This window comes from Roseomonas sp. 18066 (assembly GCF_902706185.1).
In the GTDB taxonomy this organism is placed as follows: domain Bacteria; phylum Pseudomonadota; class Alphaproteobacteria; order Acetobacterales; family Acetobacteraceae; genus Pseudoroseomonas.
On record NZ_CACSJM010000017.1, the window covers coordinates 1 to 55,718 of the forward strand.

Genomic DNA, 55,718 nt, shown 5'->3' on the forward strand with positions numbered 1-55,718 from the left:
TGCCCCATCTGCCGCAGGCCAAGGAACTGCTCGGCGACAAGGGCTACGACAGCCGCCGCTTCCGCGAAGCCCTCATCGCCCGCGGCATCATCCCCTGCATTCCCTCAACGCGCAGCCGGAAGATCCCCATCCCTTACGACAAGGTGCTCTACCGCCAGCGCCATCGGGTCGAAAACATGTTCGGCCGTATCAAGGACTGGCGCCGCGTCGCCATGCGCTACGACCCCTGCGCCCACACCTTCTTCTCCGCTATCTGCCTCGCCGCCGCCGTCCTCTTCTGGATCAAAGAGTCCTGAGCCTAGACGCTGTTCTCGGCCGATACGGCCATGAGGCCGCAGCGGGCGACTGCCGACGCACACAACTCTGGGCGTGACGTGCAGCACCTGGGACACCACCTAAGGGCTGTTGGTCTTCAGCTGGCAGTGCATCCAGCCAGACGTCCGCGGAGGCCCCGGCAGCGCAGCGCTGCCGTCAGGCGATGCCAGCACCGCCGGTGACGCCATAGATTTCGCCGGTGATGAAGCTGGCTTCCTGCGAGGCCAGCAAGACATAGACCGGCGACAGCTCGGCCGGCTGACCCGGGCGTCCGAAGGCGCTGTGCGCGCCGAACTGCTCGACCTTCTCCGGCGGCTGGCCGCCGCTCGGCTGCAGCACCGTCCAGAAGGGGCCGGGGGCGACGGCGTTGACGCGGATGCCCTTCTCGATCAGCTGCTTCGACAGCGCCTTGGTATAGGCGACGATGCCCGCCTTGGTGGTGGCATAGTCGATCAGGATGGCCGAGGGCTCATAGGCCTGCACCGAGGCGGTGGTGATCACCGCAGCCCCCGGCGGCAACAGCGGCACCGCCGCCTGGACGATCCAGTGCAGCGCATAGAGGTTGGTCTTCAGCGTGCGGTCGAAATCCTCGGAAGTGACCGCCTCGACATTGGGCCGGGTCTGCTGGCGGCCGGCATTGACCACCAGCGTGTCGAGGCCGCCCAGTGCCTCGGCGGCCTGCGCCACCAGGGCGCGGCAGAAGGCTTCCGAGGTGACGTCGCCCGGGAGGGCCACGGCCTTGCGCCCGGCGGCCTGGATCAGGGCGACGACCTCCTGCGCATCGGCCTCCTCGCTCGGCAGATAGCCCAGCGCCACATCGGCCCCTTCGCGGGCGAGGGCGATGGCCACGGCGCGGCCGATGCCAGAATCGGCGCCGGTGATCAGCGCTCGGCGCCCGGCCAGCCTGCCATGTCCCTGGTAGCTTTCCTCGCCGTGGTCAGGCTTGGGGTCCATCCTGCCCGCCAGGCCGGGGGCGGCCTGCGGCTGCCGGTGGAAAGGTGGGCGCGGATATTGGAAGCGCGGATCCTGCATCGTCAGGCGGTCCTTGCTCATGCGTCCTTCTCCTTCGTGGCGGCGGGCTTCGCCTTGATGTTGACGGGCGCATCGGGCCCGGGCTGCGGCGGCGGCATGCGGTCATAGGCCTCCGGGTCGACGTCCTTTCCGCCAGGCTTCAGCTGGTCGCGCGTCACGTCATGCGGGCCGACGCTGCCGGGCCGGCCGCTGGAGGGGCCGTGGCCCCAATTCTTCAGCCCTTCGCGGGCTGCCTTGTCGGCCATGCTGGTTCTCCTACTGGCGGCGCGGCGTGATGCGCCACACAGTGTTGGACAGGTCGTCGGCGACGATCACCGCGCCGCGCGGATCGACCGAGACCCCGACCGGCCGCCCGCGCGCCTGACCCTCGGCGTTCAGGAAGCCGGAGACGAAGTCGATGGGGGCACCGGCGGGGCGGCCGTCGCGGAAGGGCACGAAGACCACCCGGTAGCCCGTGGGCACGCTGCGGTTCCAGCTGCCGTGCTCGCCGACAAAGACGCCCTCGGCGAAGGTTGCGCCCATCGTCGGGGCGGAGAAGGCGACGCCCAGCGCGGCCACATGCGCGCCCAGGCTGTAATCGGGGCGGAGGGCCGCCGCGACCTTGGCCGGGTTCTGCGGCTGCGCCCGCGGATCGACATTCTGGCCCCAATAGCTGTAGGGCCAGCCGTAGAAGCCGCCCTCCCGCACCGAGGTCAGGTAGTCCGGCACCAGCTCCGGCCCGATCTCGTCGCGCTCGTTCACCACAGCCCAGAGCTGGCCGGTGCCGGGCTGGATCGTCAGCGCGGTCGGGTTGCGCAGGCCGGTGGCATAGGGCCGGTGGGCGCCCGTGGCGGCGTCGATCTGCCAGACCATGGCGCGGTCGACCTCGGCCGCCATGCCGCGCTCGGTGATGTTGCTGTTGGAGCCGATGCCGACATAGAGGAAGCGGCCATCGGCGCTGGCCGTCAGCGACTTGGTCCAATGGTGGTTGATCGCCGAGGGCAGCTCGGCGACCAGCGCCGGGGGGCCGCTCGCCTCGGTCTGCCCATCGCGATAGTCGAAGCGGACCAGCGCATCCTGGTTGGCGACATAGAGCGCGCCATTGACCAAAGCGAGGCCATAGGGCGCGTTGAGGCCGCTGGCGAAGACCCGCCGCATCTCATAGGTGCCGTCGCCATCGGCGTCGCGCAGCAGGGTCAGCCGGTTTCCGCTGGCCACGCCGCTCTTGCCGAGGTTCTTGATGAAGCCGGCGATGAAGTCTTTCGGCCGCAGCGAGGGGGCCTCGCGGCCGCCCGAGCCCTCGGCCACCAGGATGTCGCCGTTGGGCAGCACCAGGGTCTGGCGCGGAATGCCGAGATCCGTGGCGATGGCTTGGATCGCATAGCCCTGCGGCACCGTTGGACGCTCGCTGCCCCAGGCGGCCGGCCGCGGCACCGTCATCTCCGGCAGCAGGCCACGCTGCGGCGCCGGCAGCCCGGGATTGGCACCGCGCTGTTGCGGCGCGGGGTCGCCGTCGCAGGCGGACAAGGCGAGAGCGGCAGTCCCGATCAGCAGCATCCTGCGCATCACGGCGCCTCCCTCGACTGAAAGCCGGAATAGCCGATCCAGGCGGCGACCAGCGCGAGCAGCGCCGCGAACGCCGAGAGGTAGAGCCCTTCCGGCATGATGGCGAAGGCGTCCTTCGCGTGGACCAACGCGTTGACGAAGCCCAGCGCCCACATAACGAGCACCACGATGAAGGAGAGGGCCGCGCGCTTCCGCCGCGCCCCCGGGCTGCGGAAGACGTCGACCAGCGCCCAGAGCAGGAGGAAGCCGCCGGCCACCAGCCCGCCGGCGATCAGCCAGGCCGAGAAGTTTGCCCATTGCACCTGAAAGCTCGCCCGATAGGCGAGGTCGCTGAGCAGGGCGCCCAGGAAGAGCGGCGGCGGAAAGCCCAGCAGGATCGCCTGCAGCGGATGTAGCGACCTGGTCGATCCGGCGCGGGAGATGGCGGCCACGGCGGCTCCTTTCATGTCTTGGCGGTGCCCTGCGGTCGCGGGCTCAGCGGCGCAGGAAGGTCAGCAGGTCCTGGTTCAGCCGGTCCTTCTCGGTGAAGACCAGGGCATGCGGCGCGCCCTCGTATTCGATCAGCTCGGCGCCGGGGATCAGCGCTGCCGTCTTGCGCGCCGAGATGTCGATCGGCACGGTCGCGTCGGCATCGCCATGGATGATCAGCGTCGGCACGCGGAAGGCGGGCAGGTCGCCGCGGAAATCCGTCTCGGAGAAAGCGCGGATGCAGTCGACCGTCGCCTTGGGCGAGGCCTGCAGCGCCATCATGCTGCTCCATTCGAGGATCTCGCTGCTGACGGCGAAGTTCAGCAGCCCGGCGCCGAAAAATTTCTTGCCAAAGCCCGCCAGGAAATGCGGGCGGTCTACCTTCACGCCTTCGACCATCTCGTCGAAGATGGCACGCTCGGCGCCGTCCGGGTTGTCGGCGGTGCGCAGCAGGAAGGGCGTGACGGCGGCGACCAGTACGGCCTTGGCCACGCGGCCCGCAGCGCCATGCCGCGCCAAGTAGCGCGCGACCTCGCCGCCACCCATGGAGAAGCCGACCAGCGTCGCGTCGCGCAGGTCGAGATGCTCGAGGATTGCCGCCAAGTCGTCAGCGAGCGTGTCGTAGTCGTAGCCGTTCCAGGGCTGGCCCGACCGGCCGAAGCCGCGGCGGTCGTAGGAGATGACCCGAAACCCTTCGGCGGCCAGCACCGGCGCCTGGTACTCCCACATGTCCGCGTTCAGCGGCCAGCCATGGATCAAGACCACGGGCTTACCGGCGCCCCAGTCCTTGAAGAAGAGCTCGGTACCGTCCTGGGCTTTGGCGAAGGGCATGGTGTTCCTGTATGTGTCGGATGCAGGTAGAACCCTGGACTTGTCGGAAGGTTTTTCTGAATTAGGCGCGCGTCTGTAAAGCTTATGCTTGCCCGAAAGTTATTATATTTAACTTATGCTCTATTATGCGTCGCGACGGCGCCGGCTGATGCTGCCTTGCCATAGCGCCCGTTATGCGGCTTCGGTTTCCTCGGAGACGACAGGCGTAGGCTCATCGGGCAGCGGCCCGAAAAGCACCTCCAACACCTCATCCATGCTGCCAAGCCGCCGAAACTGCCCGGCGGGCACCTTGCTGTGATTGATGCGGAGCGGGCGTTCGCCAGTCTCGCGCCGGCCGATGCGCTTAGGACTGCTGAAGCCAGACAGGTCGGGAAGCGGCTGCCCTGGACCACCGCCAAACCACCAATAGGCCCTGGCTTCCAAGCCGAGGTCCACAGAGATCCAAATCACGCAGCCGCTGGCCTTCCCCGCGAGCGACCGGCTTACCGAGACGGCCCCGGGCCGGTCGCGAACGCCGGTTTTGAACTGGATATGCCGAACGATGGCGCCTCGTCCCATGACCAGGTCATAGCCGTGGGCGTCAAATTCTGATCGCAGGACTTCGACGTCCACGACGCCGCGCCGCCATAGCGCTCGCAGCGCCTCCCCAACGAAGACATGCTCAACGATGCGCTCGCGCAGTGTCGAATGAAGGGAGTGCGCCTCCAGCTCTGCCATGGCTTCCATTTCCTCCACTGAAGTATGAGTTCGAGACCCGTCTAACACTATTTTCGATACTTATTTTGTTCTAATATTTCTCTTATATTCGCATCGTTTTGATCGGGTCTTTTTTGGAAGAACGAAATATTTTCTGACGAGGCTATTTCGCGAGCTTGCTCACCAATGCACCAGTATCCCTTACGCACTCTGTAGTCATGCACGGCAATTATCGCGTTCGCTCGGCATCGAAGGAGGATTTGCATCGCGCAAGCTATTCGAAAGCGTCCATCAACCATGAAAAAGTCCGCTTCAGCCGCTGCAGACTGCGTCCACACATTTTCATGATAGGATGGCCACTGTTCCCTCGTGGTTTCGTCGACGGGCGTGCCCCAGGCTCCTATCGGCCCGATGTCGGCAAAGACGAGAGTTGGCTGAATCCAATCGGGATATATTTTACAGATGTCCGCGACTTTATTCAGCCACTCTTGCGAGCTATCCACAGAGGTGATGGATTTTTTCACCATCGACGCAGCGACGCAGGTGCTGCCACCTGATCCAAACTCCAGATAATGATCCGCATGCCGCGCGAAATTCTCGAACAGACACAATTCACTCGGCGACATTCGAGGTTTCATAGGCAAGACCGGCTGAGAACCACCTTCATCATTGGCTATTTTTGGCGTTGTCATCTGGCCCATCTCCAAAACCTCTAAATTCATTGTATCTCCGCTGAATCTAGGTGTCATCGTAGAGCTAGCTCTGGTTGGCGGCTGAATGGCGGAACCGTTTTTCTAATCGCCCGCCAATCCACTCATTCGGCAGGATGCTTCCAGATACCGGGCAAGACTACTCAAGCGCTTCGCGGAATATTCTGATTGAACGACGCATAGCGCCGGCCTTGCCGCTTGAGCGCTCGTGGCTCATGGTCTTTTAACCACCGCATTGGCGAGATCATGACCACAAAGCCACCCATCGCCGTCATGTCGTTCAACCGCCCTGATTATCTGCGGCAGGTCCTGATTTCGCTCGCAGCGCAGGACGATGGCAGCCATGGGGCGATCCACCTGTTCCAAGACGGTGCTGTGAGTTCGATCACTGGAAGGAAAGCCGCGGAGCCAAGCGACATTGACCGCTGCGTGGCTATCTTCTCAATAATTTTCCCCGAGGGAGTTGTCCACCGGAGCCCATCTAATATCGGTGTCGCCCAAAATTTTCTAAATGCCGAGCGTCTGTTTTTTGAGGAGTATCAGGCTGATTGTGCCTATTTCTTCGAAGATGACATGATAGTTTCGCCTTACTATTTAAGGTTGCTGGATTTTTTCTATGACATGTATCGGGGTCCGAAGAAGGTGGGATACTTTGCTGCCTACGGGCATCTGAAGGCCACCCCGGCCGACCAAGTTAAGCGTCGTACCGAGCTTCGACGTCTCGCGCACCACTGGGGCTTCGGCTTGTTCCGAGACCACTGGCTAGAGATGCAGCCGCTGATGAAGGTTTTCTACGAGGTAACCCTTGGCCGCGACTACAAGAGCCGTGACCACGACCTCATCAAAAGCCACTATCGAGGCAACGGCGTCATGGTCGGGGTCACGTCGCAGGACGACGTGAAGAAGGCGGTTTCCTACGCCCTGAACCGGCCGTCCCTAAACACCTTTGCTACATATGGCCGCTACATCGGCGCAACCGGGCTCCACATGACGCCTGAAGCCTTCGAGCGACACGGCTACAAGCTGACCGAGTGGCTCGATGGAGTGGACTTCGGGTTTAAGCACCCGACCGATGCCCAGATCGAGAAGATGGTCGCTGATGAGGTGAACGGCCGCCTCGCGAACATCGAGAAGCAAGCTGCCGAAGCCGCCGCCAAGGCTGCCGGCAAGCCAACCTAGAATTTTCGTTCCGAACTAACAATGGACTTGAAGAACGGTTAACCTTCCGCTTACATTGCTCACGGAATCGGCATGACCGGTTCCTAATCTTTGTAGTCGGGAGGCTGCCGTGGGCATGATCCATGCCGCGCTGTTCCGCCGCCGCATTTTGGTGGTTGAGGACAGCTTTTTTCTCGCCAGTCACGCTGCCGATGTTTTGGAAGAGGCAGGAGCTCAGGTCGTTGGGCCGGTGCCATGCATCGACCAGGCACTTGAACTCGCGGCATCGATGCCGCTGGACGCGGCAGTCTACAATTGTTTCCTGCGTTCGATCCGAGCGGACAGGCTTGCAGACACCCTGGATCGCCATGGCGTTCCATCTGTCGTGCTGAGCCTGATCGGCAAGGACTACAGTGATCCACTGCTGCGAGATCGTGACGTGATTCAGTGGCCGTTTAATCCCCAGCACCTGCTGGAGACAGTTTCGATAGCCATCGTCCGTCATCGGCAATCGTCCTCAACGCACTAATGTTCTATCTCGTCTCGCATCATGGCCTTGGCCTTATAACTTGTTTTTGTGGCGATTATTTGTCGATACCTCATGTAGTGCGCGATTTTTTATAGGCTGAAGTGTTTCACAGAGCGGAACAGGCCATGCTGGATGCAGTCGAGAACAACTTGCGAGACATTTTCAATAAATCTTCTGCGCGTGCCGTGAACGTTCCATTCCATCTTACATCTTTTCGGTGAGGCAGGCGCTGAAGAATGGCATGCGAAGTGCCCCTCCAATGTCGCGGTAGCCAGGCTTTGTGGCTTCGCGGCGCGGAGGCAGTGATGCCTCTTATCCCCTGGATACCCTTGGAACGAGCGCAGTACAGCTAGGTGTCGTTTCTAAGGACATTGTCCCTGCTGATGAGGCTGATGGGCGGCAGTCCCTTGAGGGCCGAGTGAGGCCTGAGGGTGTTGTAGGTGTGCAGCCAGGGATGCATGGCGCGGCGCCTATCGGCGCACGCCTGAGCGCTGCTCGGATCGATGAGCGCGCCGGGTGCCGCGGCTGGGGATGGGACTAGGTCAGAGCCCTCAATGACCACTGCTAAAAGGAAGGCCTCAGCCAGCTGCTGCACCATGGCCCTATTCAGCGTCAAGGGGCTAACCCGCAGCAGGATAGACTTCTCGGGTTCGAGCTCTTCAGCGACGAGGCTGAGCTGATAGGCGGTGATCCGCCCGTCATCGCCACGCGCATAGATCAGCTTGCAAAAGTCTCTCGTCTCCCGCGCCTCGGCACAGGGGAGGGGGATTGGACCCCTCCCGTAGGCGCGATCAGTAGGTGACGCGCAGGCTGCCGTCGCCCGTGTGGAACAGCGCCCCGGTGCCGAGCGCCGCCTTCGCGGTCGTGTTGTTGGTGTAGACAGGAACGCCGATGACCGAGACCTTTGGGGCCTGGAGGCGAACCTCCTTGCCGCCCTTCAGCAGGTTCACGCCCGCCCCGACCGAGGTGTCGCCAACCCAGGTGATCATGGACGGGTCGGGATTGGGGCTGACGTCAGCCCACGGCCCGGCGATATCCATGCCAAGGGTGGGGTGGTCGTTCAGGTCGTAATTCAGCATGTAGAGGCTCGCCACGCCGCCGGGGGCGACATAGCCGCGCGCCTTGGTATGGGACTTGCTGAAATTGGCCCCGCGCCACGCGCCATTGGTGGCGAACAGCCGCCCGCTCTTGATGAAGAAGGCGAAGTTGGTCCCGTTGGCCTTGGTGTTCGACAGATACAGCTCACGGCTCTCTTCATCCTCGCGGGTGAAGCGGAAGCTGTTGTCAGTATCGATGTAGACCTGCGTCCCGCGCATCCAGAGCGGCAGCGCGTATGACGAGAAGAAAGAAGCACCCCAGTGGATGTTCGTCCAGGACCCTTCCAGCTTCAACCCAACGAAGGTGGGGTCGGGGTAGTCGGCGTTGGCGTCGAACGAGCCCTTGTTCACCGACAGCGCCATGTTCTCGTCGCCGAGGTACCAGGCGTTCTGGTAGCCGAAGGCGAAGCAGGCGTTGAGCATGCCGCCGTCCCAGCCATACAGGCGGAAGCCGACGCCCATGCGATGCGCCACGTTGTAGGTCGCGGCGGGGTCGTCGCCCTCGCGGCTGCCCAGCGCGCCGGCATAAGTCAAGTCAAGGTCGAAGGTGGTAGCGGTCGGCGTCGCAATGACCTTCCACCGGCCATATAAATAGGACTGCACGGCGGGGGAGCCGACAGGCGGGATATCCGACAGCACGCACAGGTCACCGACCGCGAACGGATGCGGCACAGCGCCCGTGGAGACGCGGACCTTGCCCGCCCCGTTGTTGGTCACCGCGACGATGGTCGGGTGCGTCTCGAAGTCGCTGCCCCACGAAAGCATCGCGTTGTTGAACGTGATGTCTTCCATCTTGGAGACGTCGAAGCTGCCGGCCCAGTAGATGCCGTTGGTGTTGTCACCGAAGATATTGGCCAGCTTGCCGCGCGACAGGCCCGAGGCGAAGAAGGCCGTATCAAAGCCGATGATGGTCGCGCCATCCACCGTGGCGTCATTGACGTTTTCGCCATTGGTGAAGAGCATCAGCCCTTCGGGATTGGTGCCCGTGTAGCCAGCGAAGTGCGACTGGTAGGGCACGTCCAGCAGCTCCAGCGTCGTGGAGTTGATGACGTGGGCATAGTGTCGGCCCGTCAGCTCGGGGCGACCGAAGCGCTCACCTCCGACGACATTTATGAAGTGAGCACTGCGGGTATCGACGCCCTTCAGCTTGCCGTTGCCGGTCGCCTTGGCGGTCAGCCCGTGCGCGGTGTTCAGGGTGACGCGGGTGCGGTTGTAGGCCCACTCCCCCGTCCCGCCATTGGCACTGCCAGACGAGATGGCGGTGATATAGCGCCGCACGTCCTTGTTGCCGATGATGGCGATGCCCTTGCGGCGGCTCAGCTCGGTCTTCAGGTCGGCCAGGTTGCCCGCGCCCTTGGTCCAGCCACGGCGCACGATGTTGGGATTGCGGACCACGCCGCCATGCAGCCGGATCGACCAGGCGGGATCAATCATGATGCGCGGGAAAATGGTGTTGTAGTCGGACACGATGCCGATGCGCGACGTGCCGGCGATCAGCTCGCCACCGATCGGGATGGTCAGGTCAGCGCCGAGAATGTGGTAGGCGCGGGCGTTCAGCCGCACCGGGCGACCATCACGCGCGCCCGCGTCCAGCGCCGCCTGAAGGCCCGGCTGGTCGTCGGAGGCGAGCACCTGCGGCGAAGAATAGAGGTCCTCGGCGTAAGCCGTGCCGGTTGCGCCCCACCAGGCGGGGTCATAGCCCGCTTCGGTGTTCTGGCGCACCCAGCGCCCCGGCGGCCGGGCCTTGCCGCCCGTGCCAGGATGGCTACCGTAGATCGGCGTGAAGATCGCCGGGTCCTGCACGCGGGTATTCGACTTGATCACGCTTGCGACGAAGCGGCCGTTGGCCAGCGGCTGCGGGTGACCTGTGACCTCGAACGCTTGGCCGGCGAGCCAGCCGTGGTTCTCGGTGAAGGTGTACTCGGAGTAGGCGTTGTCGGGGCCGGTGCCCACGTTCACGCGCCGGGTCGTGGAGATGCTGCGATCCGGCAGGTCAGCGGCGCGGATCAGGATGGCGTCATCGGCGGGGGCGAAGCTGTCGGGCTGCCAAACGAAGGTTCCCTCGAAGCCATCGAAGGGCGCGGTGCGGCCGTTGACCGTGACAACCATGCCCGAAGAGCGGGAGGCGGCGGGGATCGCCAACATGTCGGCAAGCAGGTCAGCGACTTGGGTGGTGGCGTTGTAAGCCAAAGCGGTTCTCCTGTGGAAGTCGGGCAATCCGACCCAGGAAGGAAATCCCATTATGGGGAACAAATAAAGAACAATTTCCAGGAAGGGGACATAATTCCTGCGCCTTGGTTGTAAGCTAGTCCTCTGCTGGTTCGGTCGTGCGGGCGATCCGCCGAGAAGCTGGATGCCGGGCGTGCAGGGCGGCGGCCTCGGCAGCATCGGGCCGCAGCAGCCAGGCGGTCACCGCGTCGGGGATGCCAGCGTGGCCGTTAGCCATTTGCGTACGGTGATTGGCAGTTGATGCAGCCGCTCAGCTGCTTGGGCGCGCGACCGGCCGATCAGATCTAGGGCCTCGGCGAATTAGCTTGGCCCCATCGCCCGGATTGGCGCCAAGGCAACAGGCGCCTGGCCAGCGGGCTTTTGCACGATAATCCTGCACTATCGCCGCCATCGGCTTGGAGCAAAAGCTTTCGGCGAATGGCCTGCTATCTGGGCGGATTGATGTAGGCTGCTGGCAAGGGCCGTTCATGCCACCACGGCCTCATCGTAGCATTTTCACATTTCTTCATTCTCATACGCGGTAAGAATCTTCGTCATTCCAGGGGAAGTGCAGATAATCTTGAATCATAGAATATCTGAATAAATAATGGTGGATGGCCAGGCGACCATTGAACTCTAAAGCCGAGGCGTTTTTCGCTCAGCAAAGCGCTGAATTTCATCCACGACTTGCCCGACGTCCACCGACCATTCATGGTTTAGAATATTTGGCCGAACGACATGTAGCGCGTGACGATGGCCTCTCAGTTGAGAAATCCGCACCATGTTGTGGCGAATTGAAATCCATCTCGTCAGCACTGGCATAATTTCGAAGACCGTCTTGCCGCTACCGCGGCCCAGCAAGTGGACCATACTGGCACCATGTGGCGCCACCACCACACCGGCGCCCTGCACCAAGCCGATCTGCTCTGCCAGGGTCAATTCGGAGAGCGCAACGCAATGAAAACCGGCCTGGCTCAGGCGCACTTCTAACTGGGCTTCGTTCAACAATGGACGGCGGGCGGTGTCACGGCGCGTGAGGTAAATTCGTTCGGCCGTACTGGCTAGGGCTTGGTCCGCTAAAATCCCAAAGCCTTCGGCATAAGCTTGCCAATTCCCCATACAGGCTATGTGGCGATCGGCGACGTAGAGGCGGCCGACATGCAGCGCATCACCCACCCGGCGCAGCGGAAAAGGATTCTTCCGCAGCATTGTCAGAGCATCTAGTTGATAGGTTGGCGTCTGATCGTGCAGCAGATATGGGATCTCGGATGCCGACGCCTGCAATGTCCAGAACAGCGATGGTAGCCATTCGGCATACCAATGATAGAAGCCCGCCCTCTCTATGGCGAGAACAGCCTCGGAGACATGGTCGGCTGCAGTTTGTGCCTGCAAACTAGAAGGTACCAGAAGTCGACCAGCATCATGCAGAACCGTTCCGTCGGCCTGCCAAATTTGTCCCTGCCGGTTGACGAAAACGTCTTCATACTGTCGGACACGCGGCAGAGGTGGATTATGCAGACGTCTGCTGAAGTCCGCTTCGCGCTGGCGGATCTCGGCAAGATCTGTCGGTGGGATGGCGGCCGCATTGAAGATCGTCAGTGGCTCCGGCTGTGGAGACAGTTGCAGCGCAATGGCAGGAGTGGCGACGAAACCGTGGAGGGCTTGCCGCGCGGCCGGCGTCTCTGCGTGCCTATTAAACAATCGATTACGGATGTCGCGGGCGCGGATCGTCAGACTTTGGTCCGCTCTCTGGGCAACGGCGCGGTTGAGCACCGCTACGCACTTCATTCGCAGGTTCGGATTCAGCAGTAGCGCTGGGTCATGCAGCAAAATTTCAAGCGCTGCTTCCTGCTGTTGACCTGTGGATAGTCTCAGGGCGATTTCAGCGCGGATGTGCGGCGGCAGCACATGGTCCATGCCGGCAGCGATCACTGCTTTTAGCGCCGGCTCAGACCTAGTTTCCGCTGCCGCAGTCGTCAGATAAAGCCAAGTGCGCGGCCGCAACGCCGCAGCACTATGCGCGACAATCACCTTGAGTACATCGTCACAAAGTGCTTGCCACTGGCCCACCTTGGCCAGCTTTGCTGTGCTGAGTTCCAATGCCAGCGACGCTGTGGGTGACACCATGATAAGCACCTCAGCATCCGGTAACTTTGACGATGCCGCTGAAGACGGTAAGCGGGCAGATAGGCGAGACATCAGCACAGCCGGTGCGGACTCGAAACACGCAAAATCACGTGGGGGCAACGGCTGGCTATCAACAGCCGCATGAAACACTCTGAAGCTATGAAGAGATCCCTATGGGCATCAGAACGGAATCGCAGCCATATCCTCTTCGTTGATCTTCCACGAGACGTCCTCGTAATTGACGACGCTGTTAAACGGGAATGCTTCGAAAAGCGCTGCCTCACTCCGGTGAGTGGTCGGCTCGTACATGGCATCAACTGCAGCTATAACTCGATCCCATGGCGTCTCCTGGCTGGTCGGCTGGCCGAATGCCGGCAACGTCTTACGCCCCGCGCCCAGGTAAAAATCGGCCACGCGGTGATCGACCTCGCCGCCTGCCAAGTCCATCGTCTCGGCCTGTGATTTGCTCCGTGGCGGGAAGTAGAGACAAGGGATGCGATAGGCATCCGCCAAAATTAGCCCGTGGAATGACGTGCTGACGATCCGCTTACAGGACAAAATAGTCTCGAGCTGTGCCTTGAAGCCTTCCCAACCGGCTTGGTGGTAGGTTGGCACAACTCGCACGCCGTCCAATGGGCTAATCCGCATGCGAACTCTGTCTGCTTTCGGCTGTGCCGTCGCTGACTTTGTGGCCAGTCCCGAGATATGCGGGATGACGCCCAGTTCTATAGTCTTCTCGACCTTTGGGTTGAGAATGCGCGGCAGAAACCAACCGGGATCGCCATAGACTGCTGGTGCGTGGATCTCGTTTTCAAGCAGGAGGCGGCGAGTGTTCGGGCCGCGAGCCGCGTGGATGACGTAGTTGGTCCCCGGCGCAGGCGCGAAAGCGGTCTCCTTGTTTCCAAAGGCTCGTAGCTTCGCGTCGAAACCCGTACCCCAGAAGTGCGCCGTGCCGCGCCGGAAGCCCTGCCCAATGGTGCCAATGGCAGCCATGCGAGGGGTATCTGCTTGGAAGCTGCGCGGGTCGAGCCGGCGGCCGGACATGGCGCTTACGACCACAGCGCTTAGTGAGTCTCCGAAATTGCCAATGCCTTGCCGATCAGCACGGACCCAAGCCAGGGGGATCTTACCTCCCAGCCTCCGCATCTCGTCTTCGAGATCTGGGTAATGGCTATAAGTCCCCATGACGCCCTTCCAAAGCAGCAGCTGAGCTTAGACCATCCGAGAAATGCGAAGAAGCCCTAGGCGTAACCTTCGGCGATGGCACCAATGCATGAGGACACCGCCGCTCTAGCCCCATCTCATAGGCACATTGAGGACGGCGGATGCCGTTAAGCCAGCCTTCTGGAATTTGGAGGTAGCACGTTGTTACGATGCAGCGGCCGACGTTCCAGTGCTGCCGATCACTGAATTGGATCCGCCTCTCGGTGACCGGCGAAGGCTTTGGCGTCGTCCCCAAGCCCGCCATTGCCCTGCAACCGTCAGAACAACATCGATGAAGGGTGATTAGGGGCTTGCGCTAGGGGCCGCACAAACCAGGCCCACCTCACAAATTTGCGATGGCGGCGGCAGGATTATTTTCTTGTTTTGTAGGAACAAACGGGGAACAAAAGCCTCGGCGGCCGGATTTTCCTAAGCCGCATATTCAGCGAGGATCTCCATGCGCAATCCCGTCACAGAGTTCGGTGCCGTCGGCAACGGCACGACCGATGATACGGCCGCCATCCAGGCGGCGCTGAACACCGGCGACAGCGTTCAGCTGCCCCGTGGCAAATTTAAGCTGACCGCACCGCTGGTCTTCAAGACCCACGGCCAGATGCTGATCGGCGAGAACAAAGGGCCGTCCGGTTCGGTTCTCTATCCGGTAGGCTCGTTGCCCGCGGTTCGTTTCTCCGGCTCGTTCCTGTTCAACACCATGCAGGATCTTCGGATTGAAGCCGCCGACTGCACCGGCAATGCACTGGAGGTTGTCGGCGCTGTCGGCAACGCCGCCGAGCGGCACTACATCCGCGACATCATGATTAACAGCCCCTGGGTGGGCGCCTACGTCCGGCGCTTCAACACGCTTACCTTCGAGAACGTCAACATCCAGGGCGTGCGCGGCCCGCGCGGCTTCGTCGCCGACTGCTCCGGCACGAGCAAGGACGCGCGGCGCGGCGATCTCCTCCGCCTGAAGACGGTCTCCGTTTCGATCCACAACGCCGGCACCGCCTTCTACTTCGATGGCGACATCGGCGGCATCCAGATGGAGAGCACCTCCACTGTCGGTCCCAACATCGGCTATCACTTCGCCAACTCGTCGAACCTGACCGGCGGCAATGTCATCGCCTTCCTGCAGGCCTATGACATCCAGTGCGACTTTCCTGTCACCAATGCGATGAAGATCGACGCCCTTGAAGGCGGCACCTTCACCAGCTGCTACTTCTTCGGCGCAACCACCAACCACCTGGTGGACGCCGTTGCGAGCGACCCGCAGCTGATCAAGCGCATCAAGTTCGTCTCGTCGAAGGTGAGCGGCGGCGCTTACTGCAACATCAACTTCAAGGGCCGCGACCTCGAAGTCGTTTCCTGTGAGGTGACGGAGCAGACGCCTATCCGCAACGCCGAAGGGGTCATGATCAATAAGGGCCAGTATCCGTCCATTGCGCTGCTCGCCGGCACCGGCCGCGGGACGTTCCTCGGTGGCATCTATGGCGACCTGAACTCCACCACCCAGATCCGCAACTATGGGATCTGGCGCGAGAACACCACGATCGGCGTCTTTCCGGCGGCGATCACCGGCTACGGCATCAACGGGCTCAGCAACTTCTAAAAGCTGGCCGATCCTACACAACGCGCCTGCACAGGTGCATATGGCCTTATGCGAGGAAGCGCCCCGTCGGTTATCCGGCGGGGCTTTTTTTCCTATATCACAGCGCCCCAGATCATGATCGAGCAGGTCTGCCAATCCGTCGCGGCGGCAGGTGCCGCGCATGCAGCGCTGTGGCCTCGGCAGCATAGGGTCGCAGCCAGACGGTCACCTCATCGGGGATCGGCAGCCGACCGGTTGCCCATTGCCGAACGGTGACTGGCAACTGGCAGAGCTCGTCAGCTGCCTTTGCGCGCGTCCATCCGATGGCATCCAGCGCATCGGAGAATTCCAGATGCAGCATGGGGCGAAGGTTCATCGGGTGCTCTCGTCTGCACGATAAGCTTTAGTTATCGTGCGCAGGGCAGGGCGCGTGGGAGATGCCGCATTCATTGGTTTCACAGTGTCGTGCTACCGTTGCCCGCACGCATTAACATGGGTTTGTAGCCTTCTCGGAAGGCGCTGCTAGACTTTCGCGATGCCGCGGTTATTCGTTCGTCCCGATCACACGTTGCGCGTGTTTCCTGCTGTCCTGATCGACGACGACCAGTGGCGCGCCAAAGCGGTGCTGACGACGACCAAAGACCAGCGCACCGTGGAAGCGACTTCGCCTCCCTGCAGTAGCCCACAAGCTGCGTACAAGGCGGCCATGACCTTGGCACGTCACGCGGCAGGCCTTTCAATTTGACCACAGCCCTGGCTCATCGGGCCCGCCGTGCTGCGATCCTGCAACGCCATATTCATGGCCATGACAAATTCCGCCGATGCTAATCTGGAATTTTTTGGAGCTTGGGATAAACCGCGGCCCATGCCGCAGCTGATCATCCGCAGCGACCATTCCATCAGGGTGTCCGCTCCCTCCGAAGCAGGCTCTGATTTGTGGATCCGCACCGCAGTCCTGACCATCGCCGCAACCGGCAAGACGGTTGAAGCGACGTCGCGACCCTGCCCCAGCCCTGACGTCGCCCTGGCCGAGGTCGTGGCCATCGTCCGGCGGCAGGCTGGTTTTTCGCCCGACTGACCCCTTCCGGCGATGCCCCATTTGCGCCCATGAAAACTTCCGCCTCGCGGAATTGCGATCATCAGCGCAGTCTTCGAAGCTAGACATTACCGCTAGTACATGTCGAAATATCGGTAATTTCCAATTATTGAGAAACGGCGCCCGCCCATGACACCGCTTGCCCAGCAGATCAGCCCCGTTGAAGACCTGCGTCGGTGTGACGCGACGGTGATCAAGCTGACGAAAGACTATGGGAAGGCGAAGATGGCACTGGCCCAGCAGCCGAGCTGCGGGGTAGCAGCCGCCACCTTCAGAACAACAGGCGATATGCTGATGGAGGCCATGGCCGAGCGGCATCGCCGCGAGGCAGCTGTTGCGACAATCCGACGGCTCTTTCGCCTGACAGCCTGAAATCGGTCGATCGACATGCATCAGAATGTCGTCGCCCGCATGATTTCCTCGATCCTGGTGGTGTAGCGCTGCGATAGCTTCTGCTGCCGGGTGCCCCAGGGTCGGGCAATGCCCGTCGCCAGCGGCCGCAGGGTGCCGCGCCCGAAGCGCTCGTTGACCGCGTCCAGCGCCGCCATGGTCTTGGCCGAGCGCACCGGGTCACGGGTCTGGAACAGCCGGGCCTGTTGCCGCGCTGGGACGAGTTCGGTCAGCATGATCCCGGCCTTGGCGTAAGCGAAGCCTTCGCGCCACAGCGGCACCAGCAGGCGCATGGCCTCGCCGATCAGCGCCAGCGTGTCGCTGGTCGGCTCGATGCGGGCGCTGCGCTGCGCCGAATGCCAAGCGCTGCCGTCATGCGGGTTGGTGTGCAGGAAGACCTGCATGTGGCAGGCCTCCATGCCCTCGGCCCGCAGCTTCTCCGCCGCCCGGGCGGCATAGGCCGCGACTGCCTCCCGCATGTCGCGCCAGGCCAGCACCGGCCGGCCGAACGACCTGGTCACCGCCAGCCCCTTTCGCGGCGCAGCCATCAGTTGCAGCGGCAGGCAGGAGACGCCGCGCAGTTCTTCCTGCACCCGGCCGCCGACCACCGTCAGCAGGTCGCGGGCCATGCGGGGATCCAGGGTCAGGAAATCCGCGATGCTGCGGATGCCCAGCTGCGCCAGCTTCTCCTCGGTGCGCCGGCCGATGCCCCAGACCTCCCCTATTTCCAGGCGCTCGTACCAGCCGGCCCGCACCGCCGGGTCGGTCAGGTCGCACAGGCCCTCCAGCTCGGGATGGTCCTTGGCGATGCCGTTGGCCAGCTTGGCGATGGTCTTGGTCGGGCCCCAGCCCATGCAGGTCGGGATCTTGGCGATGCGCGCACCACCTCCCGCAGTTCCTGGCACAGGCGGCGCAGATCGCCTGGCACGTCCAGGTCGAGGAACATTTCGTCGATGCTGTAGGGCTCGACCCGCGGCAAGCGCTCGGCGAGCACCTGGTAGACCCGGCGCGACATGTCGCCATAGAGCGGGTAGTTGCTGCTGAACCAGCGCACGTCGCGCAGCTCGCGGCGCTCCCGGATCAGGTGCCAGGGGTCGCCCATCTTGATGCCGAGCGCCTTGGCTTCCGCGGTCCTGGCGATGGCGCAGCCGTCGTTGTTCGACAGCACCACCACAGCGACGCCGCGCAGCACGGGGGCGAAAGCACGCTCGGCCGAGCAGTAGAAGGAATTGCCGTCGATCAGCCCATAGGTGCTGGGCATGCCCGCTACATCCTGTCGCGGACGAGCGCCGTCGCGACACCCCAGATCTCGGCATCCTCGGGCACAGCGACGTTATGCCGGCCACGCCGGCCGGATTGCAGCCACCAAGTGCCGTCCTTCAGCGCCAGGCGCGCCACCACCACCTCGCCATGCAGCATGACGATGGCGACGGCGCCCACCCGGGGCGGCACCGCGGCGTCAGTGACCAGGATGTCGTCGGACAGGATGCCGTGCTCGCGCAGCGCGTCGCCGGAGACGCGGACTAGGTAGCGGTTGGGCCGGCGCAGATCGAGCGCGGTCTCTAGATCGATGGGGCCTTCCAGGCTGTCGCCCGCCGGCGAGACGAAGCCGGTGGTCTCGGCGCCGGTATATCCGCCGGGAGGTTCCTTCTGGCCCATGGCATCAGAGGCTGGTGCGCGCCTGCACCAGCGCATCCTGGGCGGCGCGCAGCGCCTGCAGTGCCGCTGTGGCGTGACGCTTGCCGGCCAGATCTTCGTTGTCCAGGTCGCCCAGGGCCTCGGCCGCGGCTTCGACGCCGTCGCCCAGCTCACCACCCATCTCCTCGAGCTTCTCGCGCAGCTCGATCCGCCGCTCGTCGCCGGCGCCCTCGAGCCAGGCTTTGACCATGCCTTCGACCTCGCGGCGGATTCTGTCTGGGGCCACCGGCTTGCTGGCCAGATCGGCCAGGCGCTTCAGCGCCACCTGCGTCTTGATGGGCTCGGGCCGAGGTTCGGCGGGCGGGCGGATACTCTTGCGAGCCATAGGCGTCTCCAAAGCAAGCGCCGGCAGGCGCGCGTGGCCCATGGTAAAAGGAGAACGTAAAGAGAACAAGCGGAAGGTGAGACGGAGCTTTCTTTGCGTTTGAGGCGAAGAGCGCAGACTTGGCTTTTCTGTTTGTCCGCGACGCCGCCGGCGAGGCGGGGAACCCCCAGGTCTGGGCGACGTTCTTTCATGGTTAGAGGAAAGGTCCCGAAGCATGAGCGACGACGACAAGAAGACGCCCGAGCAGCAGGGCGACCAGAAGCCGGAAACCAAGCCGGTTGACGAGCAAGCGCAAGCCGACGCCGCCAAGGAGCGCGAGAAGACAGGCGGCTACCAGTAGCGTCGGAACGCGGGGCATGCGCGGCAGCCTTCGGGCCTCGCGTGTGCAACCGCGGCGCGCTGCTGAGCCTGCCTTCCCCCCTACCCTGCCCTGGCTGGCGCCTCCTCCAGGCCCCAACGTGCCAGGCAAGCTTGTATCCAGGCGGCGTCGGGCGCCGGCGAAAGGCTTGCGCTGCCATCCCACAGCACTTCTTCCCCCTGAGATTTATCTTCTGAACCTAAGGGTGACCGGCTTCCGGTATCGCTTGCTGGCAGCCAGGCCGCCGGCGCCCGGAACAGGTAGGCGCTGGTCACCTGGCACCAGCGGCGCCCAACCACCAAGCCGCGGCGGATCCGCAGTAGGATGCCAGCGGCTTCCAAGCGATCGAGCGCCTCCTGCGTCGTGGAGCGCGCCAAGACGGCAGCTTCGGCGATCTGGCCGATGGACGGGTCACAGGCGCCGGCGCGCCCCCAGCCGCGGTAGAGCAACGCCCACAGCACGCGCAGGCCGCTCTGCAGCAGCTCGCCGCCGTGGCGGCCACTGCCAGGCTGCCTGGTCGCGCGCTCGCGCCGGCGTGCCGCATCCATCAGCCGCACGCGGTCGGCGTGGCCCAGCCGCTGGCGTTGCCAAGTTGCGACCGCGACCGAGCCCCAGCGAGCGGGCGCAGATTGTCGGATGGGCATGGCGATCTGCCAGCCCAGCACCAGGATTTTAGACGCAGATACCCCTCACCGCGCGCTTGCGGTTTTCCGAGCAGGGTCGTAGCCTGGAGTTCTCACACACCCGGGCTACGGTTCGGTTTTGAAGGGGTCGGTCTGGTAGCTCTGCTGCTGGGCCGGCCCTTTCTATTTCTGGGCGAATCAAGGCCGTGCACGGTGCGCGGCACGGTCACCATCCCCGGCCACGCTTTACATGACAAGCTAATAAATTCAGAGCTTTACCGGTTACAACCATGGTTACATGGTTACATGGTTCAGCGGTTTATTGGTTACTTGGTTGGTTGCAATTAACCATGGTTACAATGCCCCGTGCGGCTGCACGGGGCACGTCCGTCAGGCCCCCATTTTGTCCAGATACTGGCGGATGGCTTCATCAAGCAGCGCCTGCTTCGACTGGCGCGACTTGAACGCTAGCGTCCGCAGGCGCTCGTTATCCGAAGCGAGGATGCGGATTGTTAGCCCTTCCCGAGCCTGGGTAGCCGGCGCGGCCGGCGCCGGGTCGGGCTTCGGCGGCTCCACCCTAGTGGGCACGTCCTCTTTGCGGACAAGAAGTGATGCATCAAGACGCGCGGGCGGCGAGGCCATAGCGTTTTCTCCGAGCGAGGCGGTCAGCGATATAGGTCCAAAGCTGCGCAATTTCGGCGCCGCTGGCCGAATGCGGGTCGAGCTCTCCGGCCGTGCGGCCATCGGTCATCGAGGCCGCAAAGTCGACGCGGTTGTGGATCTCGACGGGTGCCAAGGTGCCATGCTGGCTCAGCGCCCGGATCGCGTCGGTTTTCAGTTTCGAGCGGCTGATCGCCTGGTTGATGACGAAGACCATGGGACGCCCGGCCTGCTCGACCAAGTCGACGGTCGCGCCCACTGCCCGAAGATCATGCGGGCTCGGCTTCGCCGGAATGACGACCAGGTCAGCGAGTGCCACGGTCGCAGCGATGCTCTCCGTGATGGCCGGGGGAGTGTCGATGATGCACAGCTGCACGCCGCTCTGCTCGAGCCGCTGCAGCGTCGCTGCCAGCCCTTCCGGCAGGATGCGGACCAGGACAGGCGTTTCCGGTTCGCGGACGCGGAACCAACCCGAGAGGCCTGCCTGCGGATCAGTATCGATAACCGCGACGGGGCTTATGCCCTGTCGCTCCGCCTCGACGGCCAGGTGGCCGGTCAGAGTTGTTTTCCCCACGCCCCCCTTTTGGCTTGCGATCACGATGGTCTGCACAGGTCACCTTGCATGGTTACAAGCAACCATGGTTGTAACCATGCAACCCTGGTTGTCGCAAGACCAAGATGCTTTTCTGTTGTCGGGGGAACGCGATGAGGAGGCCCGGGCGTCCAGCACGTGTATCAAGCAACCAGACAACCATGCCTGTAACCATGCAACCACGGTTGTAACCACGCAATCATGGTTACAAATGGCTGGATTGGAGCAAGGGAGGCAATTCCGGATTCAGGGTGCTGGCTTGCTCGAGGGTCAGGCCGGCTGCGGCGACGACGTTCATGATGGATGCGGCGGTGTCCATGGCGGCAAAGCCCGCCGCCATGGTGTTCGGCATCTTCTCGCGGAAGCGAAGCGCACAAGCGATGGCCTCCTGCATCTGACTGCTGCGCTCGTGGCTCATGCCGCGGTTTCCTTCTTCTTCACCGGCGACACACGGAAGCGCTCCAGCCTGGCTAAGCCGAGCGCGGTCAGCACCGCCGGCGACGGCGGCGTGTGATTGTTGTGGACATCGCTGATCTGGCTGGTGGTCAGGCCTACCTCACCAATGCAGAAGGCCAGCGGCGAGGATCTCCTAGCCTGCCTCGCCGAGTGGTCGCGCGAGGTGTCCGACGTGCATGCCGCCATCCTGGACGGCCTGCGCGACGGCAAAATGTGCGCCGATGACGCGGCTCGCATCGAGGCCGAGACCATGGACATGCTCGGCGATGCCAAGCGCCTGCTGGGCGCTCTGCGCGCCCGGGTGCAGGACGCCGCAGGCCGCGGCGGATAGCAGGCCGCCTGATGCCCGCCGGCACAGCCAGGGCGGCGCCGGCGCTGCGCGCCACCCCCCAGCCGTTCCACCTCATGCTCGAGGCGATCCCCCATGCCTTCCCGTAGCGCCGCCGAGCGGCTCAGCCATTCGCGCTTCGGCCTGCCGGCCGGGCGCAACTTCGTCGTCACCGAGCTGAACCGCGACGCCGAGAGCGATACGCACAGCCTCACCCTTTGGGGATAATCCGTGGCCAATGCATCTGTGCTGAGGAGCCCGCCGACGGAAGCGGGCGCCTACAGCGGCGGCGCGTGGCGGCCGCCCTTGCCGCTGCCGAACCTGACCAGCCAGGATCCGGAGCGGGTCGCCCGCACGGTCGACGTGAACCTTGCCAGCACGCAGTTCCGCGTCGACTGCGGCCGGCCGTCGCTGATTAGCCAGTTCGCGCTGATCAACTACAACATGACCACCGCCGGCCTATTGCGTCTGGTCCTGACCGACAGCCCGACCATCCGGCCCGACCGCCACCAGTCCCACCCGACCTCAGGTCGTTGGCAAGGCGTTGATCTACTGATCAGCTTCGCCATCGATGAGATGAACGGGCTTGAGGGCGCTTCCCTTTAGATTCTGCAATAGGGCGACCAGAGGGTTGTCCAACGTTACTGCCTCGGCTTCAGCCTTCGGGCCGTAAACCTTGGGTAGCATCTTGGACACGAACCACCTGGCTGCATCGAAGCGCAACCGGGCAAGCTGCGCGTCTCCCGTGGCAGTCATCGCCTCATCAAGGGCGGCTTCCGCCAGGGCATGGGCCTGGGCCTCACGCGCCCGTGCGTACTGCGCCGAAAAGCCATTTCGGTCCTCGGCTGCCCAAAGCCGGACCGTGCTATGCGCTGGCATGCCCCGATCTCGGCAAATGGAGGTAAGGGTCTCGCCAGCGGCCATACGCTGCAAAATCCTCTCAACGACCTCCGTGCGGTAGGCACTCGGGCGGCCCGTGGGCCGGGAAGGGCGCAAGATAGCTTTGCCGGTCACGGGGAGGTCTCCCTATGTCTGTATGAGAAAAGAAGTAATTTACAGCACTACCGAAAATAATGGAATCAGATAAAACCTTCTAATTGTCCAATTTCTACACGGCCCAAGCATCTGAGTTAGCCTTTGATCCAGATCCGTCGCGAAATCTGAATATATCCTGATCTTGGTCGGAAACGCGGGAGAACTCTGCTTGTCATGGTGGCTCCAAAACTTCTGCATCAGCCGCCTCGTCACGAACCAGACGGAAAGTCGTGATCTCGCTCTTCAACAACCCTGCAAGCTGAGCCTGCGGATCAGCAACGTCAGGGCGTATCAAGGCTTTGGACGGCCGGCGCTGCCCGGGGCACGTATAAGTGGCCACTTCGCAATATATATTCTTATTGCCGAGTGGCCACTTATACAGGGCTTTCTCAACCTCCCTTCGGGCAGTCCTCTCCGACGGGAACAGGTTCGACAACTGCCTGGACAGCCAGGCTGAAGACAGCGGCAGGACCCCGCCTGGTAAGTCGCGCAAGGCCCGCTCCACTGTCGTGCCGCCCTCCAACACCTCATCGAGCGTCAGTAGCTCATCCACTATCAGGCCAGGCACGGGCAGATTAGTCAGCACGATCACCCGAGCGGGCCGGTCCGGCGTTCGAAAGAGCAACCTCAGGCGATCGATTGCCTGCCCTACGCCCCGCTCGCGCGTCAACTCCATGATCGCCTGTACGCGTGGACAGGGGTGCACCTGCACTTTAACGGCAGGCGCCCTGCCATGACGTAGGTCGTGACGGCGCTCTTCGGAGCCGTATGTCCCAGGCAGATCAAGTGGTGGGAACTGGGTATCATCGCCCCAGATACCGCGAGCAGTGCGTTCGGCGTGCTTGAGGGGAGGCTGCTCCCGGCCGATGACGATGATGGTGTCATAGTCGCGCCACTGGTCACTGCCGAGGTGCCGACCAAAATGGGTCACAGTCGCACCATGCCAAGAAAGCGAGATCGGCAAGTCGGAGGTGTCTTCTTCGCCTGTTAGCGCCAGCCGGACTTCTCGTGAGGTAATCACCAGCACCTTGATGCCAGGCCCGGTCTCTCGCTTTACAAAATCAGCGATGCGGTCTAACAGCCGCACAGCCTTGTCCAAGTTGTTCGGAAGCTTTTTCCCAGGAGCTAGGGAACTCTTTGCCAAAGAGTGGTCCGAGATTTGCGTTACGGAGCAGATCCGGACAGCGGGGATAGAAAAATTTCTCAGATCAGCTCCAAAGAGCTTCTGATTGATCTGAAATTCAGCATCCGCATCAATCAAAACCAACGGCGTGTTAGATGGCGCACCTAGGGCAAGCCGACGTTGGTGCAGACGAATAACTGGGTGTGGCACGATGCTGCCATCCTCACGATGCGCCGTGGCCTCAGCATCCCATTCAACCGCCACACAATCTTTGCGCTCCGCTCTTAGGTCGCGGGCGATAGCATTGAACATCTCTGCAATGGCCTGACCTGGATGCTGCTTATGACGCTGCAGAACATGCAGCGCACGCTCGTCATCGAAGCCGGCGTCTACAGCAGGTTGCGCCTTCTCCGCGCTCAGTACAGCGGCCTTCGAAGCGCTCTGGAGCAAAGCAGGATCTATATCCGCAGCCCGCAGTGCGTCTACAACGCCTTCACTGGCCTGTAAGCCGCGCCGAACATGAGCCGCTACATCCAGCGCCTCTTGCACGAGATGCCCTTCACCTATTTCGCAATCGTAGGTTGTCGGAGCGACAACATCCGACGGTTCGATAATGCTGGATTCGACTAGAGGGTTGATTGCGCCTTCGTCAACGATAACAAGGTCGGGCGGCGGCATCGCCAATTGTGAAGGTTGCGCAATACCAAGGCGGTGCTGAGCCATCACGCGGATGGCTGGACCACTGTCAAGAAACTGGGCGATATACCCTTCCTTCCGACACCACTCCCAATAGGGACAGAAACTTTCCGGCCGGCTTCCGACGGCATGCGTATGGCACACTGTTCCAAATACTGAGGAGCAACCAGCGCGCGAAGCGGCTTCTGCAACCTCGCGGCGTTTGCACATCCCTCGGGTTTGCCGACCACGGATGACGAGCACCCTTGGCCGCATCACGACGTCGAGTGGGATCGTGTCACGCGCCGCTTTTGCAAACCTCTCTTCGAAGTCGTTGCACAGTGCTAGGTCCTTTGCGTAGATGTAGATGTTGCGGTGCCAAAGCTTGGGACGCCGTAGGATCTCGGCGATGATGGCCGAGGTCTTTCCTAAGCCTGCAGCAGCGGCGATTTGAATTCGTGGTGCTGCACCCAGCGCTCGTTTACCAAAACGAATGCGGGCAGCCCTGCGCGCGCGCTGCCTTGCGGATCCAGGGGCAGTCTTCTCCGCGTATACAGCGGCCGCATCATCGGCATCCTGGGAAGAAACTCCGTCCAACAATAGCTTGGCCCTATGTCGGGCGTAGATAGCTGCCTCTACCGAGGAACTGAGGCGGTCTGCTTCAACATCGATCCAGTCGCGGGCTTCAATCTGACGCTCGACCCTATCGAAAAACGCGCGCATCACACGCTGCAGCTTGGCACTGGCCTGCGCTCCAGACAGTCGCGGGCGAGGGTAATGCGGTGTTGTGGGGGTGAGGACGACGGGTGCGGCACAGGCGATGCGGTGCCGCACTGCCGCTTCGCCAGCTTCTTTGATAGCGTCGTTGAAGTCGCTTTTGTCGTGGCGAGGTTCGGGCCAGGGGTATGCTACTGCAACATCCTGGCCTTCCTCTTTCCAGCCCTCTAAAGCTTCCCGAAGCCTCCCAGCCGCCGAAGAGCTTGGATTGTCGTCGTCGGCGCAGATGATGAGCGATCGACCAATGGGCGGCGCGATCTTTGCGACAGCGCCAAGGGCAGCCCAGGTCTCGTAGCCTGTAGCGCTCCAGACGCTCAAAGCGGTTTCTGGCCCCTCTGCGATCAGAAGCGGTCCGCTCTTCGTGGCAGGTAGACGCACCATGGCACCGGCCATGACGCCAGTCGTCTGCTTCGCGCCTGGCAAGCCTCTCTGCTTCGCCTCTTCTGCGGAGATCTTCGTACCTGCGGACGTCAGATAGATTCTCTGAACTGCGCGCACTTCTCCATCTTCGCTCGTCATCGCGACGACAAGGGCGCAGCTTCCCCGATGGAAGCGAACAGCCTCACGCGGCCATCCACCTCGAGGCCTGAGGACGCCGCGGGTCTGTGTTAAATAGAGCTCGGCGATGGTGCCATCGATCGGATCCGAGTAGCGCCAAGTGCTTTGTGCTCGGCCAATACGGTGACGTTCAGAGGCGACTGTATGAGCTTCGTCTGCCTGTCGCTTGCGCTGGCGTTCCTGCAACACTGCAGGATCGATGGATGGCGGGCGCGCGCCAGTATTGCCAATGCCGAGCCAGGACTTGGCCCAGGCGAGTGCACGAGAAAAATCTACGCCTTGCGCGAACATGATGAGATGGAGTGGGCCGCCGCCCTTACCGCCGGCATGGTGGAAGAAGCTTCCACGCTTCGGACCACGCATGACGACGAACAAGCCGCCCGATTTGTCCCACCCCCATTGTTTTTGGTTGCGAGTGTCCCGGGCTGGAGGGCCGAAAAGCTCCTCCGCTAGTTCATCGATGCGATCCGTTAGGCGTCGCTTGACCTCCGTCAGCTGATCATCGTGATCTCGCTTCACGTGATGAGCCTCACGGACAACAAGAGGCTTGGCATCGGGCTATGCGAAGGGGCAGTGGCTTTGCCCGCCATCCCGATGGCATCCCTCCCCAGCGTCGCATTCTCAGCGTTGTCGAGAGCGTCGATGTGCGTGCTGGACGCCGTGTTGCTGCTTTGGCTGCCGGTCATGACGAGCCATCCGTGTGCAGCTCATCGGCTGCACCGCTATTCCGCGTCATTTGGTTGGCCTGTGACTTAGCGGAAGCTGGCTAAGAACACGGCGCGGCCCTATGGTGGTAAGCGTTCAGACTTCACCAGCAATAGTGCCTACCCCGCGTCGGCCTAGCGCCGCGCGGGTTTATGGGGTCGAGCTTTTCTTTTGCTCAGCAGCGCGATGCGCATGCGTACGTGCCGCGGCCCATAGCTCACAGTCCGCAAGACGATAACTGATCCGGCGTGGGCCAAGGCGCACGAAGGGCGGTCCATCGCCGCTCACGCGCCAGCGTGCCGCCGTACGACGGGCGACATTGTATCGCTTGGAAAACTCTTCCTCAGTCAGATACGCGGACATTGGCTGCCCCTCTGTGCAACAGCGCGACATGCGCTGTCAGGGCCAGCTATGGATTCTCAGAAGGCACGCAGTCGAAGGCATGCAGTAAGCAGTCAGTAGGCAGTCAGCAGTCAGCAGTGAGGTGGCCGCAGCGGTTACCTGGATTGAGAGCTGGCTGCTTTAGAGCGCTTGGCAACGAACGGTGGGCACGACGGATCACACGCTCCTGAAATCCAAGTTGCTGCATGACGGGCAATACCTCCTTGATGAAATGTTTGCGGCCATTCAGCTCAGCAAATTTTTGAACCCAGCCCTGCAGCCATTTGCGAGCAATGTCGTCGCGAACCGTTGCGGGGGCTCTTTTAGGCACGCTGTGGCCATCTTGGAGGTGAGCCGTTGCCTCAGGTTTAGGAAGTATTGCGGTCCTCAATGTCGTGGGCGCGGTTGTATGTGGCTGAAGGAAGGGCTCAATCGTCGGCTCAGCATCTCGACCGACGGCATCTGCTACAGCCTGATCTTCCAATGCGGCAGGGAATGGCTTGACGTCTGACAACGCGTCCATCGCCTTATCCGCCCATGCAAAAAGCGCGGTGCGCTCGATCTCGATTGGGCTTCGATGGCCGAGGAAATTGGCAACGGTGCCTGCTTCCCAATCGATGGGCGCAGATGTCCAGCTGTAGACCTTAGCTATAAAGAAGCAGTCTTCCCCGATGGTGTAGATTGTCTCGTCACAACCGGCAGGCAAACGAGAGCCTCCTTCTCCAGGAGAGAAGGGCGCGTTGCGCATATGACCCCATTGACGCTTATCGCCGTTCCATCCCGCAATGCGGTGCTTCAACGCCGCCGTCCGGAGAGCATCGATTAGCGCTTCGCGAATGTGCTGCGCGCACTTACCAAGGCGCTGTGCCAGGAATGCAGGTGCGTCAGCTAAGCGTAGCCATCCCGTGTGGTCTTGGGACATTGGTATGTCGAGTGGCTTGGCGCCTTGCTCCCCAGCCCGATGAGCAACTGCATCAGCACATTTGGCGACGCTTTCCATGGCCTTCTGAGTGGCGGTGACGTCGCGCTTTAGCAGTGCCAAGTCGGCGTCACATGTACCATCGGCTTTCGCGGCAGTAGTAAGACGGTCAACCGCTTCAATAAATAATTTGTACGACGATGCTTGATCTTTGAGTGATTCATTCAAGTGCATTATTTTAAGCTCCAAATATTGTAGGAAAAACGCCTTGTTGAATTAAATAGGAAACATCTGTCATTTTTACTTTATTTCCCTAAACTTTTTGTTGTTGGACATCATAGGGCATTCGTTCGTCTTTGCTCAATGTCGTCACTTTCGGTAGCGGTAGCGTTCCCCGGTCGCCACGATTAGACCATTGGTCCGAAAGCAATTAGGATTTAAGTGGCCACGCTAACGATTCATGTTCTTGATATGTTCCATCCCTATTCTAGCCTTCCCTCCATGGCCGACTATGTACCCACGTCACCTGAACCGCTGCCTGCCAACCTTTCGGAGGCATCGCCCGAGGAGCTGGCCGATGCCCTGGCTTACGCGCTGCGCTACGACGAGCGCGGCAAGCCCAGACCTTCCGGCGGGCAACTGGTGGCCAGCCTAGCTGCCGAGCGCTTGGTCCAGCATCTTGCCCGGTCCGGCTACGTCGTGATGAAGCGGCCGCCCTCACGACTGCACAGCGCCGGATAGCCTCATGCCCGCACCGGCAGCCGTCCTGGACGATCTCAGGGCTCAGCTCGCCAGGATTGAGCAGGGCAATACCAGCATCTCTGTTTCCCCGCTGTCGCTGGGCTTCAGCCTTGACCGGCATCTGCCGGGCGGCGGCCTGGCTCGCGGGGCTCTGCACGAGGTGCAGGCGGCTGACGTGGGCGCTGGCCTGGCCTTCTGCGCGCTACTGCTGATGCGGACGCGCGGCACCGTCCTCTGGATCTCGCCGCGCAGCCCGAGCCGGTCTGGGCGCCCGGGCTTCAGTAGCTCGGCTTGGTTGGCCGCTTGATCCTGGCCCGCTACCGCACCCCGGCCGACGGTCTCTGGGCCATGGCGGAGGCTCTGCGCTGCCCGGCCCTTGGTGGCGTGGTGCTGCGCCTCGACCAGCTCGACAAGAGCGCCTCAAGACGCCTGCAGCTGGTCGTGGAGGGTAGTGAGCGGTGCTGCGCACCGAGACGGCAGGGCAGGGGCCTACGGCCGCAAGACGCGCTGGCGGGCGGCTTCTCTCCCCGACCCGGCGGCCGAGCCTCGCTGGCAACTTGACCTGCTGCGTTGCTGCGGCGGCCGGCAGGGGTCCTGGGTGGTAGAGCTCCAGGGCTGCGAGATCCGAGCCGTTCCCGCCCATTGGATGCGATCGGCGTGACCAGGCCGCTACCTCGCCCTGCATCTGCCGGGTCTGCCACTGGACCGGCTGACGCGGCTCGACCCAGGCCTGCGCCATTAGCCGCTGGCGACCTGGAACAAGCGGGCCGCGGTCCTGGCATTAGGTTCATAACAGCCTTAGAACCATGGCCATAACGAGGCGCAGGGGAGCTCAGCCGGTGTCCAACAGGATCGTTGTCCACGAGGAGGTGGAAACAGGCCGGCGCCTATCGATGACGGACGTCCGTTTCACACCTCTGGACTACGAGACGCTGCGCACTAACCGGCCAAGGGGCGATGTTCTGCTGCCGATCTCGTTGGGCGGTTGCGTCGTGTCTAGTGACCATCCCGGAATAGCCGCCGGTCAGTATCTTCGGGCAGCATTCGAGCTCAATAGCCCCTTCACATCGGACGCTGTCAGCCTCGTCCCTGGCGGGTGGCTCCCATCGACGCTCGCCGGCAAAGGAGGCGACGCAACTCTCCTTATCGATCGCAACGTCGCCACTGAGATCCTGTCGCGTTTCGTAGACGGGTCTAGCAAGGGCCGGGCACCAGACTTTCTTGATTTCCTCGAAGACCAGAATGTCATCATCAATCCGGCGCTGTGCGCAATCGAGGGGGACAGCAGGGCGGAACCTACGCTCGACGACATCCGACGCTTGGTGGAAACTACGGCGGCTAAGCTTGCGAAGGCGCTGCCTAAGGCAAGGATAGCGGCAGGGGAGGACATGATCGAGGGGGTCTCCCGAATTGCGGCCAACACCGCTGGCTCCTTGGGAGATCGAAGCCGCTTTCTAATTGAACTGGCTCCTCATCTGGAAAATCCCGTCTCGGCTGCACGTAAGGAAGCGGCTTGGCTGATGGTGCTGGAAGCTGCTGATCGCCACGGCGTGGCGCGACGCAGTCTCGTCGTCCTGGCAGCACTCAGCGTTGTGACGGCCAAGCAGGAGCACGCCCACGCCCGTGGTGTCCTAAAGTTCAAACCTAACGGGTACACTGCTGGCGACGCCTATAACGCCTTGGCCGACCTGCGCGCGCTGGAGATTTATCTGACTGCCGTGGCGTTGTTCCCGGAGGCACCGCCCGCATTCTGCACCATTGATCGGGAGCTGGCACTTTTCTGGGCTGCACTCCGGGCGGAGAACTTCCGTGCGGCGGGTGGCACTGCCACCTACGACCTGAACCCGATCGATGGCCTGTTTGCTAGCGATTACAGGTCGCGCTGGCTCAACGACACAGGCGCGCACTGAGCGAGCGGACTGATGCAGCGTTATGGCCAGCCCCATAGATGGCCAAGGCGACACCGGCGCGCCAGCTGCTGCGCGAACCAACCGAACAGGTTATGGACGAGAGTGCTGCTCCGGTTGGCGCGCGTCGCCAAGCGCTGCGGCGGCGGCTGGCTGCGGATTTCCACTTCGATGGCGTAGAGGGCAGCGACGCGCCGCAGGGTTTCCTCGGCGATCGGGGCCGCTTTGCTCTGCGCGAGGTCGTAGAACCGGCGTCGGACATGGCTCCAGCAGGTGGCGAGGAGCGCCGGGCCCGCATTCGCTGCGGGCGGAGCTGCAGCTGCAGGCGGCCGAGGTGCTGGCCAGCACCTATCGCGATGCCCGGCCGGTGATGGAAATGCCACGGGGCTATGGCAATGGGCACAGGGAAGGCCTGCGGCACCTCAGCCACGACGAGTATCTGGCCGCGCAACGCGCCTGGCAGGATTACCGCGGCTGGCTGGAGGTGGTGCAGAAACGCCTTGGCCCGCAGCACGCCACGGCTGTGCGGGATGCCGTGGTGCTGCAGGAGCCGGCGCCAGCCTAGCGCGTCCGCCAAGCGCTGGACGCGCTGGACGGGCATTGGAAGCTGTCGTAGCTGATCCGGCTCAGACCAGAGCTCGACGCTGCCGGTGGCCGACAGGTGGCGCAGCTGCTCGAGCACGGCCTCGGGCGGCGGCCGGATCCCCCAGTGTCGAGGAGAAAGCCTCATGCTTGCACCCCAGACGCCCTCATCATCGCTCGGCACCCGAAATGCTTGCCCACTACCGAAGCGTAGCTTATATACTACACATGATTGAGGTTCGGCAGACACGGGACTTCCAAAGTTGGGCGACTAGCCTGCGGGATCCCGTGGCCAAGGCCCGCATCGCTGCTCGGATCGACCGGGTGAGGCGCGGCAACCTGGGTGACGTGAAGGCGGTGGGCAACGGAGTGTCAGAATTGCGCATCGACCACGGTCCTGGATATCGCCTGTATTTTGTCCAGCGGGGCGCCGTGGTGGTGATCCTGCTGTGCGGCGGGGATAAGGGTAGCCAAAGTCAGGACATCGCCGAGGCGAAGGCTATGGCAGAGGATTTGGAGAACTGAGCATGGCAACCGAGACTATCGCATTCGACGCTGCCGAGCTTCTGGACACCCCCGAAGCCCAGGCCGCTTACCTGTCCGAGATCATGGCCGAGGGAGATGCAGCGGCCATGGCAGAGGCCATTGGCACTATCGCTCGGGCCCGCGGCATGACCGTCATTGCCCGGGAGGCCGGCGTGTCGCGCGTAAGCCTCTATCGAACCCTCAGCGGCAAGGGAAACCCAGAACTGGCGACCATCACGAAGGTGTTGGCTGCCATGGGGCTGCGGTTGTCAGTTACCCCAACAAGCGCCTGATTCAGCGTACTGCCCCCCGCCCATCAGAGGACGTTGCGGGGATATGCGAGTGGCCTCTCCATACATCAATGCACCCGTGTGCCGGGGGTATGACCCCTGATAGCTACTGTTCGGATATCGGACAGGGTAGAGGTGGCACCACGCGGAAGGCCTGGCCACCACAAGCAGCGCCAGTCAGGCCATGACCGCGGCAATACGGGCGTGTTTGGAGGCGAAGATCCAGGCAGAGGCCTGGCCGGTTGAAGACGCAAGGGCACCTGCGGCAGGGCTCGGTGATCATCTGCAGCGTGCCAGACAATACCCTTCTGGCAGAGGCCGCATGCATCGCTACTAAGGCCTGCCGCTGGACCGTCGCGCTCCTTCGGCGCACTCAACGTCCCGTCTGCCACCGGAATCACTAACAACGCCCGGAAGACGCCTGATGGGCAACTACAAGGTGCAGCGGCCCAGTTAATTCCCACGTTGCATCATTTTATAGGCCCATTATCCTGGGCTGAGCGGGAGATGCGCGATGAAGAACCCATATCGAGGCTTACCCGATTACGCCTTTTGGTCTCGTGCGGTTCCTCGAAATCCAGAAGCGCTTGTGGCTCCGCTTACCACGCCCGAATTCTCTATCAATGCGACTGATGCCGTGGCGACCGCGGGCAGTTGCTTTGCCCAGCACATTGCCCGGCACCTCGATCGCAATGGTTTTTCCTATCTGTGCGCCGAGAGAAGTACGGCCGGCCTTGCTGATCCACACGGCTATGATCTCTTTTCAGCACGCTATGGCAATATCTACACCTGCCGGCAGCTGCTGCAGACCTTCGACCGGGCCTATGGTCTGTTTGACCCCATCGACGACGTATGGCGCCGAGAAGACGGGAGATACATCGATGCTTTTCGTCCTCGCCTGGTAGAAGATGGCTTTGCTAATCCGGATGCCGTTCGGCAGCACCGAGTTCCCCATTTTGCCGCTATCCGCAAGGTCTTTGAAAAATGCCGGGTGTTCATTTTCACACTTGGTCTGACAGAAGCATGGGTCAGCAAGCTTGATGGCGCGGTTTATCCGCTTGCTCCTGGCGTCGTCGGCGAAGGACGAGGCGACGGCGATTATGCCTTCGTCAACTTCAAGGCTTCTCAGGTATCAGGCGATCTTTCGGCCTTTATCGACAAGCTTCGCCAGGTGAATCCGAATGCAAAAATCATCCTCACCGTGTCGCCTGTTCCGCTTGTAGCAACCTACTCAGGAAAACACGTCCTTTCAGCCAATACCTATAGCAAATCAGTTCTGAGGGTTGCTGCACAAGAGGTTGCCGACGTCTACGGTGACGTCATGTATTTCCCATCCTTTGAGATTATCACCGGGCCCCAAGCGCGAGGCAGCTACTACGGTGAAGACCTCAGGACGGTCACACCAGAAGGCGTGGAGGCCGTCATGGCCGTTTTCAGCCGCCATATGATGCGAGAGACGAAAGACATTGGCATTGCCTCGTCGGATGCACAGGTCGATCCGGCTTTGTCAGACGTACAAAGAGGCATGACGGATACCGCCGTCGCCACAGCGGAAAAGGCTGTTGCTGACGAGCAGGCTGAGGCTTCCCTCATCATTTGCGATGAAGAAGAGATTGAGAGAAGCGTGCTGGGCAACAGAGAATGAGAATTCTGATCGTCGGCAATTGTCAGACATCTGCCTTCCGAGATGCCACGCAGATCTGGCTGCCGAAGGCCGAGATCGTTCATTATTCCTCGGCGTCGTCAGCAACCGCTGCGAAGGCCGAGACAATTGCAGCCTCACTACCGAGCTTCGATGTGGCGCTCATTCACCCTATCCAGGAAGCCCGCTTTGGGCCGCTTCAGAAAAGCGCATTGCTCCAAGCGATTCACTCAAACGTCCATCTAATGCCCAGCCTAGCCTTCACCGGATATCAGCCCGACTTCGTTTACATCAGTAAGCCTAAGGGAAATCCTAGCGTCGGACCTCTTGGCGTATGCTCGTCAGCATTAGCAGCTGCTGCCTTCTGCGAAGGCCTATCCGTTGAGCGCACGGTTCGACTGTTCAATAGCTACGTCTATTCCCGACTTGGATACTTCTCCGAGTTTCATAGCGCCTCGAAGGGGCTGATCAAGCAGCTATGCGCCTTTGGTCTCGATGGGAGCAGCATTCTCAATGAATGGTCTGGCCGATCATTTATGCACACCCCAATTCATCCGAAGGCCTACGCAATTTCGGATCTTTGCCATGCGATTCTGAGAAAACTCGATTTGATCGACGACGTCTCGCCTGAGCTTGGGGACACGCTAGGCGATCGCTTAATCAATCATCCCGTGTGGCCGGTCTACCCGGAACTCGGATCTCGCGTTGGCGTAAGAGGATGCTTGCTTTTCCGGCGAGCTTTGCCGCCGCCTGATGGGAGCGCTCTTAAGGTTCATAACCTGTCTGAATTCGTCGAAGCTTCGTTCTCGCATTTTTCAAGCTTTCCTGCTGAGTTGGCTGAGATTTCGAGATCAAAGGCCAAGATTGCGCGAGCCGTTCAGTTCATTCGAATGGAAGTCCGTGCTGGAAAGGATCCAAGCACTTTGGATTGCATCGGCGGCCATGGCCCGGCGCATAAGGCTATCCCTATTTCTGCTTAGCCTTTGTATGCCGGTAGCTGGCGATGCGTCAGTCCTCGTTGCGCCGAGCCGTTCCAATCCAAACTGGAGTGCATCGACGGCGAGATGCACACTTCCCTGCTGGGGAAGCGATCGCACACATGATGACTTCATCGATCGGCGCTGGTGAGGAGCTCTGCCAAGTTGTCTAGCAGCGTGTCCGGGGCGAATGGCCACTGGATGGCTGGCGGCCCCCCGATTAGTGGGGCTGGGGCCAGGCTCAGCCTCACAAAAGGGACCCGCAGCATGATAAGTGCCGCGGCCAGAGGGTCGGCCCGCATGGGGCCGCGCAGCACGTCATTAAACACTGCCATTTGCACGTCGACTATCGACAGCGCTCGTAGCGCCTCGCTGATGCAGGAAACCGGTCCAACAATTTCGGCGCCGGCGTCGGTAAGAATGTCGGTAACATGGGTGGCGAGAAAAAAGCTGTCCTCCGCCACAAGGATGCGCTGCTGCCGCAAGACTGCATGATTTTTCTTCACCCTGTCCTCACGAAAAAGAGGGTACCACTCCCGTCGCGAAGCTTAAACACAATCATTCCGGCATCGCAAGATGACTAATAAGGCCGAGATCAAGTTAGCCTACGTAGCGTGTCTGAGGAGTGTGTGGCCCCCTCAGACCGGGCGGGCACAGGCGGCGCTTTGCCGCTAAGGGTTGCCGCGCGGGATCTGCGCTATCGCCGCAAGGATGGGGACTATGCTGTCCGGCAGGGTGCCGAACGCACTCTGCTCTTCGCCGCGGAAGATGTGCTGGTTCTCTTCAGGCCGGGGCGATGCGCGACACCTGGAGCAATCTACCCCTAATGTCAGCTAACTAACCGGACAGCCTCGTGCCGGCGGTAGGGGCGAATCAGAACCGCACGCGCAAACTGCTCCTGCAACGCTGGGGGATACCAGGCCAACGATCTACGGCGACGCGCCGGTCACGAACATCTGCACAGCGCTGGCGCACTAGTTGGCGGTCAGCGACTGGTCGATCAGCGTTCGGAAGGTGCCGTCTATCGCCTTCCGCAACTATAGCGGTTCCTGTTGTGCCGTGACGCGTTGGCATATGTACTAACCCTCACCGCAGTTGTCGGGGGCAAGGAGACCGGCACAGTGGCGGGCAGGCTCGCCGTGCATGGGAAGGCGCCTCAACACAGGCCACGTGCCTCGAGGTCACGGCGGAAGCGCTGACCTTCCCCGCGGATCCACAGATCGGCGCTCGCGCGGCCTTCTGCCCGCGCCCGCCGGGCATATTCGATCTCGAGACGGCGGCGCTCTGCAGGTGGCAGCGCATCGGCGGAGCAGCGCGGTCGCACAGTGCGGTTCTCGCCGGAGCGAGGACCTGGCCGCTGGCTGCGGGCACGGTTCTGGTGGTCCTGCGACCGCTGCCATTGCTGATGCTCGAGGTGGCGGTTTAGCGTGTTTAGGTCCTGGGCGCCCGCTGGCGCCATCAGAAGAAGACCGATTCCGGCCGCCACAATGAATGCGCGCACATGGCCTCCCCTTTGACAATGCTTCCGCGATGGCATCGCATCACGCCAGATCACAGTCACCTTGGCTTGATGGAAATGCGGCGCTGCACAGGAAACAATCAGTGCTGATCAAGCGTACGGGCAGCCTCGGTACATCAGCGCGGACCTTAATGTCTTCCAGCGCCGTCGACGATCGCATGCTGCACCCTCGGTACCAAGGCCAACCTGATCGAAGAATGGCATACTCGCTACGGCTCCCAAAACGCCGAGCCCACATGGTCGGGGCGAAGATCAATCTAATAGCGATTTCGCCATCCTAAAAACGTCGCGGGCGATGAACATTTGTCTGTCAGCGACTTGGAAGGTTGCGAAGGAATGGCAACGGCCGCTGCTGGATGATCCACTCGAGATGGTGCTGACAAGCGCCCGGCAGGATGGCCTGGGTGCCAACGGCGCTTAACCGGATGCATGGCTCCCAGCCGGCCGTGAGACGCCGCGCTACGGAACCAGCGCGGCGCCTGCATTGAGATTAAGCGGCTTTGACCTGCGGCTGCCGCGTGCCAGCTCGCGCACAATGACGTCTCTCACGGCCCCAACGGTCACTCTGGACCCGGTACTCGTGCGGAACAGCGAAGTCGGGACGGTTCGGCTGCGTCGTTTCAATGTCGGTCCCACCTCCTTGGCAACGGCTGTAGTTCCGGCTTAGCCTCGCCGTAGGCGCCCGTCATGAGGCGCATCAGGGGAACACGTCCATGCCGATCAAACGGCGCGGCCTGCTGGCCGCAACCATGGGGGGCAGCCTCGCCACTCCAGCCTTCCTGCATGCGCAAGGCAACTGGCCGGGTGAACGCCCGATCCAGATCATCGTCCCCTTCCCACCTGGCGGCGGCACAGACATCAACATCCGGGCCATGGTGAGCCATTTCGAGCGGCACCTGCCCAGCGCGCGCTTCGTTGTCGTTAATCGTGGCGGGGCGGGCGGCGAGATCGGCTACACAGCCATGTCCCAGGCGGCGCCGGACGGGTTGACCATTGGCACCGTCATCACGCCGAGCCTGCAGACCATCACCATCGAACGGCAGCCACGCTACGCGCTCACCGACTTTGCCTACCTGGGCAGTATCGTGGAGGATCCGGGCGGCTTCCATGTAGCGCCGAACGGACCGATCCGCAGCCTGGCCGACCTCGTGACGCAGGCCAAGGCGCAGCCTGGTGCCATCACGGTGGGCACGGCGGGCATCGGCTCGGACGACCACCTGCTGATGCTGGCATTGGAACGCGCGGCCGGCGTCAGCCTCAACCATGTGCCCTTCGCCGGCCAGGCGCCAACGGTGACGGCGCTGATCGGCGGCCACATCCATGTGGCGTCAATGAACATGGGGGAGAGCGTTGCGCTGATCCGCGAGGGCCGCGTGCGCGCCGTGGCAGCCGCCGGCGGTGCGCGCTTCGCCATGACGCCAGAGGTGCCAACCTTCCGCGAGGCAGGCTATGCGATCGACACTGGGGTCGTGCGCAGCCTCGTCACCCCCGCCGCCACGCCGGAGCCGATCCGCAGGCGGATGGAGGCCATGGTCGAGGCGGTGATGCGCGACCCGGCCTGGATTGCGGAAGCGGACCGGCTCTTCGTTCCGCTGCGCTACCGCGGCTCGGCCGAGACACGTGACCTGGTGCTGCGCGAGGCCGAGGCGCTGCGCGACGTCTGGCAGCAGCGCCCCTGGCGCGACAGCTGAGGAGTGACTGCAATGCGCGTGATTGATCTCTCGACTCCGGTGAAGACGGGCCATTTTCGCTGGACCGACGTGCAGCGTAAGCTGCTCAAGAGCCACGACACCGGCACGGGCCAGGGCACCTGGGCGGGCTGGAACATGCACGCTTTCACGCACATGGACAGCCCACGCCATGTGGATCCCGACGGCTTCACTACAGACGCCATCACACCAGACATGACGGTCGGCCCCGGCGCCGTGATCGATGTTTCCGACGTCCCCGCCAACAGCCCGATCCCCGGTGAGGTGCTGGCCGCCGCCGGTAGCCATGTTCGGCGCGGCGACTTCGCCCTGATCCGCACCCGCTGGGACGAGCGAGCGAGCATCGACACGCCGGAATACTGGCTGAACGCGCCCTGGATGACGGCGGAGGGCGCGGTCTGGCTTTATGAGCGGGGCATCAAGGCGATCGGTTTCGACTTCCCGCAGGATCGCTGCATCCGCTTCTTTCTCACGGGTGAGAAGCGGCCGCCGTTGCCGGAGCATGTGACGCATTTCCACCTGCTGAAGCGCGGGGTGATCATGTTCGAATATCTCTGCAACATGGGCGCTTTGACGCAGGCCCGGAACCAGGTGGTTGGGCTGCCGATCAAAATCCCGGATTCGGACGGGGCGCCCGCGCGGGTCATCGCCATGGAGGATGCAGCATGAGCATCGCCGGGCAATGCGCGCTCGTAACAGGTGGTGGTTCCGGCATTGGCGCGGGCATCGCGCAGCGCCTCGCGCGCGACGGGGCAGCGGTGCTGATCGCCGACATCAATGCGGCCGCCGCCGAAAGCATCGCCGCCGGCATCCGCGAAGCGGGCGGCCAAGCGCGGGCCTTCGCCATGGATGTGGCTGAGCCTGTCCAGGCGGAGGCGGCGGTCACCGAGGCTGAGGCGCATTTTGGCCGGTTGCGCATCGCTGTGTGCAACGCCGGCATCACCGACCGCAAGCCGGTGTTAGAGATGGCGCTCGCGGATTTCGAGCACGTACTCCGGGTAAACCTGATTGGCTGCTTCGTTACGGCCCAGGCAGCTGCGCGGGCGATGACCCGCGGTGAGGAGGATCAGCGCGGTGGCCGCATCGTCACCATCTCTTCCGTCTCCGGCCAGTTCGGCGGCACGGGCCGCGCGGCCTATGGCGCCAGCAAGGGCGGGATCGAGGTGCTGACCAAGGTGCTGGCGGCTGAGCTTGCCGAGCACGGCATCACGGTGAATGGCGTGGCGCCGGGACCAACGCAGATCGCCCGCACCGCCCATGGGCCGCGCCAGCGCGCAGCCTTCCTGGGCCGCATGGCGGTGCAGCGCTACGGCACTCCGGAAGACATCGCCGCCGCCGTTACTTTCCTGTGCCAGGAGGAGAACGGCTTTGTCACCGGCCACATCCTCAACGTGGATGGCGGCTTTGCCTCCAGCGGGGTCCTATACGATCCGACGGAAGGCTCCTGATAGATCCTGCATCCCGTCAACGGTTGGTGGTACTGCCGCCCGCTGCCGAAACGCCCCGCATCTGCTCACCACAGAAAATTGGCAGTTGGAGCGCTACTGGCCGGTCACCGGGCCAAGCAGCCTGGCGTTCCAAGCCTAGCTTCTACGTTGTCTCGGCCGAGGTCCAGACGATCAATCCCGACCAGCCGGGCTTCCGCCGCGGCAATCGAAGCTGCATCTTGCAGTCGACACGCTGGGGCATCTGCTGGCGCTGCATGTCACGCCCGCCAGCGCGGACGATCGCGCCGAGGTCGGACGACTGGCCCAGGCCGTGCAGACTTCGACGGGAGAGAGCGTCGATCTCGCCTATGTCGATCAGGGCTTCACTGGCGCGCGTGCCACCGCGGCGGCAAAGGCGCATGGCATCGAGCTCGAGGTGGTGAAGCTCTCTGAAGCCAAGCGTGGCTTCGTGCTGCTGCCCCGGCGTTGGGTGGTCGAGCGATCCTTCGCCTGGGCCACCCGTTTCCGCCGCTTGGTCAAAGACTACGAGCGCTACGCCAGGACTCTGGCCGATCTCCACCTTGTCGCCTTCGCCTGCCTCATGCTTAAGCAGGTCGCGGGACTGGCCGAGGGTTCATAACAGCCTCTAGCCTCGTAATTTTGGCAAGAGAACTGATACTGCTCGTCAGCCGGGCGGGGTGCTGGCGTCAAACTGGTACGCACCCTCCGCCTCAGCGCAGCGATCAGCTGGCTGCATCAATCCGCGTGGCCACTCTAAGCCATGGAAAAAGGGCGTGCCAATGCGGCGCGGAGGGTTACCCACGCTAATATCGTAAAGCAGAACCACGCCGATCCGGCCCATCTCAGGGTCGGGAAACTCTAGTCGGCCGCAAAGCATCACCCCCGGCGCGTCGGGCCGCGGATGGATAGACAGGGCGTAAAGATAGAAAGCATGATCGGCTTCCTCCGGCATAGCCGCCAGGACAGCGCGAATGGCGTCTCGCAGCAGCCAGTTGCGCTCGGCCATGTCCAGTGCGCGGCAAGGTGGAGAGCCTAGCAGGCCAAACGCCATAGCTAGCAGCAGGATCAGGCTACAGCGCAGCGGCACAGCTCATCTCCCTCAGATGGCGCTTAGAACAAGACCAAAGGGCGTCTTCAGCTTCCATCAAACAGAGGATTCGCACTGCGATGTGAGGGATTAATCGATGTGCGACGACGTTCGCTGCAGCAGATATTCCTGGTGCCGTCAGCTTATTTGTCAAAACTTCAGATTGGTAAGACCGTGGGCACCTACGCCTCTCTATCTGATCGATAGCTACGCAGAAATCCATAACGGCCTAATGCAGGCGGCACAGGACGGTTTACCTAAGCTACCGTCGCTCCATGGTAGGCACCATGCTGTCCTGCAGATGCAATCCACCTTCACCAGGGTCGGATTCATTGGGGGCCTTCAGCACGCCGGCGCGGTCGTATCCTGTTGCGCCATGGCCTGCAGCACGTTGCTCAGGTGGCTACGCAACTTGGCGTCTTTCCAGGACGTGCCGCGCCAACTCAGATAGCCGTCCGGCCTCACTAAGAAGGCGGCTGCCCCCTGGCCGTATACCGACGTGAAGCGGCCGAGCTCATCCTGCAACACAGTGAGACACGGATAGCCGCTAAGGCTGGCGATACTAGCTGTAGTGATGGCGGCCACGCGCAGGCGCCCACTTGTCAGGTCGCGTGCCTCTTGCGCGAAGCGTGCGAGTGCGGCCAGCGCTGCGGAAAGGTCAGGGTTGCCGCCAGATAGGAAGGTGAGCAGCACATGGTCGGTGCCCCGGAGCACATCGTGTAACCGTAGCGGGAAGCCCAGCCCGCGCTGCCGCAGCCCTTCAAAGTCCGGCGCGCGGTCGCCCGCCGCCGGTCCATCTAGCGTGGCTGCCGCGTCCTGTACCCAAGGGGTGCCGCGATAGGAGACGGGGATCTGAGTATCCGCCAGCCGATCCGCGGTGCTGGCCTCTCGCCCAATGCTCTCCGAAGCCGCCCGGGTGCGGGCAATCACCGCGGCGCCGATGGGGCGGCGCTCCGTCTCGTAGCTGTCCAGCAGCGTCTCCGGTGCAGCGTCATGCAGCACCAGAGCCAGCTTCCAGGCGAGGTTATAGGCGTCCTGGATGCCGGTATTCATGCCCTGGCCGCCGGTCGGCGGGTGGATGTGTGCAGCATCACCAGCAATGAAGACGCGGCCTTCCCGGTAGCGCGTGGCCAGCCGCATGCTGATACGGAAGATCGAGGACCAGCGCAGCCCTGATAGCTTTGGCCGGTCCGGCAGGAGGTCGTCGGCTACAGCCTGAAGGTCGCCTAGCGAGGGGCCCGGTAGCTCCGCCTGCAGGCCATGCCCCGTGCCGCTCGAGGGGCCCGCCTCAGGTGGCGCGACCATTGAGACGCGATAGCGTCCCTGTTCCGGCAGCGGCACGGCCACGAATAAGTCGGGTCGAACTGACTCCCGCAGGCGCAGCGCGCGCAGCGTCATGCCATAGGGCAGGTCCCAGGCGATGCGCACATCGCCCAGCATGAAAGTGACCGGCATAGCCTCGCCCTCGAAGCCGATGCCCAGAGCGTGTCGTACAGTGCTATGCGCCCCGTCGCAGCCCACTACGTACCGGAACCGAGCGTCCTCGGCGGTACCGTTGGCCAGGGTCAGCCGCACCGCTACCGCATCCCCCTGTTGCTTAAATTCCGATATCGTAACGCCTCGTTCAACCCGAAGCCCGGCTCGGCCGAGATGGCGCGCCAGTAAACGCTCCGTCTCATTCTGAGGTAGGCCGAGATGGCCATAGGGCAGGGCGGACTGGTCCAGCAGAGTCTCCGCCGACGGCCGGCCCTGGATGACTGAGCGCATGCCGGTGATCCAAAGCCCAGCCTCGATCATCTCATGCGCTATGCCCATATCGTCCCAGACTTCCAGTGTGCGCGGCGTTACCCCGATGGCGCGGCAATACGGTGAAGCGACGGCCAACCGGTCGATGATGCGACAACGAGTGCCGTGGCGAGCCAGTTCGCAGGCAAGCGTCAGTCCCACGGGGCCCGCGCCGACGATAAGAACCTCCGCCATAGGCCTATCCGCCTCCGCTGTCTGATCCAAATACAATCGGAATGGCTTAACGATAGCGACGGTTGGTCTGTGGCCGCTTGGTTATCGTCGTTCGGCCGCCTGCAGTGCTTCGAGCGAGGCGGCCAGACCGCGCAGCGAGACCGGGATCGATAAGGTTGCGCCCTCTGCATTGGTGTATTCAACGCGGGCGGCCTCAGCACGCTGCGCGAAGGCGATGACCTCGCCGTCTGGCAAGGCCACCTCGGCGAAGCAGCCACGTGGCATGCAGCGGCGGAAGGCCAGGGCCAGCGCTGCCTGTTCGTCAGCCATCAGGCGGATCGGGTCACCAATCGTGATATGCGCGCCGACCTGTACGGTAAGTAGTAACAACGCGCCCGGTAAGGATCGCCGCGCCGTGACCTGGGCTAGAATTTGAGCGCGGGTGTCCTGGATGGTTTGCGCCACTTCGCAGCTCCGCTGGCTGCCGACCGGCAACACACAGCGAAGCACCCAGTCGCCGTAGGAGGCGGTGGTACGCTCGGGCTGTGGCGCCGCTGCGGCAGGGGCGTTCGCCGCTGAAGGCAGTATTTGGGCGGCGAGGCGGTCAGCCCCTCCAACGACGCCCCCCGTGATTAGGACACAGTAAAGAAGCCGCCTACAAAGCAGTGCGGACCAGACCGGACGACATAGATTCGGGGGCATCGTTCCAAAGCCTCCTGCGCTCAGAACCGGTAGGCCATCTGGCCCACGCCAGCATGGGAAACGAAGCCGTCACCGGCCTCCAGTCTGTACTGGACACCAAAATCCCAGTTGGCGCCGCTCAGTAGATCAGCGCCCAGGGTGACCTTGGCCAGGACATCGGGAATTGGAGTGGTGGCACGGAAGCCACGGCCGGATGGCTGGTCGGCGAAGCGGGCAGTCGCCGCCCAATCGTCATGCGCCATGGCAGCAATGCCGGCGCTGGCATAGGGTCGCAGAGTAATGGCGGTGCCCAGGCGGATGCGCGCCCCCAGCTCAATCGCCGGCACTGCGGAGAACAGCGTAGAGCCTTCGGATTGAACCGCTAGATTGAACGGAGAGGCCCCGGACTCCGTATAGCCGCCGCTGCGCACATACGTCAGGTGCAGGTCCAGCCGTGGCTGCAAGTACCAGCCATCGAAAGGCATCTGGTAGGCTAGACGGGAATGCGCGCCGACATGCCAGGCGTTGGGCGAGGCTTTGGCGGTAGAGCCGAATGTGCCGACCGAGACCAAGCGCTGGCTGTCGTACCAGCCATAGCCAGCATCTAATCCTCCAGAAAGCTGCCACGGGCCGCGCTGAAAGCGCAGCGAGGCGCCGAGCAGAAGGTTCTCGCCCGAGACCTTGGAGCTGCCTTCATCGCCACGGAACTGGCTGTTTTCATAAGCCACTGAGGCGCCCACAAACCAGTCCTGCGCCACCCGTCGCTGGGCACCAGTTTGGAAGGTCCAGCTTCGAGCTTGGTAGCCCAAGCTGCCGCCCGTGCCATCTTGATCGGCGTAGCTGCCGAAGGCGCGGCCCCAAACGCAGTGGTCTTCAGGCTGCGCCGAGCCAGTAGCCCCATACGTCCCGCATTCGTTCAACATATTGGCGACAAAGCCGTGACTGCTGCTGTAGCGGGAGGCGGCGATGGCGCCGATGGTCTGGCCTGAGATGCTGTTCAGCGTACGGTTATAGGCGGCGTTGTCAGGTGTTCCCGCTAGGGCAGTGAAGGCAGCATCCATACTGGCGCCACTGTCCCATAGTTCCTGCAGGTGGGCGGCTACCCGCTGCTGGTTGGTGCCAAGCGACGCGGCAGCCGTCTGGAACTCTGCGATCGGTAGGATCTGCAGGCTGTTGTTGCCGGGCACGGCCTCGAAGCGCAGCAAGTGCGTGCGGGCGATGTTAAAGCCGGCCTCGGTGGTCAGGCCCTCCGTTGCGCTGAGCATCGGCACGGCACGGTTGGCCAACACCAGCGGATGCACCTCGACTGTACCGGAAAGGCTAGCCCGGCCCCGCACCAGAAGTTCGTCGGTAGCGCCGCCACTATGGTTGGTCTCGATAACCAGGCGACCGCTGGCGCCTTGCAGCAGCTGGCCGGTCAGGACGGTCTGGCCGGCCCTGCCGATGCCGCCCACATGCAAGGCGCCGTCGTTGCGCAGGGTCCCCCCGCCCAGATAGATCATCGAGGGGGCCGAGAGCAGGCCGCCGGGCCGGTTCTCGAGGGAACTGCCGGCCCCGTCATTCATCATGACGTCGCCGAGGATCCTGCCGCTATTGGCGATGGTCGTGTTGCTGGCAGGCGAGTTGGTCAGGATGGCGAAGCCATGTGAATCGCTGCGGCCGATGGTGCCGGCATTGTCGATGCGGTTGCCCGTGCCGCCGAGCAGCCGGACCGCCGCCGCGTCCTGCTCGCCGGGCGCCTGGCCGGTGGGCGAGCTCGGCAGCCCGCCCAGGACGGTGGATGCCGGGTCGAGCGAGATGCTGATCGGGCCCGCGCTGCTGCCGTCGCTCTGCGCCAGGATCCCCGCCGAGCCCAGCCCATAGGCGCCGACCTGGCTGCCGGTCAGCGCGATGGTCACCGCGCCGCCCGCGCCGCTGCCGCCGGCGGTGCCGCGCGCCTGGACATTCGTGACCGTCGCATCGGTGGTGCTGATGTTCATGAGGCCGCCGCCGCCGCCGATGCTTTGGGCGAACAGGGCCGGGGCGAAGCTGCCGGTGGTCGTGACCTGCGCCTGGCCGAGGCTGACGCTGACCGCGCCGCCATTGCCGGTGCTCGCCTTGACGGCGTCGCTGGTGCGCAGCTGGTAACGGTTGACAGCCGAGAAGTCGCCGGCCGCGCCGCCGCCGCCGCCGATGCTCTGGGCCAGCACGCCGAAAGCGCCGTCGCCGCTGGTCCGCAGCACCGTGCCGGCCTGCAGCCTGATCGTGACGTTGCCGCCATCGCCCTGGGCGCCGCCGCTGCCGCCGGTGCCGCCTGGCGGGATAGTGGCGCGGCCGCCCACCAGGAGCCCGCCGCCGCCGCCGACCGACTGCGCCAGGATGCCATGCGCATTGAGGCCGGAGGTGGTCAGCGGCGCATTCGTGGTGACCAGCACCGTGCCGCCCTGGCCGGCGATGCCGTTGCGCCCGCCGAAATCAAGCACCAGCCCGTGCACGTCGCCGATCCGCCCCTGCGGATTGTCGGCGATCTTGGCAGGGTCGAAGGTCTGGTCGGTCGTCATGGTGCGGACCAGGCCGCCGCCGCCGCCGATGCTTTGCGCCAGGATGCCGATGCCATGCTTGCCGCCGGTAACCAGGCTGCTGCCGCCTTCGGTGGTGACGCTGACGGCGCCGCCGTCGCCGCCCACGCCGCCGCTGCCGCCAATGCCGACGGACAGGCTTCTCAGCGAGCCGCTGACGGTGCCGGCCAGGGCGGCCTCGCCGCCGCCGCCGCCGACGCTCTGCGCGAAGATGCCGAAGGCGGCGACACCCTGCGTCACGATGCTGCCGCCGGCGCCGTTGACGACGTTGACGCCGCCGCCATTGCCGCCGCCGCCGGCATTGCCGCCGACGCCGATGGCGCTCTGCACCGGGGTGTCGTCGCTGGCCGCGCTGGTGGAGCTGGCGCCGCCGCCGCTGCCGCCGCCGCCGCCGATGCTCTGGGCATAGATGCCGTCCGATTGCGCGCCCAGCGTGCTGATCTGTCCGGTATTGGTGGCGCTGACCAGGCCGCCAGGGCCGGCGGCGCCCCCGGTGCCGCCGACCGAGACGGAGACCTGGATGCTGACGCTGCTGCCTTCCTCATCCTTGCCGGACTGCGGCTGGTCGAAGATGCCGTTCAGCTCCTTCGCCGTGGCCTGGATATTCTCCCCGATCTGGCCGATCTGCAGGATGCCGTCGGCGATCCTGGTGACGGCCTGGTTGAAGTTCAGGCCGGCGGCCAGCGTGTCGTAGAGCGCCTGCGCATTGGAGAGGTCGGTCACGCCGCCCGCGGTCGCGCCGCCTTTGCCGGCCTTGCCGCCGCCGCCGCCGATGCTCTGCACCGCCAGGCCGATGGCGTCGGTGCCCCGGGTCAGGATGCTGCCCGAATTCACCACCGTCGCGGCATTGCCCTGGCCGCCCGCGCCGCCCTGGCCGCCGACGCCGACCGCGATGCTCAGGTTGCCGCCGGCGTAGGTGGCCGTGCCGCCGCCCGCCGCCCCGCCGCCGCCGCCGACGCTTTGCGCGAAGACCGCGTCGGCGCCATCGCCACGGGTCAGGATGGCGCCGCTGTTGCGAAGGTCCACCGTCCCGGCATCGCCGCCGGTGCCGCCGCGGCCGCCGACGCCGACCGCGGTGGCAAAGCTGAATTTGGCATCGGACGCCGAGGCCGAGGCATCGCCGCCGCCGCCCGCGCCGCCGCCGCCGCCGATGCTTTGCGCGATGACGCCATAGGCATCCTGGCCGCGCGTGGCCACCAGCCCCTGGTTGATCACCGTCACGGCGCCGCCGGTGCCGCCGGTGCCGCCGCGGCCGCCCACCGCGACGCTGATCGAGATCGACACGCCGCCCTGGCCGCCGGAGCCATAGGAGGCGGCGGTGCTGTCGCCGCCCGCGCCGCCGCCGCCGCCGATGCTTTGCACGATGACGCCCATGGCGGCATCGCCCGCCGTGGTGATCAGCCCGGTATTGGTGAGCCCCGCCGCACCGCCGGTATTGCCCGCCCCGCCCTGGCCGCCGGTCGCGAAGTCGACGGAGATGGCCGGGATTTCCTGGGTCGGCGAGATGTCGACGGAGCGCGCCGCGGCGGCGCCGCCGGTGCCGCCGCCGCCGCCGATGCTCTGGATCAGCACCCCCGCCGCATTCGGGCCGTAGGTGGTGATCTGGCCGCCATTGGTCACGAAGGCGCGGTTCCCGGGCCCGCCGCCGCCGCCGCCGCCGCCCACGGCCACCGAGGCAACCGGCACGATGCCGCCGTTGAACGACAGCGCCGACCCGCCCTTGCCGCCGCCGCCGCCGATGCTCTGCGCCTGGATGCCGGCGGCATGGTCGCCATAGGTCGTGACCAGCCCGCCATTGACCAGGCTGAGCGGGCCGGCGCGGCCGCCGCCGCCGGCATCGCCGCCGACGGTCATGGAGATCAGGCCGATGCCCTTGGAGGTGGCGCTGCCGCCGGCGCCGCCGGCGCCGCCGATGCTCTGCGCCAGCACGCCGCCGCCGCCCAGGGTGCTGGTCGAGGCGACGATGCCGGCGCCCAGGTTGACGCGCAGGCTGTTGCCGTCGCCGCCGACGCCGCCATTGCCGCCGATGGCGAATTGCGCGCCGATCGCGATGTCGTTGGTGTCGCCGCCGGAACCGCCACCGCCGCCGATGCTCTGCGCCAGCAGGCCGATGGCGTTGCGCCCGGTGACGATGACCAGGCCGTTCGGCGCGTCGATGGCGACCGGCCCGCCATTGCCGCCCGCCGCCCCGGCGCCGCCATCGGCGTTGAATCTGGCCTGGCCGCCGGCGCCGCCGCCGCCGCCGACGCTCTGCACCAGGGCGCCATGCGCATAATTGCCGGCGGTGCGAATGATGCCCGTGGTCCTGGCGGCGCCGAGGGTCAGGCTGGCGCTGCCGCCGATCCCGGCGCGGCCACCACTGCCGGCCTGGCCTTCCACCGCCTCGGCATTGGCGCCCAGCCCGCCGCCACCGCCATTGGCCTGCACCAGCACGCCCTGGCCGCTGACCACGCCGTCGACATCGCTGCCGGTGAAGCCGACGCTGCCCAGGATGGTGGCGCCGGCGATGCCGCCGCCGCCGCCATTGCCGCCATTGCCGCCGGAGGTGGCGATGGAGAAGACCGCCGGCACGCCGCCCGCGCCGCCCTGGCCGCCATTGGCCTGGACGCTGATGCCGCTGCCGGCGGCGGTGCCCGGCGCCAGGGTCACGGCGATGCTGCCGCCGCCCAGCGTGACGCCGGCCGTGCCGCCGGCGCCGCCATCGCCGCCGCGACCGCCGGTGGTGGTGATGAAGCTGTAATACGCATCGCCGCCGGCGCCGCCGGCGCCGCCATCGGCCACGGCCACCAGCCCCTGCCCTCCGGTCTGGATCGTGCCGCCGGTCCAGCGTAGCGTGGTGCCGCCGGCCGCGCCGCCGCGGCCGCCATCGCCGCCCTGGGTGGTGTCGAAGAGGTCCGCGGTGGCGCCGATGCCGCCATCGCCGCCGCCGCCGCCGAAGGACTGCACCCTGACCCCTGCCGTGAGCGCCAGCACGGTGCCACTGGCGACCAGGGAAGCGCTGCCGCCATCGCCGCCGCCGCCGCCTGCCGAGGCCTGCTTGTAGAAGATGCCGGCCGTGCCGCTGTCGCCGCCGCGCCCGCCGGCGCCGCCGCGCGACACCAGGTCGAGGCCGATGCCGGCGGGCCCCGAGGCAGGATCGGCCACGAAGCGGCCGTCGAAGCCAATGGTGACGACGCCGCCGGCGCCGCCCTGGCCGCCGGTTGCCTCGCCGGTTTCCGAGGCTCTGACGCCGCCCTGGCCGCCAGCGCCGCCGATGCTGGAGATCGGCGCGCCGAAGGTCTGCAGCCCGGCATCCGGGTTGCCGCCGCCGATGACGAGCAGATTAGTATTGGTGCCAGTGATCTGCGCGCCGGCCTGGCCGGGGCTGCCGGGGGGATGGCCGCCATCGCCGCCATCGATGCCGGGGCAACCGGCTAGGCCTCGCGAGACAACGCCATAGGGGGTCTGCGGTGCGGTCGTGCCGAAAGTTTGGTTTGCGTAATCGGCCTGGATCGGCGCAGGCGGCGCTGGGTTGCCGCTGGCATTGCAGGGCGTTTGTGCTTGTCCAGCGTTCGGCAGCAGAAATTGCCCGGCTGCGCAGGCGCCAAGCATGATGCCGAGGTTGCGGCCGGGCGCGGTCGCCATAGCCCGCAACAGTGCACCGGTCGTTTTGATCCGGTCATCCTTTGACACTTGGCGCTCCCCCCCGGAATAAGCCAACACCCATATGAATACGCGCGCAGTAAAATTGCTTATGCGTAACATTATGCCTATAATACCAATGGCGTGCCAAGCCACTTTGGTACGGCAATATCCATTTTGCATTTAGATTGAATTCGGTCAGCTCGGCGTAAGCGGCGGTTCCTAAGCAGCATCACGGCGCGCCCCTCCGGCCAGCCTTTCTCAGGCAAGACAAAGGGAGCGGCCGATACATGATGCAAAGGAGAAAATCAGCATGACCCTGCGGGCGATCCTGTCCCTAGCCTTGTGCTCGCTGGCTCCGGAGCCACTGACGGCGGCAGAACTGCAAGCTGACATTCCTCGCATCTTTCAGGCCAGAGTTGATCCACTAGCCCCAACCGAGCGCAGAGCAATGATTGGTCATTCATGGACCGAGGGATGCCCAGTGCCGCTGGACGACCTGATGGCCATCCGTCTCAACCATTGGGGCTATGACGACACTGTGCGGCAGGGAGTGCTGGTCGTGCATCGTAAGGTCAGCGGTGAGGTGGTCGAAGCCTTCCGCACCTTGTTCGACGCAGGCTTCCCCATCGAACGGATCCAGCCCTACGAGACCTATGGGATCGGAGAATACGCGGCCAGCAATGCCACCGTTGGTTTCTACTGCCGCCCGGCCCAGGACAGCCCATCAGTCTTCAGCTGGCACGCTTACGGGCTAGCGATCGACCTGAACCCAATGACCAACCCGTATCGCGACCCTAAAGGGTGGTGGCCGGCCGGATCGGACACGAACAGCAGTCGCAACCAAGTCATGCCCGGGCTGATCGCGCCGCGGTCCGCCCCCGTGGCCGCCTTCCTGGCCCAGGGGTGGGCCTGGGGAGGTACCCACACGGCCAGTCCGGATTACATGCATTTCGGCAAAGTGACGCTGGGCGACGAACCCAATCCGCTGAATCGTAACATTTGGGTGGACCGGCTCCGCTACACGCCTGACTAATTGCAGCGCTCTTTTGCAGCCCATTCCCCCTACCTTTGGCAGAAGCAGCCAATAGGCAATCCTGTTTTTCTGCGCTGTATCTTGGTAATAGCAGCAGTCTGCTTTTTCGATGAGAGCGGAATGGTCCTGGGCAAGCCTTCCTTCACTCAAACGGGGCGCCACGCGGCCAAAGAAGTGCAGTGTTTGGATCCGCATGAGCCTTGAGAGGGCGCTAGCGGCTCTACCAGAGATAGTTACCACATTTTGCGCCGCAGCAGGGTGTCCGACGTGGGCCAATCGCCCCCCTACTGGCAGCGAACATTAGGCCATCGGTGGTCACACCTAAGCCAGTGTTGGGCGTTTGGTTTCGATCTTTGATTTTTCGTATCGGAAATCGGGTTGGTCATTGAAATGAAATGGGAATAAATCAAAGCGTCGAAATCAAAAAAATCAAACGGGGGAATTTAATCTGGGAATGGGAGCCCCTTGCGGTGGGGGACCCCCTCGCCGGACCGGGATTCGACCCCCCCACCCCCCTCCTGCCCTTGCTGCAGGCTCCTCAAGCGCCGCCAGAGGCCACAGAGCGGGGCGACAGCTACACCCCTAGCGCGAGACCCCCTGAGGTCCTTGTAGCGCCTCCTGAGGCGACCGCGGCTGCGGAACAGATCCCCCCTTCGAGCTGTGCTGATGGGGGCCGTTTGGAGGGATCTGGCGTGGGTCCCGAGCACACGCCATCCGGGCCGCTTCAGGCAGGCAAGGTTGGTCGGCCAAACGACGACCCCGCGGGGCCAAGGCGGCCCTGAGCAGCCTTTGAGCGCCCTGTGCGGGCTAACCTGACAGACAGACACCGGCGGCCAGCCTTTACGTTTCCAAACGGTGGTTTGACGAAACGTAAAGGCCACCAGCCGCTAACCGGAGGGGGCGTTTCAAACCCAAACGTCCGTTTGACGGTCTGAAACACCCCAGGCGCGGCTCTGCCAATATCCGCCACTAGGCCGACGCAGTGACTTCTGGTCTGTCGATTAAACAGCGTCGTATCGCCGACCGCGCGCACCGGCGCCATTCGCCAGCACACTCTGGTTGGCAAAGTGGGGATTTACCGCCGCCGCCCCTACTGCTCCACAGGCTGCGCGCTGTGCCTCGTCGAAACCTCGCCCCGCGCCGTCTCAGTCTCCGGCCACACGCGGTACCAGATGGCGTAGAGCGCGGGCAGGAAGATCAAAATCAGGACCGTGCCCACCGCCGTGCCGCCGATCAGCGTGTATGCCATGGAGCCCCAGAACACGGAGTGCGTCAGCGGGATGAAGGCGAGCACCGCCGCCAGCGCTGTAAGGATCACGGGACGCGCTCGCTGTACCGTCGCTTCAACGATGGCACGGTAGGGCGAAAGTCCCGCAGCCTCGTTGTCGTGGATCTGCCCGATCAGGATCAGGGTGTTGCGCATTAGGATGCCCGCCAGCCCGATCAGTCCGAGGATTGCGTTGAAGCCGAAGGGCTGCCCGAACAGCAGCAGCATTGGCACAGCCCCGACCAGGCCGAGCGGCGCCGTTAGCATCACCATGGCGGTCGCCGAGAAGGAGCGGACCTGCAGCATGATGACTAGCAGCATCAGTACGATCATGATCGGGAAGACTGCGGCCAGCGCCGTGTTCGCCTTGGTGGATTCCTCGATGTTAGCTGCCGTCTCGATCCGGTAGTCCGACGGCAGGGAAGCCCGCAGTGGGGCCAGCGCCTCGATAAGCTGACGGGACACGTCCGGCGGCTGCATCCCGTCCTCGATGTCGCCGCGCACCGTGATTGTCGGCACCCGGTCCCGCCGCCACTGCAGCGGCGTTTCCATGCGCACCTCTATTCGGCCGATCTGTTCCAGCGGGATGATGCCGCCGCTGCGGGAGGTGAGCGTCAGGTCTCCGAGCCGCGCTGGGTCAAGGCGCGTTTGGCCAGCACTACGGGCGACGACGTCCACGGTGCGGATGTCCTCGCGCATGCGCGTTACCGTGACGCCGGACAGCAAGAACTGCAGTTGCTGCGCCGCCTCGGCCGGGGAAAGGCCAATCAGCCGCAGCCGGTCTTGGTCGAGCACGAAGTGAGCGGTTGGGCTGCGGGTGCCCCAATCCTGGTCGACCCGCCGCATATGCGGGTTATCGCGCATGACCGCTTGCGCTCGGTAAGCGATGCCAAGCAGCACGGCTGGATCTGGCCCCATGACGCGGAAGGCGACCGGGAATGGCGAGTAAGGCCCGAAAACAAGTTGGGTGACGCGCAAGTCGGCTTCGAGCGCCAAGCCTGCGACGATGCGCTCGCGCAGCCGACCCTTGAGCGCCTCGCGAGCCTCCGGCGAGGGCGTGAGGATCACGATCTTGGCAAAGGCGGGATCCGGCAGTTCGGGCGACATGGAGAAGAAGAAGCGCGGCGCACCCTGCCCGAGATAGCTGGTCACAATGCGGGCCTCTGGCTGCTCCTTTAGCCAGGCTTCCACCTTGGCCACGGCGCCCCCGGTGACACCGATACTAGTGCCCTCGGGCAGGCGGACCTCGACCATCACCTCCGGCCTGTCGGATTGCGGGAAGAACTGCTGCTTAACAACGCCCATACCCGCCCCAGCCATGCCGAGGGACAGGACCACCAGCCCGGATACCAGGAACTTGTTTCGCACGGCCCAGGCGATCAGCGCGCGCAGCATGCGGTAGCCGCGCGTGTCGTAGAGGGCCGCATGCCCGCCTACCACGGGCTTGACCTTCGGCAATAGCACCACGCCCAGATAGGGTGTGAAGGTCACTGCCACGATCCAGGAAGCCATTAGAGCAAAGCCGACGATCCAAAAGATGTTGCCCGCGTACTCACCTGCCGATGAGCGGGCGAAGCCTACGGGCATCAGGCCGATGACGGTGACCACCGTGCCGGACAGCATGGGCGCGGCGGTGTGGCTCCAGGCAAAGGCCGCGGCGCTGATGCGGTCCATGCCCTCCTCCATCTTCACCACCATGATCTCGATAGCGATGATGGCATCGTCGACCAGCAGGCCGAGCGACAGGATCAGCGCGCCGAGGGTGATGCGGTCGAAGACCCTGCCGGTGGCCATCATGATCAGGAAGACCAGCGCCAGGGTAAGCGGTACGGCGGCGGCGACGATAATGCCCGCGCGCCAGCCCAGGCTGAGCAGGCTAACCAGCAGCACCACGCCGAGCGCCATGAAGAACTTCAACATGAACTCGCTAACGGCGCCGTCGATGTTGACGGCCTGGTCGCTGACCTTGCTGAGCGTCAGGCCGAGCGGCAGTCCCTCCTGAATAGCCGCCACCTCGCGCTCCAGCGCGGCGCCGAGTTCGAGTCCGTTCCAGCCTTCCTGCATGACGACGCCGAGAGCCATGGCGGGCTCGCCGTTGTGGCGGATCAGGAAGGTTGCCGGGTCTTCGTAGCCCCGGCGAACCTCGGCAACGTCAGACAGGTGCAAGTTGCGGCCGCCGACCACGATTGGCGTGGCGGCGATAGTTTCAGCATCGTCATAGGCGCCGTCCAGCCGCAGCTGCACCTGTTGCCCCCGGGTCTCCACCGAACCGGCGGGGGTCATGGCGTTCTGCCGCTCCAGCGCCGTAAAGATGTCCTGGGCGCTGATGCCGAGCGTCGCAAGGCGCGGATTGGAGAACTCGACGAAGATGCGCTCCGGCCGCTCGCCTAGAATATCGACCTTTTTTACCCCGGGCACATGAAGCAGGCGCTGCCGGATGGCCTCGGCCTGTCGGGTCAGCAGGCGTGGCGGCATGCCAGGCGCCTTAAGGGTGTAGAGGCCGAAAGTCGTGTCGGAGTACTCGTCGTTAACGAAGGGGCCGACAGCGCCGGGCGGCAGGCGACGTGCCTCATCGCCCAGCTTCTTGCGCGCCTGATAGAACTGCTCCTGCACTACTTCGGGCGGCGTATTGTCCTTCAGGGTTAGCGTCATGAAGGCGAAGCCGGGGCGCGTCATGGTCTCAACCCGGTCGTACCAGCGTAGTTCCTGCAGCCGCTTCTCCAGCGGCTCGGCGACGAGGTCCTGCATCTCCTGCGCCGTGGCACCCGGCCATGCCGCTTGCACCGTCAGTACCTTGATGGTGAATGCCGGGTCTTCCGCGCGGCCGAGCTTGAAGAAGGCGAAGGCACCTACGAGACCAATCATCAGGATCAGGAACAGTGTCACCGACCGCTCACGCACCGCCAGTGCCGAGAGGTTCAGGCTCATCGAGCGGCCTCCCTGGTATCCACCCGCACCGCCTGGCCGTCCCGCAGCAGGTGGGCGCCCAGCGCCGCGACGCGCTCGCCCGGCCGGACGCCGTCCACCACCATCTGCTCGGCACCGACCTGACGCACCTGGACCGGGCGGAAGTGCACGGTTGATCCTTCCGCGTTCAGCACCCAAACGCCGGTGGCACGCCCGTCGTCGCGGATCGCGCTTAGAGGAATGGCAGCTCCACCATTCGATGTGACGGAAGAGATCCTCAGTGTGACCGTGCTGCCCAGAGGAGCCTGTGCCGCTGCGCCCTCAAGGACGTAGCGCGCTTCGTAGGTGCGGCTTGCGGGATCGGCTGCGTCGGAGAGCTGGCGCAGCCGCGCCGGAACAGACGCCGCGCTCCCGGATTGGCCGTAGACCGTCGCCTCCGCTTCGGACCCGAGCGCGGGACGGAAACCCTCCGGCAGGTTCACCACAGCTTCTCGGGGCCCTGCCTGGGCCTGGCGGACGACGGCCTGGCCTGCCGCCACCACAGCACCAGGTTCGGCCAGCACCTGCGTCACGACGCCGTCGGCATCAGCCCGCAGTGTGGCGTAGTCAGACCCGTTGGCGGCGACCTCTGCTTCCGCCTCTGCCGCCGCGAGCGTGGCGCGGGCGGTGTCCAAGGTGGCACGCGTCGTCTCGTACTTCTGGCGGGACGCCCACCCTTGGGCGAGCAATTGCCGGTAGCGCCCCTCGTCAGCCTCGGCCTGAACCAGCGTTGCACGCGCGCTGGCGACAGCGTTGCGCCGCGCGAGCAGCGCAAGGGTCAGGTCCTTATCGTCGAGCCGCGCTAGGGTATCCCCGCGCCGGACGGCCTGGCCGACGTCGACGAGCCGTGCGGTCACCTTACCCGCCACGCGGAAGGCCAGGTCGCTTTGGATCCTGGCGCCAAGGATCCCAGTGAAGGAACGGTCGGTGCTCTGCACTGGCAGCGCCATCGCCATCAGGACAAGCGGCGGCGACTTACGTGGGTCCTGCTGGCTCGCTTGGTTTGGGCCTTGAGCA

General features: G+C 63.8%; 53 protein-coding genes and 1 pseudogene (1 of these 54 running past the window's edge). 23 read left to right on the plus strand and 31 right to left on the minus strand.

The window, feature by feature from the left end:
• The coding region (locus GVN67_RS05440; RefSeq protein WP_159993600.1) for a transposase at window positions 1-296 on the plus strand (296 nt) is incomplete at its 5' end.
• 175 nt (window positions 297-471) lie between these two features.
• On the opposite strand, the gene GVN67_RS05445 is transcribed toward GVN67_RS05440, so the two are convergent.
• The 7 genes from GVN67_RS05445 to GVN67_RS05475 all read right to left on the minus strand — a co-directional run bounded on the left by GVN67_RS05445 (window position 472) and on the right by GVN67_RS05475 (window position 5,588).
• Window positions 472-1,368, minus strand: a complete 897-nt coding sequence (locus tag GVN67_RS05445) for an SDR family oxidoreductase (protein ID WP_159993602.1) — start codon at window positions 1,366-1,368, stop codon at window positions 472-474.
• Window positions 1,365-1,592 carry a hypothetical protein gene (locus tag GVN67_RS05450; RefSeq protein WP_159993604.1) on the minus strand — a complete coding sequence of 76 codons (228 nt, stop codon included), beginning with the start codon at window positions 1,590-1,592 and terminating at the stop codon, window positions 1,365-1,367. The genes GVN67_RS05445 and GVN67_RS05450 overlap by 4 nt, the downstream gene beginning before the upstream one ends.
• Before the next feature lie 10 nt (window positions 1,593-1,602).
• Complete coding sequence (locus GVN67_RS05455; RefSeq protein ID WP_159993606.1) at window positions 1,603-2,892, minus strand: sorbosone dehydrogenase family protein; 1,290 nt, start codon at window positions 2,890-2,892, stop codon at window positions 1,603-1,605.
• Entirely contained in the window at window positions 2,892-3,323 is a 432-nt protein-coding gene (locus tag GVN67_RS05460; RefSeq protein ID WP_235034965.1) for a DUF2231 domain-containing protein, read from the minus strand. The genes GVN67_RS05455 and GVN67_RS05460 overlap by 1 nt, the downstream gene beginning before the upstream one ends.
• A gap of 43 nt (window positions 3,324-3,366) precedes the next feature.
• Complete coding sequence (locus GVN67_RS05465; RefSeq protein WP_159993610.1) at window positions 3,367-4,191, minus strand: alpha/beta fold hydrolase; 825 nt, start codon at window positions 4,189-4,191, stop codon at window positions 3,367-3,369.
• A gap of 171 nt (window positions 4,192-4,362) precedes the next feature.
• The gene (locus GVN67_RS05470) at window positions 4,363-4,908 is read right to left on the minus strand and encodes a hypothetical protein (protein ID WP_159993612.1); all 546 of its coding nucleotides are present in this window, start codon (window positions 4,906-4,908) and stop codon (window positions 4,363-4,365) included.
• Window positions 4,909-4,955: 47 nt separating this feature from the next.
• Window positions 4,956-5,588, minus strand: coding sequence for a hypothetical protein (locus GVN67_RS05475; RefSeq protein ID WP_159993614.1), 633 nt, complete (start codon window positions 5,586-5,588; stop codon window positions 4,956-4,958).
• A gap of 255 nt (window positions 5,589-5,843) precedes the next feature.
• On the opposite strand from GVN67_RS05475, the gene GVN67_RS05480 reads away from it, so the two are divergent.
• On the plus strand, window positions 5,844-6,776 hold the full coding sequence (locus tag GVN67_RS05480; protein WP_159993616.1) for a glycosyltransferase family 2 protein: 933 nt from the start codon (window positions 5,844-5,846) through the stop codon (window positions 6,774-6,776).
• Between the two features lie 115 nt (window positions 6,777-6,891).
• Window positions 6,892-7,284, plus strand: a complete 393-nt coding sequence (locus tag GVN67_RS05485; protein ID WP_159993618.1) for a hypothetical protein — start codon at window positions 6,892-6,894, stop codon at window positions 7,282-7,284.
• A 349-nt stretch (window positions 7,285-7,633) separates the two neighbouring features.
• On the opposite strand, the gene GVN67_RS30525 is transcribed toward GVN67_RS05485, so the two are convergent.
• From GVN67_RS30525 to GVN67_RS05505, 4 genes are all read right to left on the minus strand, one after another.
• Entirely contained in the window at window positions 7,634-7,882 is a 249-nt protein-coding gene (locus tag GVN67_RS30525; RefSeq protein ID WP_159993620.1) for an integrase core domain-containing protein, read from the minus strand.
• Between the two features lie 193 nt (window positions 7,883-8,075).
• Entirely contained in the window at window positions 8,076-10,571 is a 2,496-nt protein-coding gene (locus GVN67_RS05495) for a hypothetical protein (RefSeq protein WP_159993622.1), read from the minus strand.
• 654 nt (window positions 10,572-11,225) lie between these two features.
• A complete protein-coding gene (locus GVN67_RS05500; RefSeq protein ID WP_235034970.1) occupies window positions 11,226-12,716 on the minus strand; it encodes a DUF563 domain-containing protein in 1,491 nt (496 codons plus the stop codon).
• A 180-nt stretch (window positions 12,717-12,896) separates the two neighbouring features.
• Window positions 12,897-13,709, minus strand: coding sequence for a polysaccharide pyruvyl transferase family protein (locus tag GVN67_RS05505; protein WP_159993626.1), 813 nt, complete (start codon window positions 13,707-13,709; stop codon window positions 12,897-12,899).
• Window positions 13,710-14,376: 667 nt separating this feature from the next.
• Between GVN67_RS05505 and GVN67_RS05510 the strand changes: the two genes are divergently transcribed.
• Window positions 14,377-15,528, plus strand: a complete 1,152-nt coding sequence (locus GVN67_RS05510) for a glycosyl hydrolase family 28-related protein (protein WP_159993628.1) — start codon at window positions 14,377-14,379, stop codon at window positions 15,526-15,528.
• A gap of 112 nt (window positions 15,529-15,640) precedes the next feature.
• Here GVN67_RS05510 and GVN67_RS05515 read toward each other — a convergent pair whose 3' ends face one another.
• Window positions 15,641-15,868 carry a hypothetical protein gene (locus GVN67_RS05515; protein WP_159993630.1) on the minus strand — a complete coding sequence of 76 codons (228 nt, stop codon included), beginning with the start codon at window positions 15,866-15,868 and terminating at the stop codon, window positions 15,641-15,643.
• 504 nt (window positions 15,869-16,372) lie between these two features.
• On the opposite strand from GVN67_RS05515, the gene GVN67_RS05520 reads away from it, so the two are divergent.
• Both GVN67_RS05520 and GVN67_RS05525 read left to right on the plus strand, forming a co-directional pair.
• Window positions 16,373-16,585 carry a hypothetical protein gene (locus tag GVN67_RS05520; protein WP_159993632.1) on the plus strand — a complete coding sequence of 71 codons (213 nt, stop codon included), beginning with the start codon at window positions 16,373-16,375 and terminating at the stop codon, window positions 16,583-16,585.
• A gap of 147 nt (window positions 16,586-16,732) precedes the next feature.
• Window positions 16,733-16,975, plus strand: a complete 243-nt coding sequence (locus GVN67_RS05525; RefSeq protein ID WP_159993634.1) for a hypothetical protein — start codon at window positions 16,733-16,735, stop codon at window positions 16,973-16,975.
• Window positions 16,976-16,995: 20 nt separating this feature from the next.
• Here GVN67_RS05525 and GVN67_RS05530 read toward each other — a convergent pair whose 3' ends face one another.
• Genes GVN67_RS05530 through GVN67_RS05540 form a run of 4 tightly spaced genes read right to left on the minus strand, consistent with a single transcriptional unit; the run spans window position 16,996 to window position 19,016 of the window.
• The gene (locus GVN67_RS05530; protein ID WP_235034966.1) at window positions 16,996-17,847 is read right to left on the minus strand and encodes a DUF4113 domain-containing protein; all 852 of its coding nucleotides are present in this window, start codon (window positions 17,845-17,847) and stop codon (window positions 16,996-16,998) included.
• Window positions 17,760-18,254, minus strand: a complete 495-nt coding sequence (locus GVN67_RS29930) for a hypothetical protein (RefSeq protein WP_235034967.1) — start codon at window positions 18,252-18,254, stop codon at window positions 17,760-17,762. The genes GVN67_RS05530 and GVN67_RS29930 overlap by 88 nt, the downstream gene beginning before the upstream one ends.
• A 5-nt stretch (window positions 18,255-18,259) precedes the next feature.
• The gene (locus tag GVN67_RS05535) at window positions 18,260-18,652 is read right to left on the minus strand and encodes a LexA family transcriptional regulator (RefSeq protein WP_159993636.1); all 393 of its coding nucleotides are present in this window, start codon (window positions 18,650-18,652) and stop codon (window positions 18,260-18,262) included.
• A gap of 4 nt (window positions 18,653-18,656) precedes the next feature.
• Window positions 18,657-19,016: a hypothetical protein gene (locus tag GVN67_RS05540; RefSeq protein WP_159993638.1), complete on the minus strand. Its 360-nt coding sequence runs from the start codon at window positions 19,014-19,016 to the stop codon at window positions 18,657-18,659.
• A gap of 214 nt (window positions 19,017-19,230) precedes the next feature.
• Between GVN67_RS05540 and GVN67_RS30305 the strand changes: the two genes are divergently transcribed.
• Window positions 19,231-19,356 carry a hypothetical protein gene (locus GVN67_RS30305; protein ID WP_255430369.1) on the plus strand — a complete coding sequence of 42 codons (126 nt, stop codon included), beginning with the start codon at window positions 19,231-19,233 and terminating at the stop codon, window positions 19,354-19,356.
• Between the two features lie 80 nt (window positions 19,357-19,436).
• On the opposite strand, the gene GVN67_RS05545 is transcribed toward GVN67_RS30305, so the two are convergent.
• The 4 genes from GVN67_RS05545 to GVN67_RS05560 form a co-directional block, all read right to left on the minus strand.
• On the minus strand, window positions 19,437-20,039 hold the full coding sequence (locus tag GVN67_RS05545; RefSeq protein WP_159993640.1) for a hypothetical protein: 603 nt from the start codon (window positions 20,037-20,039) through the stop codon (window positions 19,437-19,439).
• Between the two features lie 348 nt (window positions 20,040-20,387).
• Entirely contained in the window at window positions 20,388-20,639 is a 252-nt protein-coding gene (locus tag GVN67_RS05550; RefSeq protein ID WP_159993642.1) for a hypothetical protein, read from the minus strand.
• Window positions 20,614-21,267 (minus strand): ParA family protein, encoded by a 654-nt coding sequence (locus tag GVN67_RS05555; protein WP_159993644.1) that lies wholly within the window; start codon window positions 21,265-21,267, stop codon window positions 20,614-20,616. Before GVN67_RS05555 ends, GVN67_RS05550 begins: the two co-directional genes overlap by 26 nt.
• Before the next feature lie 187 nt (window positions 21,268-21,454).
• Window positions 21,455-21,667: a hypothetical protein gene (locus GVN67_RS05560; RefSeq protein WP_159993646.1), complete on the minus strand. Its 213-nt coding sequence runs from the start codon at window positions 21,665-21,667 to the stop codon at window positions 21,455-21,457.
• A 144-nt stretch (window positions 21,668-21,811) separates the two neighbouring features.
• Between GVN67_RS05560 and GVN67_RS05565 the strand changes: the two genes are divergently transcribed.
• The 3 genes from GVN67_RS05565 to GVN67_RS05570 all read left to right on the plus strand — a co-directional run bounded on the left by GVN67_RS05565 (window position 21,812) and on the right by GVN67_RS05570 (window position 22,639).
• Window positions 21,812-22,036 (plus strand): hypothetical protein, encoded by a 225-nt coding sequence (locus GVN67_RS05565; RefSeq protein ID WP_159993648.1) that lies wholly within the window; start codon window positions 21,812-21,814, stop codon window positions 22,034-22,036.
• Between the two features lie 93 nt (window positions 22,037-22,129).
• On the plus strand, window positions 22,130-22,261 hold the full coding sequence (locus tag GVN67_RS30310; protein ID WP_255430370.1) for a hypothetical protein: 132 nt from the start codon (window positions 22,130-22,132) through the stop codon (window positions 22,259-22,261).
• A 3-nt stretch (window positions 22,262-22,264) separates the two neighbouring features.
• A complete protein-coding gene (locus tag GVN67_RS05570) occupies window positions 22,265-22,639 on the plus strand; it encodes a hypothetical protein (protein ID WP_159993650.1) in 375 nt (124 codons plus the stop codon).
• Here GVN67_RS05570 and GVN67_RS30530 read toward each other — a convergent pair.
• From GVN67_RS30530 to GVN67_RS05580, 3 genes are all read right to left on the minus strand, one after another.
• A complete protein-coding gene (locus GVN67_RS30530; RefSeq protein WP_368667224.1) occupies window positions 22,583-23,047 on the minus strand; it encodes a hypothetical protein in 465 nt (154 codons plus the stop codon). The two genes, GVN67_RS05570 and GVN67_RS30530, sit on opposite strands and share 57 nt — an antisense overlap.
• 193 nt (window positions 23,048-23,240) lie before the next feature.
• Complete coding sequence (locus GVN67_RS05575; protein ID WP_159993652.1) at window positions 23,241-26,720, minus strand: toprim domain-containing protein; 3,480 nt, start codon at window positions 26,718-26,720, stop codon at window positions 23,241-23,243.
• A gap of 652 nt (window positions 26,721-27,372) precedes the next feature.
• Window positions 27,373-28,440 carry a hypothetical protein gene (locus GVN67_RS05580; protein ID WP_159993654.1) on the minus strand — a complete coding sequence of 356 codons (1,068 nt, stop codon included), beginning with the start codon at window positions 28,438-28,440 and terminating at the stop codon, window positions 27,373-27,375.
• Between the two features lie 267 nt (window positions 28,441-28,707).
• Between GVN67_RS05580 and GVN67_RS05585 the strand changes: the two genes are divergently transcribed.
• The 3 genes from GVN67_RS05585 to GVN67_RS05595 all read left to right on the plus strand — a co-directional run bounded on the left by GVN67_RS05585 (window position 28,708) and on the right by GVN67_RS05595 (window position 30,857).
• Complete coding sequence (locus GVN67_RS05585) at window positions 28,708-28,947, plus strand: hypothetical protein (RefSeq protein ID WP_159993656.1); 240 nt, start codon at window positions 28,708-28,710, stop codon at window positions 28,945-28,947.
• Window positions 28,948-28,951: 4 nt separating this feature from the next.
• Entirely contained in the window at window positions 28,952-29,254 is a 303-nt protein-coding gene (locus GVN67_RS05590; RefSeq protein WP_159993657.1) for a hypothetical protein, read from the plus strand.
• A gap of 532 nt (window positions 29,255-29,786) precedes the next feature.
• Window positions 29,787-30,857: a hypothetical protein gene (locus tag GVN67_RS05595; RefSeq protein WP_159993659.1), complete on the plus strand. Its 1,071-nt coding sequence runs from the start codon at window positions 29,787-29,789 to the stop codon at window positions 30,855-30,857.
• 20 nt (window positions 30,858-30,877) lie between these two features.
• On the opposite strand, the gene GVN67_RS05600 is transcribed toward GVN67_RS05595, so the two are convergent.
• On the minus strand, window positions 30,878-31,237 hold the full coding sequence (locus tag GVN67_RS05600; RefSeq protein ID WP_159993661.1) for a transposase: 360 nt from the start codon (window positions 31,235-31,237) through the stop codon (window positions 30,878-30,880).
• Here GVN67_RS05600 and GVN67_RS05605 point away from each other — a divergent pair.
• The 5 genes from GVN67_RS05605 (at window position 31,189) to GVN67_RS05625 (ending at window position 34,873) form a co-directional block, all read left to right on the plus strand.
• Window positions 31,189-31,419: a hypothetical protein gene (locus GVN67_RS05605; RefSeq protein WP_200845142.1), complete on the plus strand. Its 231-nt coding sequence runs from the start codon at window positions 31,189-31,191 to the stop codon at window positions 31,417-31,419. The two genes, GVN67_RS05600 and GVN67_RS05605, sit on opposite strands and share 49 nt — an antisense overlap.
• Window positions 31,420-31,664: 245 nt before the next feature.
• Entirely contained in the window at window positions 31,665-31,961 is a 297-nt protein-coding gene (locus GVN67_RS05610; protein WP_159993693.1) for a type II toxin-antitoxin system RelE/ParE family toxin, read from the plus strand.
• A 2-nt stretch (window positions 31,962-31,963) separates the two neighbouring features.
• Complete coding sequence (locus GVN67_RS05615) at window positions 31,964-32,254, plus strand: addiction module antidote protein (RefSeq protein ID WP_159993665.1); 291 nt, start codon at window positions 31,964-31,966, stop codon at window positions 32,252-32,254.
• A gap of 511 nt (window positions 32,255-32,765) precedes the next feature.
• Complete coding sequence (locus GVN67_RS05620) at window positions 32,766-33,896, plus strand: GSCFA domain-containing protein (RefSeq protein WP_159993667.1); 1,131 nt, start codon at window positions 32,766-32,768, stop codon at window positions 33,894-33,896.
• Entirely contained in the window at window positions 33,893-34,873 is a 981-nt protein-coding gene (locus tag GVN67_RS05625) for a WcbI family polysaccharide biosynthesis putative acetyltransferase (RefSeq protein WP_159993669.1), read from the plus strand. Before GVN67_RS05620 ends, GVN67_RS05625 begins: the two co-directional genes overlap by 4 nt.
• Window positions 34,874-35,001: 128 nt before the next feature.
• On the opposite strand, the gene GVN67_RS05630 is transcribed toward GVN67_RS05625, so the two are convergent.
• Entirely contained in the window at window positions 35,002-35,355 is a 354-nt protein-coding gene (locus GVN67_RS05630; protein WP_159993671.1) for a hypothetical protein, read from the minus strand.
• A gap of 1,747 nt (window positions 35,356-37,102) precedes the next feature.
• On the opposite strand from GVN67_RS05630, the gene GVN67_RS05635 reads away from it, so the two are divergent.
• The 4 genes and pseudogenes from GVN67_RS05635 to GVN67_RS05655 form a co-directional block, all read left to right on the plus strand.
• Complete coding sequence (locus GVN67_RS05635) at window positions 37,103-38,080, plus strand: tripartite tricarboxylate transporter substrate binding protein (protein WP_159993673.1); 978 nt, start codon at window positions 37,103-37,105, stop codon at window positions 38,078-38,080.
• Between the two features lie 12 nt (window positions 38,081-38,092).
• Window positions 38,093-38,767 carry a cyclase family protein gene (locus tag GVN67_RS05640; protein ID WP_159993675.1) on the plus strand — a complete coding sequence of 225 codons (675 nt, stop codon included), beginning with the start codon at window positions 38,093-38,095 and terminating at the stop codon, window positions 38,765-38,767.
• Window positions 38,764-39,546, plus strand: coding sequence for an SDR family NAD(P)-dependent oxidoreductase (locus tag GVN67_RS05645; RefSeq protein ID WP_159993677.1), 783 nt, complete (start codon window positions 38,764-38,766; stop codon window positions 39,544-39,546). The genes GVN67_RS05640 and GVN67_RS05645 overlap by 4 nt, the downstream gene beginning before the upstream one ends.
• A 199-nt stretch (window positions 39,547-39,745) precedes the next feature.
• Window positions 39,746-40,165: pseudogene (locus tag GVN67_RS05655) on the plus strand (transposase); the annotation flags it as partial.
• Between the two features lie 45 nt (window positions 40,166-40,210).
• On the opposite strand, the gene GVN67_RS05660 reads toward GVN67_RS05655, so the two are convergent.
• From GVN67_RS05660 to GVN67_RS05675, 4 genes are all read right to left on the minus strand, one after another.
• Entirely contained in the window at window positions 40,211-40,552 is a 342-nt protein-coding gene (locus GVN67_RS05660; protein WP_159993679.1) for a hypothetical protein, read from the minus strand.
• A gap of 423 nt (window positions 40,553-40,975) precedes the next feature.
• A complete protein-coding gene (locus GVN67_RS05665; protein ID WP_159993681.1) occupies window positions 40,976-42,613 on the minus strand; it encodes an FAD-dependent monooxygenase in 1,638 nt (545 codons plus the stop codon).
• 81 nt (window positions 42,614-42,694) lie between these two features.
• A complete protein-coding gene (locus GVN67_RS30315; RefSeq protein ID WP_255430371.1) occupies window positions 42,695-43,294 on the minus strand; it encodes an invasion associated locus B family protein in 600 nt (199 codons plus the stop codon).
• Window positions 43,295-43,314: 20 nt separating this feature from the next.
• Complete coding sequence (locus GVN67_RS05675; RefSeq protein WP_159993685.1) at window positions 43,315-49,455, minus strand: autotransporter outer membrane beta-barrel domain-containing protein; 6,141 nt, start codon at window positions 49,453-49,455, stop codon at window positions 43,315-43,317.
• A 310-nt stretch (window positions 49,456-49,765) separates the two neighbouring features.
• Between GVN67_RS05675 and GVN67_RS05680 the strand changes: the two genes are divergently transcribed.
• Complete coding sequence (locus tag GVN67_RS05680) at window positions 49,766-50,488, plus strand: M15 family metallopeptidase (RefSeq protein WP_159993687.1); 723 nt, start codon at window positions 49,766-49,768, stop codon at window positions 50,486-50,488.
• Between the two features lie 1,090 nt (window positions 50,489-51,578).
• Here the strand turns inward: GVN67_RS05680 and GVN67_RS05685 are convergent.
• Window positions 51,579-54,683: an efflux RND transporter permease subunit gene (locus GVN67_RS05685; protein WP_159993689.1), complete on the minus strand. Its 3,105-nt coding sequence runs from the start codon at window positions 54,681-54,683 to the stop codon at window positions 51,579-51,581.
• Window positions 54,680-55,718: the 3' portion of an efflux RND transporter periplasmic adaptor subunit gene (locus GVN67_RS05690; protein WP_235034969.1), read on the minus strand. Its footprint extends 209 nt past the window's final position; the window shows 1,039 of its 1,248 coding nt (coding positions 210-1,248); its start codon lies beyond the right edge, outside the window — the gene reads right to left on this strand; the stop codon is at window positions 54,680-54,682. Before GVN67_RS05690 ends, GVN67_RS05685 begins: the two co-directional genes overlap by 4 nt.

What these genes read in the sequence shown, in the direction of transcription:
- GVN67_RS05445 (WP_159993602.1), bottom strand. Translation starts at nt 1,368, where the DNA reads ATGAGCAAGGACCGCCTGACGATGCAGGATCCGCGCTTCCAATATCCG.
- GVN67_RS05450 (WP_159993604.1), bottom strand. Translation starts at nt 1,592, where the DNA reads ATGGCCGACAAGGCAGCCCGCGAAGGGCTGAAGAATTGGGGCCACGGC.
- GVN67_RS05455 (WP_159993606.1), bottom strand. Translation starts at nt 2,892, where the DNA reads ATGCGCAGGATGCTGCTGATCGGGACTGCCGCTCTCGCCTTGTCCGCC.
- GVN67_RS05465 (WP_159993610.1), bottom strand. Translation starts at nt 4,191, where the DNA reads ATGCCCTTCGCCAAAGCCCAGGACGGTACCGAGCTCTTCTTCAAGGAC.
- GVN67_RS05470 (WP_159993612.1), bottom strand. Translation starts at nt 4,908, where the DNA reads ATGGCAGAGCTGGAGGCGCACTCCCTTCATTCGACACTGCGCGAGCGC.
- GVN67_RS05475 (WP_159993614.1), bottom strand. Translation starts at nt 5,588, where the DNA reads ATGGGCCAGATGACAACGCCAAAAATAGCCAATGATGAAGGTGGTTCT.
- GVN67_RS05480 (WP_159993616.1), top strand. Translation starts at nt 5,844, where the DNA reads ATGACCACAAAGCCACCCATCGCCGTCATGTCGTTCAACCGCCCTGAT.
- GVN67_RS05485 (WP_159993618.1), top strand. Translation starts at nt 6,892, where the DNA reads ATGATCCATGCCGCGCTGTTCCGCCGCCGCATTTTGGTGGTTGAGGAC.
- GVN67_RS30525 (WP_159993620.1), bottom strand. Translation starts at nt 7,882, where the DNA reads ATGGTGCAGCAGCTGGCTGAGGCCTTCCTTTTAGCAGTGGTCATTGAG.
- GVN67_RS05500 (WP_235034970.1), bottom strand. Translation starts at nt 12,716, where the DNA reads ATGGTGTCACCCACAGCGTCGCTGGCATTGGAACTCAGCACAGCAAAG.
- GVN67_RS05505 (WP_159993626.1), bottom strand. Translation starts at nt 13,709, where the DNA reads ATGGCTGCCATTGGCACCATTGGGCAGGGCTTCCGGCGCGGCACGGCG.
- GVN67_RS05510 (WP_159993628.1), top strand. Translation starts at nt 14,377, where the DNA reads ATGCGCAATCCCGTCACAGAGTTCGGTGCCGTCGGCAACGGCACGACC.
- GVN67_RS05515 (WP_159993630.1), bottom strand. Translation starts at nt 15,868, where the DNA reads ATGCTGCATCTGGAATTCTCCGATGCGCTGGATGCCATCGGATGGACG.
- GVN67_RS05520 (WP_159993632.1), top strand. Translation starts at nt 16,373, where the DNA reads ATGCCGCAGCTGATCATCCGCAGCGACCATTCCATCAGGGTGTCCGCT.
- GVN67_RS05525 (WP_159993634.1), top strand. Translation starts at nt 16,733, where the DNA reads ATGACACCGCTTGCCCAGCAGATCAGCCCCGTTGAAGACCTGCGTCGG.
- GVN67_RS05530 (WP_235034966.1), bottom strand. Translation starts at nt 17,847, where the DNA reads ATGGGCTGGGGCCCGACCAAGACCATCGCCAAGCTGGCCAACGGCATC.
- GVN67_RS29930 (WP_235034967.1), bottom strand. Translation starts at nt 18,254, where the DNA reads ATGCCCAGCACCTATGGGCTGATCGACGGCAATTCCTTCTACTGCTCG.
- GVN67_RS05535 (WP_159993636.1), bottom strand. Translation starts at nt 18,652, where the DNA reads ATGGGCCAGAAGGAACCTCCCGGCGGATATACCGGCGCCGAGACCACC.
- GVN67_RS05540 (WP_159993638.1), bottom strand. Translation starts at nt 19,016, where the DNA reads ATGGCTCGCAAGAGTATCCGCCCGCCCGCCGAACCTCGGCCCGAGCCC.
- GVN67_RS30305 (WP_255430369.1), top strand. Translation starts at nt 19,231, where the DNA reads ATGAGCGACGACGACAAGAAGACGCCCGAGCAGCAGGGCGACCAGAAG.
- GVN67_RS05550 (WP_159993642.1), bottom strand. Translation starts at nt 20,639, where the DNA reads ATGGCCTCGCCGCCCGCGCGTCTTGATGCATCACTTCTTGTCCGCAAA.
- GVN67_RS05560 (WP_159993646.1), bottom strand. Translation starts at nt 21,667, where the DNA reads ATGAGCCACGAGCGCAGCAGTCAGATGCAGGAGGCCATCGCTTGTGCG.
- GVN67_RS05565 (WP_159993648.1), top strand. Translation starts at nt 21,812, where the DNA reads ATGCAGAAGGCCAGCGGCGAGGATCTCCTAGCCTGCCTCGCCGAGTGG.
- GVN67_RS30310 (WP_255430370.1), top strand. Translation starts at nt 22,130, where the DNA reads ATGCCTTCCCGTAGCGCCGCCGAGCGGCTCAGCCATTCGCGCTTCGGC.
- GVN67_RS05580 (WP_159993654.1), bottom strand. Translation starts at nt 28,440, where the DNA reads ATGCACTTGAATGAATCACTCAAAGATCAAGCATCGTCGTACAAATTA.
- GVN67_RS05585 (WP_159993656.1), top strand. Translation starts at nt 28,708, where the DNA reads ATGGCCGACTATGTACCCACGTCACCTGAACCGCTGCCTGCCAACCTT.
- GVN67_RS05590 (WP_159993657.1), top strand. Translation starts at nt 28,952, where the DNA reads ATGCCCGCACCGGCAGCCGTCCTGGACGATCTCAGGGCTCAGCTCGCC.
- GVN67_RS05610 (WP_159993693.1), top strand. Translation starts at nt 31,665, where the DNA reads ATGATTGAGGTTCGGCAGACACGGGACTTCCAAAGTTGGGCGACTAGC.
- GVN67_RS05615 (WP_159993665.1), top strand. Translation starts at nt 31,964, where the DNA reads ATGGCAACCGAGACTATCGCATTCGACGCTGCCGAGCTTCTGGACACC.
- GVN67_RS05620 (WP_159993667.1), top strand. Translation starts at nt 32,766, where the DNA reads ATGAAGAACCCATATCGAGGCTTACCCGATTACGCCTTTTGGTCTCGT.
- GVN67_RS05625 (WP_159993669.1), top strand. Translation starts at nt 33,893, where the DNA reads ATGAGAATTCTGATCGTCGGCAATTGTCAGACATCTGCCTTCCGAGAT.
- GVN67_RS05635 (WP_159993673.1), top strand. Translation starts at nt 37,103, where the DNA reads ATGCCGATCAAACGGCGCGGCCTGCTGGCCGCAACCATGGGGGGCAGC.
- GVN67_RS05640 (WP_159993675.1), top strand. Translation starts at nt 38,093, where the DNA reads ATGCGCGTGATTGATCTCTCGACTCCGGTGAAGACGGGCCATTTTCGC.
- GVN67_RS05645 (WP_159993677.1), top strand. Translation starts at nt 38,764, where the DNA reads ATGAGCATCGCCGGGCAATGCGCGCTCGTAACAGGTGGTGGTTCCGGC.
- GVN67_RS05660 (WP_159993679.1), bottom strand. Translation starts at nt 40,552, where the DNA reads ATGGCCGAGCGCAACTGGCTGCTGCGAGACGCCATTCGCGCTGTCCTG.
- GVN67_RS05665 (WP_159993681.1), bottom strand. Translation starts at nt 42,613, where the DNA reads ATGGCGGAGGTTCTTATCGTCGGCGCGGGCCCCGTGGGACTGACGCTT.
- GVN67_RS30315 (WP_255430371.1), bottom strand. Translation starts at nt 43,294, where the DNA reads ATGCCCCCGAATCTATGTCGTCCGGTCTGGTCCGCACTGCTTTGTAGG.
- GVN67_RS05675 (WP_159993685.1), bottom strand. Translation starts at nt 49,455, where the DNA reads ATGGCGACCGCGCCCGGCCGCAACCTCGGCATCATGCTTGGCGCCTGC.
- GVN67_RS05680 (WP_159993687.1), top strand. Translation starts at nt 49,766, where the DNA reads ATGACCCTGCGGGCGATCCTGTCCCTAGCCTTGTGCTCGCTGGCTCCG.
- GVN67_RS05685 (WP_159993689.1), bottom strand. Translation starts at nt 54,683, where the DNA reads ATGAGCCTGAACCTCTCGGCACTGGCGGTGCGTGAGCGGTCGGTGACA.